Source organism: Fictibacillus barbaricus, assembly GCF_031457135.1.
GTDB classification, from domain to species: domain Bacteria; phylum Bacillota; class Bacilli; order Bacillales; family Fictibacillaceae; genus Fictibacillus; species Fictibacillus barbaricus_A.
Window position 1 is genome coordinate 115,344 of the sequence record NZ_JAVDWA010000005.1, and the last position, 57,671, is coordinate 173,014.

General features: G+C 39.6%; 51 protein-coding genes (2 of these 51 cut by a window edge). 28 read left to right on the forward strand and 23 right to left on the reverse strand.

Features of this window, described 5'->3' with window-relative positions; all coding sequences use genetic code 11:
• A protein-coding gene (locus J2X07_RS14535) for an endonuclease/exonuclease/phosphatase family protein (RefSeq protein WP_310260151.1) crosses the window boundary here: on the forward strand, positions 1–563 show its 3' portion. It extends 241 nt beyond the left edge of the window; only the last 563 of its 804 coding nucleotides appear in the window; its start codon lies beyond the left edge, outside the window; the stop codon is at positions 561–563.
• Positions 564–630: 67 nt separating this feature from the next.
• On the forward strand, positions 631–2,292 hold the full coding sequence (locus J2X07_RS14540; RefSeq protein ID WP_310260155.1) for a glycoside hydrolase family 13 protein: 1,662 nt from the start codon (positions 631–633) through the stop codon (positions 2,290–2,292).
• A 116-nt stretch (positions 2,293–2,408) separates the two neighbouring features.
• Here J2X07_RS14540 and J2X07_RS14545 read toward each other — a convergent pair whose 3' ends face one another.
• The 3 genes from J2X07_RS14545 to J2X07_RS14555 all read right to left on the reverse strand — a co-directional run bounded on the left by J2X07_RS14545 (position 2,409) and on the right by J2X07_RS14555 (position 4,984).
• Positions 2,409–2,729, reverse strand: coding sequence for a hypothetical protein (locus tag J2X07_RS14545; RefSeq protein WP_310260158.1), 321 nt, complete (start codon positions 2,727–2,729; stop codon positions 2,409–2,411).
• 32 nt (positions 2,730–2,761) lie between these two features.
• Positions 2,762–3,559, reverse strand: a complete 798-nt coding sequence (locus J2X07_RS14550; RefSeq protein WP_310260161.1) for an aminoglycoside adenylyltransferase domain-containing protein — start codon at positions 3,557–3,559, stop codon at positions 2,762–2,764.
• A 324-nt stretch (positions 3,560–3,883) separates the two neighbouring features.
• On the reverse strand, positions 3,884–4,984 hold the full coding sequence (locus J2X07_RS14555) for a fatty acid desaturase family protein (protein WP_310260164.1): 1,101 nt from the start codon (positions 4,982–4,984) through the stop codon (positions 3,884–3,886).
• 484 nt (positions 4,985–5,468) lie between these two features.
• Here J2X07_RS14555 and J2X07_RS14560 point away from each other — a divergent pair, with 484 nt between their 5' ends.
• Positions 5,469–7,124, forward strand: a complete 1,656-nt coding sequence (locus J2X07_RS14560) for a hypothetical protein (protein ID WP_310260167.1) — start codon at positions 5,469–5,471, stop codon at positions 7,122–7,124.
• 59 nt (positions 7,125–7,183) lie between these two features.
• Here J2X07_RS14560 and J2X07_RS14565 read toward each other — a convergent pair whose 3' ends face one another.
• Together J2X07_RS14565 and proC are read right to left on the reverse strand one after the other, a co-directional pair.
• The gene (locus tag J2X07_RS14565; RefSeq protein WP_396194314.1) at positions 7,184–8,299 is read right to left on the reverse strand and encodes a DEAD/DEAH box helicase; all 1,116 of its coding nucleotides are present in this window, start codon (positions 8,297–8,299) and stop codon (positions 7,184–7,186) included.
• Complete coding sequence (gene proC, locus J2X07_RS14570; RefSeq protein ID WP_310260170.1) at positions 8,299–9,105, reverse strand: pyrroline-5-carboxylate reductase; 807 nt, start codon at positions 9,103–9,105, stop codon at positions 8,299–8,301. The genes J2X07_RS14565 and proC overlap by 1 nt, the downstream gene beginning before the upstream one ends.
• A 116-nt stretch (positions 9,106–9,221) precedes the next feature.
• Here proC and J2X07_RS14575 point away from each other — a divergent pair, with 116 nt between their 5' ends.
• The 6 genes from J2X07_RS14575 (at position 9,222) to ade (ending at position 14,650) form a co-directional block, all read left to right on the forward strand.
• Positions 9,222–9,689, forward strand: coding sequence for a hypothetical protein (locus J2X07_RS14575; RefSeq protein WP_310260173.1), 468 nt, complete (start codon positions 9,222–9,224; stop codon positions 9,687–9,689).
• A gap of 21 nt (positions 9,690–9,710) precedes the next feature.
• The gene (locus tag J2X07_RS14580; protein WP_310260176.1) at positions 9,711–11,105 is read left to right on the forward strand and encodes a dipeptidase; all 1,395 of its coding nucleotides are present in this window, start codon (positions 9,711–9,713) and stop codon (positions 11,103–11,105) included.
• A gap of 655 nt (positions 11,106–11,760) precedes the next feature.
• A complete protein-coding gene (locus J2X07_RS14585; RefSeq protein ID WP_310260179.1) occupies positions 11,761–12,252 on the forward strand; it encodes a hypothetical protein in 492 nt (163 codons plus the stop codon).
• A gap of 15 nt (positions 12,253–12,267) precedes the next feature.
• Entirely contained in the window at positions 12,268–12,444 is a 177-nt protein-coding gene (locus tag J2X07_RS14590) for a hypothetical protein (RefSeq protein ID WP_310260182.1), read from the forward strand.
• A complete protein-coding gene (locus tag J2X07_RS14595; RefSeq protein WP_396194317.1) occupies positions 12,444–12,638 on the forward strand; it encodes a YwbE family protein in 195 nt (64 codons plus the stop codon). Before J2X07_RS14590 ends, J2X07_RS14595 begins: the two co-directional genes overlap by 1 nt.
• 272 nt (positions 12,639–12,910) lie before the next feature.
• Entirely contained in the window at positions 12,911–14,650 is a 1,740-nt protein-coding gene (ade, locus tag J2X07_RS14600) for an adenine deaminase (RefSeq protein ID WP_310260185.1), read from the forward strand.
• Positions 14,651–14,658: 8 nt separating this feature from the next.
• Here the strand turns inward: ade and J2X07_RS14605 are convergent, their stop codons facing one another.
• The 6 genes from J2X07_RS14605 to J2X07_RS14630 all read right to left on the reverse strand — a co-directional run bounded on the left by J2X07_RS14605 (position 14,659) and on the right by J2X07_RS14630 (position 18,924).
• On the reverse strand, positions 14,659–15,288 hold the full coding sequence (locus tag J2X07_RS14605) for a response regulator transcription factor (RefSeq protein ID WP_310260188.1): 630 nt from the start codon (positions 15,286–15,288) through the stop codon (positions 14,659–14,661).
• Complete coding sequence (locus tag J2X07_RS14610) at positions 15,285–16,325, reverse strand: sensor histidine kinase (RefSeq protein ID WP_310260191.1); 1,041 nt, start codon at positions 16,323–16,325, stop codon at positions 15,285–15,287. Before J2X07_RS14610 ends, J2X07_RS14605 begins: the two co-directional genes overlap by 4 nt.
• Positions 16,322–17,059, reverse strand: coding sequence for a cell wall-active antibiotics response protein LiaF (gene liaF / locus J2X07_RS14615; protein ID WP_310260193.1), 738 nt, complete (start codon positions 17,057–17,059; stop codon positions 16,322–16,324). The genes J2X07_RS14610 and liaF overlap by 4 nt, the downstream gene beginning before the upstream one ends.
• 80 nt (positions 17,060–17,139) lie before the next feature.
• Complete coding sequence (locus tag J2X07_RS14620; protein WP_310260196.1) at positions 17,140–17,784, reverse strand: PspA/IM30 family protein; 645 nt, start codon at positions 17,782–17,784, stop codon at positions 17,140–17,142.
• A gap of 34 nt (positions 17,785–17,818) precedes the next feature.
• Positions 17,819–18,166: a flagellar basal body rod protein gene (locus J2X07_RS14625; RefSeq protein WP_310260199.1), complete on the reverse strand. Its 348-nt coding sequence runs from the start codon at positions 18,164–18,166 to the stop codon at positions 17,819–17,821.
• 278 nt (positions 18,167–18,444) lie between these two features.
• Positions 18,445–18,924: an NUDIX hydrolase gene (locus tag J2X07_RS14630; RefSeq protein ID WP_310260201.1), complete on the reverse strand. Its 480-nt coding sequence runs from the start codon at positions 18,922–18,924 to the stop codon at positions 18,445–18,447.
• Between the two features lie 115 nt (positions 18,925–19,039).
• Here J2X07_RS14630 and J2X07_RS14635 point away from each other — a divergent pair, with 115 nt between their 5' ends.
• Positions 19,040–19,516: a glutathione peroxidase gene (locus J2X07_RS14635; protein ID WP_310260204.1), complete on the forward strand. Its 477-nt coding sequence runs from the start codon at positions 19,040–19,042 to the stop codon at positions 19,514–19,516.
• A gap of 12 nt (positions 19,517–19,528) precedes the next feature.
• Here the strand turns inward: J2X07_RS14635 and J2X07_RS14640 are convergent, their stop codons facing one another.
• On the reverse strand, positions 19,529–20,245 hold the full coding sequence (locus J2X07_RS14640) for a pseudouridine synthase (RefSeq protein ID WP_310260207.1): 717 nt from the start codon (positions 20,243–20,245) through the stop codon (positions 19,529–19,531).
• Positions 20,246–20,378: 133 nt separating this feature from the next.
• Between J2X07_RS14640 and J2X07_RS14645 the strand changes: the two genes are divergently transcribed.
• The 4 genes from J2X07_RS14645 to J2X07_RS14660 all read left to right on the forward strand — a co-directional run bounded on the left by J2X07_RS14645 (position 20,379) and on the right by J2X07_RS14660 (position 24,829).
• On the forward strand, positions 20,379–21,533 hold the full coding sequence (locus J2X07_RS14645) for a GNAT family N-acetyltransferase (RefSeq protein ID WP_310260210.1): 1,155 nt from the start codon (positions 20,379–20,381) through the stop codon (positions 21,531–21,533).
• 77 nt (positions 21,534–21,610) lie between these two features.
• Positions 21,611–21,811, forward strand: a complete 201-nt coding sequence (locus J2X07_RS14650) for a DUF4025 domain-containing protein (RefSeq protein WP_310260213.1) — start codon at positions 21,611–21,613, stop codon at positions 21,809–21,811.
• A 143-nt stretch (positions 21,812–21,954) separates the two neighbouring features.
• Positions 21,955–23,223: an S-adenosylmethionine decarboxylase related protein gene (locus J2X07_RS14655; protein ID WP_310260217.1), complete on the forward strand. Its 1,269-nt coding sequence runs from the start codon at positions 21,955–21,957 to the stop codon at positions 23,221–23,223.
• 331 nt (positions 23,224–23,554) lie between these two features.
• Complete coding sequence (locus tag J2X07_RS14660) at positions 23,555–24,829, forward strand: helix-turn-helix transcriptional regulator (protein ID WP_310260219.1); 1,275 nt, start codon at positions 23,555–23,557, stop codon at positions 24,827–24,829.
• A 203-nt stretch (positions 24,830–25,032) separates the two neighbouring features.
• Here J2X07_RS14660 and J2X07_RS14665 read toward each other — a convergent pair whose 3' ends face one another.
• From J2X07_RS14665 to J2X07_RS14675, 3 genes are all read right to left on the reverse strand, one after another.
• Complete coding sequence (locus J2X07_RS14665; protein ID WP_310260221.1) at positions 25,033–26,205, reverse strand: hypothetical protein; 1,173 nt, start codon at positions 26,203–26,205, stop codon at positions 25,033–25,035.
• Between the two features lie 55 nt (positions 26,206–26,260).
• On the reverse strand, positions 26,261–26,995 hold the full coding sequence (locus J2X07_RS14670; RefSeq protein WP_310260504.1) for a C39 family peptidase: 735 nt from the start codon (positions 26,993–26,995) through the stop codon (positions 26,261–26,263).
• A gap of 500 nt (positions 26,996–27,495) precedes the next feature.
• Positions 27,496–27,942: a MarR family winged helix-turn-helix transcriptional regulator gene (locus J2X07_RS14675; RefSeq protein ID WP_310260223.1), complete on the reverse strand. Its 447-nt coding sequence runs from the start codon at positions 27,940–27,942 to the stop codon at positions 27,496–27,498.
• 222 nt (positions 27,943–28,164) lie between these two features.
• Here J2X07_RS14675 and J2X07_RS14680 point away from each other — a divergent pair, with 222 nt between their 5' ends.
• From J2X07_RS14680 to J2X07_RS14695, 4 genes are read left to right on the forward strand one after another with little or no spacing between them, the layout of a single operon-like run.
• Positions 28,165–28,800, forward strand: a complete 636-nt coding sequence (locus J2X07_RS14680; RefSeq protein ID WP_310260227.1) for an HlyD family efflux transporter periplasmic adaptor subunit — start codon at positions 28,165–28,167, stop codon at positions 28,798–28,800.
• Positions 28,801–28,844: 44 nt separating this feature from the next.
• On the forward strand, positions 28,845–30,461 hold the full coding sequence (locus tag J2X07_RS14685) for a DHA2 family efflux MFS transporter permease subunit (RefSeq protein WP_310260230.1): 1,617 nt from the start codon (positions 28,845–28,847) through the stop codon (positions 30,459–30,461).
• Positions 30,462–30,495: 34 nt separating this feature from the next.
• The gene (locus J2X07_RS14690; RefSeq protein WP_310260232.1) at positions 30,496–31,023 is read left to right on the forward strand and encodes an NAD(P)H-dependent oxidoreductase; all 528 of its coding nucleotides are present in this window, start codon (positions 30,496–30,498) and stop codon (positions 31,021–31,023) included.
• Between the two features lie 11 nt (positions 31,024–31,034).
• The gene (locus tag J2X07_RS14695; protein ID WP_310260235.1) at positions 31,035–31,400 is read left to right on the forward strand and encodes a DUF6479 family protein; all 366 of its coding nucleotides are present in this window, start codon (positions 31,035–31,037) and stop codon (positions 31,398–31,400) included.
• Between the two features lie 305 nt (positions 31,401–31,705).
• Here the strand turns inward: J2X07_RS14695 and J2X07_RS14700 are convergent, their stop codons facing one another.
• The gene (locus J2X07_RS14700) at positions 31,706–32,353 is read right to left on the reverse strand and encodes a glycosyltransferase (RefSeq protein ID WP_310260237.1); all 648 of its coding nucleotides are present in this window, start codon (positions 32,351–32,353) and stop codon (positions 31,706–31,708) included.
• A 361-nt stretch (positions 32,354–32,714) separates the two neighbouring features.
• Between J2X07_RS14700 and J2X07_RS14705 the strand changes: the two genes are divergently transcribed.
• The 5 genes from J2X07_RS14705 (at position 32,715) to J2X07_RS14725 (ending at position 40,034) form a co-directional block, all read left to right on the forward strand.
• Entirely contained in the window at positions 32,715–33,725 is a 1,011-nt protein-coding gene (locus J2X07_RS14705; protein WP_310260240.1) for a LacI family DNA-binding transcriptional regulator, read from the forward strand.
• A 150-nt stretch (positions 33,726–33,875) separates the two neighbouring features.
• Positions 33,876–35,219, forward strand: a complete 1,344-nt coding sequence (gene fucP / locus J2X07_RS14710; protein WP_310260244.1) for an L-fucose:H+ symporter permease — start codon at positions 33,876–33,878, stop codon at positions 35,217–35,219.
• Between the two features lie 462 nt (positions 35,220–35,681).
• Complete coding sequence (locus tag J2X07_RS14715) at positions 35,682–36,695, forward strand: aldose 1-epimerase family protein (RefSeq protein WP_310260247.1); 1,014 nt, start codon at positions 35,682–35,684, stop codon at positions 36,693–36,695.
• Positions 36,696–36,707: 12 nt separating this feature from the next.
• On the forward strand, positions 36,708–37,625 hold the full coding sequence (gene rbsK / locus J2X07_RS14720) for a ribokinase (protein WP_310260250.1): 918 nt from the start codon (positions 36,708–36,710) through the stop codon (positions 37,623–37,625).
• 522 nt (positions 37,626–38,147) lie between these two features.
• Positions 38,148–40,034: an acyltransferase family protein gene (locus J2X07_RS14725; protein ID WP_310260252.1), complete on the forward strand. Its 1,887-nt coding sequence runs from the start codon at positions 38,148–38,150 to the stop codon at positions 40,032–40,034.
• A gap of 138 nt (positions 40,035–40,172) precedes the next feature.
• Here the strand turns inward: J2X07_RS14725 and J2X07_RS14730 are convergent, their stop codons facing one another.
• From J2X07_RS14730 to J2X07_RS14740, 3 genes are all read right to left on the reverse strand, one after another.
• Positions 40,173–42,221: a catalase gene (locus J2X07_RS14730; RefSeq protein ID WP_310260254.1), complete on the reverse strand. Its 2,049-nt coding sequence runs from the start codon at positions 42,219–42,221 to the stop codon at positions 40,173–40,175.
• A gap of 624 nt (positions 42,222–42,845) precedes the next feature.
• Positions 42,846–43,412: a hypothetical protein gene (locus J2X07_RS14735; RefSeq protein WP_310260257.1), complete on the reverse strand. Its 567-nt coding sequence runs from the start codon at positions 43,410–43,412 to the stop codon at positions 42,846–42,848.
• Between the two features lie 16 nt (positions 43,413–43,428).
• A complete protein-coding gene (locus J2X07_RS14740; protein ID WP_310260260.1) occupies positions 43,429–44,613 on the reverse strand; it encodes a ParM/StbA family protein in 1,185 nt (394 codons plus the stop codon).
• A gap of 368 nt (positions 44,614–44,981) precedes the next feature.
• Between J2X07_RS14740 and J2X07_RS14745 the strand changes: the two genes are divergently transcribed.
• Positions 44,982–46,550 carry a glycosyl hydrolase family 28-related protein gene (locus J2X07_RS14745; protein ID WP_310260263.1) on the forward strand — a complete coding sequence of 523 codons (1,569 nt, stop codon included), beginning with the start codon at positions 44,982–44,984 and terminating at the stop codon, positions 46,548–46,550.
• Positions 46,551–46,707: 157 nt separating this feature from the next.
• Positions 46,708–48,597 carry a PhoX family protein gene (locus tag J2X07_RS14750; RefSeq protein WP_310260265.1) on the forward strand — a complete coding sequence of 630 codons (1,890 nt, stop codon included), beginning with the start codon at positions 46,708–46,710 and terminating at the stop codon, positions 48,595–48,597.
• Positions 48,598–48,630: 33 nt separating this feature from the next.
• Here J2X07_RS14750 and J2X07_RS14755 read toward each other — a convergent pair whose 3' ends face one another.
• The 3 genes from J2X07_RS14755 to rlmN form a co-directional block, all read right to left on the reverse strand.
• A complete protein-coding gene (locus tag J2X07_RS14755; RefSeq protein WP_310260268.1) occupies positions 48,631–49,179 on the reverse strand; it encodes a GNAT family N-acetyltransferase in 549 nt (182 codons plus the stop codon).
• 25 nt (positions 49,180–49,204) lie between these two features.
• Entirely contained in the window at positions 49,205–51,163 is a 1,959-nt protein-coding gene (locus J2X07_RS14760) for an endonuclease MutS2 (RefSeq protein WP_310260270.1), read from the reverse strand.
• A gap of 667 nt (positions 51,164–51,830) precedes the next feature.
• Positions 51,831–52,910 (reverse strand): 23S rRNA (adenine(2503)-C(2))-methyltransferase RlmN, encoded by a 1,080-nt coding sequence (gene rlmN / locus J2X07_RS14765; protein WP_310260273.1) that lies wholly within the window; start codon positions 52,908–52,910, stop codon positions 51,831–51,833.
• Positions 52,911–53,221: 311 nt separating this feature from the next.
• Between rlmN and J2X07_RS14770 the strand changes: the two genes are divergently transcribed.
• Positions 53,222–54,715 (forward strand): peptide MFS transporter, encoded by a 1,494-nt coding sequence (locus J2X07_RS14770; protein WP_310260276.1) that lies wholly within the window; start codon positions 53,222–53,224, stop codon positions 54,713–54,715.
• Between the two features lie 293 nt (positions 54,716–55,008).
• Here J2X07_RS14770 and J2X07_RS14775 read toward each other — a convergent pair whose 3' ends face one another.
• Entirely contained in the window at positions 55,009–56,253 is a 1,245-nt protein-coding gene (locus J2X07_RS14775; RefSeq protein WP_310260279.1) for an MFS transporter, read from the reverse strand.
• 192 nt (positions 56,254–56,445) lie between these two features.
• Here J2X07_RS14775 and J2X07_RS14780 point away from each other — a divergent pair, with 192 nt between their 5' ends.
• Entirely contained in the window at positions 56,446–56,865 is a 420-nt protein-coding gene (locus J2X07_RS14780) for a MarR family winged helix-turn-helix transcriptional regulator (protein ID WP_310260282.1), read from the forward strand.
• A gap of 25 nt (positions 56,866–56,890) precedes the next feature.
• Positions 56,891–57,671: the 5' portion of a DUF817 domain-containing protein gene (locus J2X07_RS14785; protein ID WP_310260286.1), read on the forward strand. 11 nt of this gene lie beyond the right edge of the window; only the first 781 of its 792 coding nucleotides appear in the window; the start codon lies at positions 56,891–56,893; its stop codon lies off the right edge, out of view.

A 57,671-nucleotide genomic window follows, 5' to 3' on the forward strand; every position in this document is an offset into this window, starting at 1 on the left:
CGCACTATGGTTTTGTTACGTACGAAGAAGGTTTAGCAATATTAAGCCGCCATCCGATTCACTCGAATAAAAGCTTTTTTGTGACGAAACTCCAAGATATGAACAACTGGAAAACAAGAAAAATCGTGCAGGCTGCTGTCTCCTATCAAGGAAAAGATATTCAATTTTTCTCTGGCCATTTCGGCTGGTGGAATGATGAGGTTGCACCTTTTAAAGAACAGATTGACGCATTAATGAAACATGTTCCTAAAGAGGGGCTTTCCTTCTTAATGGGCGATCTGAACAACGACGCCAACGTAAGAGACGAAGGCTTCGATTATGTCAAAGCGAAAGGATTTTATGACACATTCGAAATGGCTGAACAGAAAGACGATGGCATTACGATTAAAGGTGCGATCGCAGGCTGGAATCAAAACGGAGCTGAAGATGGACGCCGAATCGATTACATCTTAAGCAACCAGCCGTTAAACGTGAAACATTCAGCTGTGCGTTTTAACGGAAAAGAAACACCGGTTGTATCCGATCATGCCGGTGTCACAGTAACAATACAATTAGAAAACTAACAGACTAGCAGGGTGCCGTACCGAGGTATCCCCTGCCCTGTTGTAAAGAGACGATGGAGGTAACATTATGGAAAAAGTTTGGTGGAAAGAAGCCGTTGGCTATCAAATTTACCCTCGCAGCTTCCAAGATTCAAATGGAGACGGAATCGGTGATTTAAAAGGGATCATTCAGCGTTTGGATTACATTAAGGATTTAGGAATCGATGTCATCTGGATCTGCCCGATGTACAAATCTCCAAATGACGATAACGGGTATGACATTTCAGATTATCAGGACATTATGGAAGACTTCGGCACGATGGAAGATTTCGATGCTTTATTAAACGAAGTGCACAAACGTGATATGAAATTGATCATTGATCTCGTTCTGAATCATACGAGCGATGAGCACCAATGGTTTATCGAATCCCGTTCATCAAAAGACAATCCGAAGCGCGACTGGTACATTTGGAAAGACGGCAAAGACGGTAAAGAGCCAAACAACTGGGAAAGCATCTTCTCAGGATCTGCTTGGGAATATGATGAGAAAACCGGCCAATATTACCTTCATGTATTCTCAACTAAACAGCCTGACGTGAACTGGGAAAACCCTGAAGTACGTGATGCTCTTTACGATACGGTTAATTGGTGGCTTGATAAAGGAATTGACGGCTTCCGAATCGATGCAATCAGCCACATTAAAAAACGTCCTGGATTCCCTGATATGCCAAATCCGAAGAAAGAAAAATATGTTTCTTCCTTCGATATGCATATGAACCAAAAAGGGATCCACACGTTCCTTCAAGAGTTCAAAGACCGCACATATGCAAACTACGATGTGATGACGGTTGGTGAAGCGAACGGTGTAAAAATCGATGAAGCTGATCTTTGGGTAGGTAAAGAACAAGGTAAGATGGACATGATCTTCCAATTCGAACATTTAGGACTTTGGGATGCAGAAACGAACCCTGAACTCGATATCGTCGAATTGAAGAAAGTGCTGACTCGCTGGCAGAAAGGCCTTGAAAAAGAAGGCTGGAACGCATTATTCATCGAAAATCACGACAAACCCCGTGTTGTTTCCACTTGGGGCAACGACGAAGAATATTGGTACCAAAGCGCAACAAGCATGGGTGCGATGTATTTCCTTATGCAAGGTACACCATTCATCTATCAAGGCCAGGAAATTGGCATGACAAACGTGCAGTTTGAATCAATCGAAGACTATGATGATGTAGCGGTGAAAAACATGTACCGCATCAAGCGTGAAGAAGGCGTATCACATGAGGACATCATGGCCGTAATCTGGGCATCTTCCCGTGATAACAGCCGTACACCAATGCAGTGGGACAGCGAAGTTAATGCCGGCTTCTCAACGGCTTCTCCATGGATGAAAGTGAATCCGAACTATACAGAGATCAACGTAGAAAAACAGGAAAAGGATGAAAAATCGATCCTCAACTTCTACAAAAAGATGATTGCACTAAAGAAAGAAAACGAAATTTTCACGTACGGAACATATGATTTGCTGCTTAAAGACGATAAGCAAATCTATGCCTACACACGCACATTAGGCGAAGAAAAAGTAGTCGTGATCACGAACTTGTCTAAGAGTGAAGCAGTGTTTGAATCTGAGCTCCTGCTAAACTCAGAAAACCTACTGCTTGCAAACTTGGACACTACAGGACACGATGATTTAACAAGCATTATACTTCAGCCTTATGAAGCACGCGTTTACCGCGTTTTATAATTAAGAAATAATAAAAGCTGATACAAACTGTGTCAGCTTTTTTCCTTTTTGAATTGATTTATTGTTCATAAAAACTTCTCATTCAAAAAGACTGCCACATTCGTGACAGCCTTACTTTATAACGGCAGTTTCTTCTCATATGTAAAATAGGAGTACAGCCGGGTTAATACAATCAGTACACAAACCACACTAATCCCAGCCGTTATATTCGTAAACAAAGGAATCCATGCAAGAAGAAACGCAACAATCGCTGTAAAGTTACCAGAAAAACCATTAATCGGGGTGTTGCTTACAAAAAAGGTAGCTGCTCCTTTTAAAGAATTCGCATAACACGCTGAGTGATAAGGTCTCAATTTAAAGTACGCCCAAACCGTCACTAAATCGTCTCGATGTTTTATTGGCATTAAACAACTCTCGCAATACATTTCTTCTTTCATTTCCATCCCCCGACTTCAAACTTTTTTTATTACTACGCTTTCTCCAATACATATGTTTCATTGCAATAGGAAATAATGTACGTCAAAAAACGCTTCATGTCTTCCTTTCGAACGGCTTTTGAATGGTAGTACGACTCCGATTCAGGGTTGGTTCGTAATCGTGATCCTTCCAATAAAATCGGATGATACAATGCCGGTAATAACGGCAAAGTCTTTGCCACCGCTTCTGTTTTGCTGAAAATAGATTCGTATTTTAAAGATAAGAGAATTCTGCAAACCGTTATCACGCCAAATTCGACCCAGTCATCGTAAAAGAAACACATGTCGCGTTCTAATTTTTCGTTCCAATATGTATTTAAGTTATTATTTAGTGTCGATTGAACATCGCTCCACTGAACATTTAAATTCAGCGTGGAAATCGGCTTTCCGTACACGACGACCCCTTTGGTCTGAAGAAGCCACCAAGTTATGTTATTTAAATCATAATGACCATTATGCATTTTTCCTTCAGCATAAAATGGATAACGTTCTAAATCATGATTTTGCTTACCGATTTGTTCAATCGTCAAGTAAGAGCCATCCATTTTTGCACCGTAATGATGGGAATTGCTTCTCAAGTGAACAAGCTTCAGCTGCTCTATTTCATCTTTACTAATATTACCATTTAGCACCGTAATAAAATCAATGTCACTTTTATCAGGATCAAACGCACCAAGCGCAAGAGAACCATAAAGATAGATACCATGAATCCGATCTGCAGGCATAACCTCTAATAAAAGTGCAGTGTAAAGCTCCAAATATTCGCGTACATCATCTCGTAAATGTTCCATCCTATCCCCCCTGCCATTAATTATAAAGAAACTTACAATAAAATGGGAAAAGGTTTTTGGTTAGGATCATCTTAAAGGTTGTTTTCGTAACCTTTGTTGTTTTTTTGAGAGGTTGATTTCCGTTTCAGGATGCTCACTTTCCGCGGGGCGTGCGATGAGCCTCCTCGACGCTTTGCATCTGTGGAGTCTCACCCGTCCCTCTGCTCCCGCAAGAGCCTCTCACCTTGCTCTCCAATCAACTTATCAATGAAGTCACTTTACAAAAATGGCCCAAATGCAACAATCTTTTAGAAAAATGGCTGATACAAAAAGAAAGCACCCAAATTAATGGATGCTTTTTGGCTCTTGGTTTGGAGCTTCAACTTTTTGATCACGTTCACCTTTTTGGTACGTGATGCGACTAGGATTAAGTCCATGCCCAAGCGATTGATACACGTTGCCTGGTACTGGATCGATAAATTGATTGTTGTTCATATAAATACGCGGTGTTTTCCAAAGCGTTACGAGTGCTTGCCAGTGTGGCATCTCGTGATAGCGTTCAGGCCACATTTCTTTAATGTACTTTTTCACGAGCGGATAATATTTCGGGCTCATACCTGGGAACAAATGATGTTCCGTATGATAAGAAAAATTGAAATGCAATACATCCACCCACTTCGGTACAGTAACCGTCAAGCTGTTAGCGAGCGGATCGTTCACGTCCGTAATTGGATTCAAGCGGTGGTTAGTAGAGATATAGCTCATGACGATTGCATTTGCAATCAAGAGCGGAATCAATACAGCAAAGAACCACTTAATAGGTCCGAGCCATACTAACAAACCGATCCATGTCGCCCATGGCAACAACAGCTGAATCCAAACAGATGGCCGTTTGCTTGGCTTGAATTCTTTAATAAAGCGCTTAAACATGAACAGTCCGTGCGTCGTAAACGAAATCGACAAAAACGCAAAACTTACGATAGATCGCATCCACATCGGAAGCTTGTACACTTTTTGCAAGAAAGAATTATGTGACAAGTTTTCGAGTGTCGGCCATGCATCAGGATCCTTCTCATCATGCTGTGTGTGCACGTGATGAGTCGTATTATGCCACTTGCGCCACAACTTTGGCCCAACACTTAACGGCCAAAAGGCAACTGCTCCTAAAAAGTCACGCAGCCACGGCTTGCGAATCACCGTTCCGTGCAAGATTTCATGTCCTAAAAAACCCATTCCGGCAAAGCATGTTCCTAAAATGATCGCAATTCCAATTCCTAATCCAGGATGTAAATTATTTAATAAGCCGATTACTAAAATACCGGCGATAGCTATTAATAAATATGCTAATCCTCCCCATAACCTTGATGGTACTGGTTTGAATGCCTCTTTCGGCAATTTGGGAGCGATTTTGGCTGCGTACCAGCCAAAAGATTGTAAGTCTTTCAAACGCCCAACCCCTTTCAATCTAACTCTTCCGAATTGTCGTACTTGTTCATCGTAACAGGCTTTATTTTATGAAGCAACCATTTTTAATACCAGGTACTAATAGTTGGTATAATCGACCTATGTATAAATTTGGGGTCTGACCCCAAACAATTTATTTCCCGCATGGTTTTCCATTTTATTTTTTGGGTTTTTCACTGTAATTTATACATGAATTTTGCTATTTCCTATTTTCATTTCACAGCTTAAAAATATTTCCTAGACGCTGTTGGATAAAAACAAAAAAATAAGTAGTTCATTCAGGTAAAAAAAAGAAGGAATAGTACTTCCCAAAAAAATGTAACATTTTACCTAATACAAACTCCCTGTTTTCTTTTTAATCAATAATGGACATTTTATAGACATGTCCACTCTTGTTAACTATTAACATAAAACACAAAATATTCAAAAAAAATATTGTGTTCAAAATTTTGAGGGAGGATTGTATATGAAAAGAACCGGTTTGTTTATTATTATCACTTCAATCATGTTAAACCTTTTTACCGGATTTACATTTTCTAAGCCTGCTTCTGCAGAGGAAGGTGATCCAGGAAAAATTCTCGCTGATTATGCAGGAGAAATCAGAGAAACTTCACCCCGGGCAGACGGCATTTATCACATTGATACACCTAGATCTATAGAAAAAATGAAGGAATTGAACATTAACACTTACTATTATCTCGTTTGGCATGAAAGAACGGATTGGGATGATTTGAGAAATGAGTTTCTTCCTGCAGCAAAAGCAGCTGGAATTAAGGTGGTTGTTTACCTTGTACCGCCAACGGAATCAACGGGAGAGCGAAAATCTTATCCTTATATGACTGATTACCTTGCATGGTCACGTGCAATTGCAGAACTATCTGTTCAATATTCAAATTTAATCGGCTGGGCTATCGATGATTTTAACCACAACTTGAATACATACACACCAGAATATATGGCTCAGATGAAAGAAATATCGGAAGCCATTAACCCAAAACTCTTTTTCACACCACAAATGTATACCGATTCATTAACAGAATCCTTCCTCCAAACAAGGGGAGAATATATTGACGGAGTTATTCTTGCTTTCAGAGACGGAATCTACCGCAATACCCAAGTATACGAAACCGCCCAAGCGCAAATTGACAGTTCCTCTAACCTGTTAAGTCAATACAACCTGAAATTATATTGGATGCTATATGCTTCCCAGCTCTCCAGAACCCCGGCAAATCCGTCCGCAGACTATATTAGAGAAGTCATACAGATTGCTTTGGATAACATGAAGCAGGGGAAAATTGAAGGCGTCATCACATACGTTTTAAAGAAAAACTTTGAACCTGAGCCAGACGATGATAAATCATTTAATGACACAGGTTACCTAAACTTTTTTATTGGTCTTGGTGTACCAAGTACAGCCGGAAGCTACACACAGGCTACCCAAAAAGTTAATGTCGACAAAAAAGCTGACAGTTATTCGTTGACTTTCCAGACGATGGACCATGGACCAAACGTTTTTGGCTATCATAAAAAGCAGCTGCTAGTTGATAGACAGGTCGTTTGGGAACAGGACACCTCTGAGATTGTTACCGATATGCTTTGGGATACGGTTACTGTCGACTTGACCCCATATCTGGAAGGTAAATCAAAGGCTGATCTTACCTTCAGATTGTATGAAAACAAAGGAGTAAGTAATTACTGGACCTATGCAGGATTTGATGCACTTGAACCAACAGGGTTTTCCATATTAAACAACAATTTTACGGACAGCAGCGAATGGGAGTTTTCTTCTAACTATGCCGGCATAATCGGGGAAATTCTGCAATATGATGAACAGCGAAGTTTAAGGGCTTATGAGAATGTAACTACATCTTATCTGACATATTCTCTCTACCTTTCAATCTACGGGGCACAATTCGAGCCAGAAATAAAAAAGGAATTGCTTTTTAAAGCCGAAAAATCCATGGGACTTTACTTCTCCGAGAATAACGATGCTGCTATAAAAGAACTTAACAACCTGAAAAAGAAAATCAGCGGCTATACGGGTGAGTATCTTCCTGAAAACCTTGCTGAAAAATGGAATGCTATGATTGACAAACTTATTCAGCTGTATAGCAGCAACTAATAACTAAAAACGGCCCAATGCAGTTATGCATGGCCGTTTTCCTTTTTTATCTTTTTCTATTAAAACATATCAAGCTCCAATGTTCTCAACGTCTGCTCTGTATCTCTTTCAATAAGCTGCAATAGTCTTCGGTCTTTTGGAGCAACAAAAGTTACCGCTAAGCCTTTTCCTCCCGCTCGTCCCGTTCTTCCAATCCGGTGGATGTAGCTTTCAGAGTCGAGTGCGATGTCATAGTTGAACACATGTGTGACACCTTCCACATCCAGTCCGCGTGCCGCTACGTCTGTTGCAACTAGAAATTGAATCTCCCCATCGCGGAATCGCTTCATTACATCTTCTCTTTTCGCTTGCGACAAATCTCCATGAAGTTCATCGCTGTTATAGCCCATTGTCTGCAGCGCTTCATTCAGCTTACTCACGCGTCTTTTTGTACGGCAAAAGATGATGGCTAAATACGGACGGAGCAATCGTATAGATCGTACTAAATCATTTTGTTTGCCTCGATCTGTCGTCACCACTACACGCTGGCGGATCTCTTTTAAGGTAATCTGTTTTGTTTTAATTTGAACGTCCTTTGGATTCTTCGTATACGTTTCAGCCAGTTTCCTGACTTCATCAGGCATTGTTGCTGAAAAAAGCAAGGTCTGCCTTGTTTCTGGCACTTCATCCATAATGTCTTCAATGTCGTCTAGGAAACCGATATGCAGCATTTGGTCTGCTTCATCCAAAACAAACGTGGATACCTCTGAAAAGTCGATGGTCTCCCGTCTGATATGATCCAGAATTCTCCCCGGAGTTCCAACAACGAGATGTACTTTCCCTTGAAGTTTGTGCATTTGTGCGATCACATCCTGCCCGCCGTAAACAGCAAGCACATGAATTTCGCCGAGAGACTCTGTTAACTTCCTCACTTCAGCTGTTATCTGAATAGCGAGCTCTCTCGTTGGAGCAACAATCAATCCTTGGATCGCGTCACTTTCAGGATCTATTTTTTGCAGAATCGGAAGAACGAACGCGAGTGTCTTTCCGGTTCCCGTTTGTGCCTGCCCTACGACGTCATGTCCTTCTAAAATGAGCGGGATCGTCTCTTTTTGTATTGGTGTAGGGTCAGCAATACCGTACTGCATTAGTAATTCCGAAAAAGCAGCGCTCACTCCCAAATCTTTAAAACTCATTATTTATTCCCCAATTCTTTAACTTTCTTTGTGCAGCTGTCCATAGCCGCAAGTATCGCCCCGCGGAATCGTTCTTGTTCCAGCGTTGATACAGCTGCGATCGTCGCACCGCCTGGTGAAGTGACTTGATCCTTCAATTCCCCTGGATGCTTGCCCGTTTTTAATACCATCTGCGCTGCGCCCAAAACGGCCTGTGCTGCCAGTCGATAAGATTGATCACGTGATAAACCTTGTCTTACTCCGCCATCTGCCATCGCTTCAATCATCATATATACATAAGCAGGCGAAGATCCGCTAATTGCCGGAATTGCATCCATCAATGACTCAGAAATAAATTCAACTTTTCCAAAACTGCTTAATAGGCCCTCAACTATTTTTTTCTCATCTTCTGTTACTTCAGTGTTCAAAGAAACGGCTGTCATCCCTTCACCAACGAGGGATGGTGTATTTGGCATCGTACGCACGACCTTCATTTTTTTACCGAATGCTTTTTCAACATCCCCGGTTGTGATACCAGCTGCAATCGTAACGATAATTGCGTCTGTTTTGATATCTTCTTTCATTTCCTCAATGACTTCTATGTAACTGTATGGAGCAACTGCTAAGAACAAGATGTCCGCCAAACGCGCTACCTCTTTATTAGAATTTGCTTCAATTCCAAACTCCTGTTTCGCTAATGCTTTTGACTTTTCAGTACGCATACTCGCTGAGATCTGGTCAGGCTTGACTAAACGAGATTGAAGCATACCGCCCGCCATCGCTTGAGCCATTTTTCCAAAACCAATAAAACCAATTTGTTTATCCATTTCCTACACTTCTTTCTATCTATACTTTTATAAAGGGAATGATGTCCTCTTATCGAATATCTTTAACTGTAGCTTTACCTTAAGTAAACCACAAATGCATAAGGTGTGTGAAATTCATGGACAAGTTAACCGAGTCAGAATGGCATCGCAAGCAGGCGGTAGAAAATTTTAATAAAACGTGGGATTTCATCGACAAAGAAAATCGCTCCAAAGAAGACGATCTTAAAATGATTCACATGGCACACACTTCCCGTTTTCATTGGGGAATAGCTGGCGGACCGCTCAATCTCGCACGCGGAGAATGGCAGATTTCGAGAGTGTATTCGATCTTGAACATGGGGAATTCAGCATTACTGCATGCAGAACACTCTCTGAACATTTGCCTCGAAAATGGTTTTGCTGATTTTGACTTAGCCTTTGCTTATGAAGCTATGGCACGAGCTCATATGATCAGCGGCAACAAAGTAAAAACAGAAGAATTCTATACGCTTGCTTTAAAGGCATCAGAAGATATCGCCAAAAAAGAAGACACAGATTATTTCCTTTCAGAACTGAACTCTATTAAAATTGTAAGTAACGCGTAATGTACATAAGGAGGACTAAAAATGACGGATAACATCACAAGCTATTTAAAGGAAAACCGCGATACTCATTTAAAAGAACTGACGAACTGGCTTGCGGTTCCAAGCATCAGTGCACTCGCTGAGCATAAAGAAGACGTGCGTAAAGGTGCAGAATGGATCGCAGAAGAACTGACTAAAATCGGTATGGACAACGTAAAAGTCTATGAAACAGACGGTCACCCGGTTGTTTATGGGGATTGGCTAAAAGCAGAAGGAAAGCCAACTGTTTTAGTTTATGGCCACTATGACGTTCAGCCCGTTGATCCGGTCGAACTATGGGAGACACCTCCATTTGAAGCGACTGTTCGCGATAACAAGCTTTATGCGCGTGGTGCGTCTGATGATAAAGGGCAAACGTTCATGCATTTAAAAGTTTTACAGGCGATTTTAGAGACGGAAGGCACACTGCCCCTCAACTTCAAGTTCTGTATCGAAGGAGAAGAAGAGATTGGCAGCCCAAGTCTTCCAAAGTTTATCGAAAATAATAAAGAGCTATTAGCGGCCGATGTAATCGTAATTTCTGATACAGGTATGCTGGACCGCGGCAAACCTGCGATCTGCTATGGCCTTCGCGGAATGTGTGCGATGCAGGTTGATGTGACAGGACCAAACAGTGATCTTCACTCCGGTTTATACGGCGGTGCTGTTCAAAATCCGCTTCACGCCATTACTGAGCTTCTGCAATCGTTCCGTGATGACAATGGACGCATTTTAGTAGATGGCTTTTATGATAATGTACAAGACTTAACGGAAGAAGAAAGAGAAGCGTTCCGTGCTCTTCCGTTAACCGAAGAATCTTTGAAGAACCAATTAGGCGTAAAAGAGCTTACAGGTGAAGAAGGCTATACGCATATCGAGCGCACATGGGCTCGTCCTACATTAGAGCTTAATGGTGTATGGGGCGGCTTCCAAGGCGAAGGCGTTAAAACGGTGATTCCAGCAAAAGCGCATGCGAAAATCAGCTGCCGTCTAGTTCCGAACCAAGAGCCAGATGAAATTATCGAAAAAGTGAAGAAGCATATCGAAAAACATAAACCTGTCGGCGTGGACGTTACAGTTACCCTTTTTGATAAAGGCGCTCCGTACGTAACACCATTTGATCACCCAGCCATTCAAGCAGCAGCTCGTTCATACGAAAAGGTATATGGTGTTCCAACAGCCTTTACACGCGGCGGCGGCTCGATTCCGATCGTGGCGACGTTTGATCAAATGTTAAATATCCCTGTAGTATTGATGGGCTTTGGTCTATCAACAGAAAACTTCCATGCTCCGAACGAACATTTCCACCTCGAAAACTTCGACCAAGGGATGCTCACACTAGCTGACTACTGGTTTGAACTGGAGAGGTCCCTTAAAAAAGAACCATCAGCACGCTAAATCAACTTCCGAGAGCATCAGATAAAATTCTGGTGTTCTTTTTTCAAGGCTGTTTTCTGAAAGATGGTTGCTTTATAATCTTCTTTAATTGCCTTCTTTGACAGTTGATTGGAGTGCAAGGTGTGAGACTCCTGCGGGACAGGCTGGCAGTCCGAAATGCGGAAGCGGTTTGGTCAGCCCCGACAAGCAAAAGGGAAATGGGCTAAGAAGGCGCTTTTTGCCTTCAGGACCATTAAACTTTTGACCTCGAGGGGCTAACCGCTGCAGCTAGACAGGTGAGACACTTATAAGTAAAACGTACGAATGTGGCTCACCGCCTGCCCCGCGGAAAGCGAGCAACCTGGAACGGAAATTAACCTCATTCAAAAGCAACAATGAATACGAAAAAATGTATTTAAGTTCTTCTTTGGAAAGTTGATTGGAGCAGAAGATGCGAGACTCCTGCGGGATCAGAGGGACAGGTGAGACCATTCATGGTGCGCAGCTGCGAGGGGGCTCACCGCACACCCTGCGGAAAGCGAGCCACTGCAACGGAAATTAACCTCATTTAAAAGCTGCAAAGGTTAATAAAAAGTCTTTTACAATCGTATTTTTGTTTCCAACCTACTGTGTGATATAATCAACCAATCACAACAATAGAAACGGAGAGTATAAAATGCTTTCATTTGAAGATAAAATTGCTTTAATAGAAGAAAATTTTCCTGAATTGGAACTGCACGAGGTTTCATTAGGACGGGTAAACTTCCACTACGAAGAAAGTGTACAAGAGAAGAAGACAGTTGTTTATCACCTTCACCCGAACGGAAACGGCTTTGTATATGGAGGACACCTTCCTAAAAGCGTGAAGAACGAAAAAGGGTATGTAAACATTCGTGATTATGAAGCGGAAGAATTGATCGCATTAATTAAAGAATCGATGGAATTCCTTTCAAAACGCCACGGCTGGCAGCAGCCGAAAAAAGAACAAATGGATGATGAGCGCCGCGAAGAGCTTTGGTTCAGCCACAGCCATGAAGAGATCAAACTCGTTGGTGAAGACGAAATGTGGTTCATTTTTGACGAAGATGATGCACTTGAAGCTGCATTTGAAACGTATGCAGAAGCAGAAGCCTATTTAAAAGAATCAGGATTTAAGAAAAGAAAATAATTAGAGGTGATACCGATGGCAGAGGAGAAAAAGAAGCTGAGCTTTCAGGAAATCGCTAAGCAGCGTCTTGCTGAAAAGAAAGCCCAGCAATCAGGCGGCGGATTTCAAAAAGGACCTGTAAAAGTGGCCAATCAGATGAAAAACCAGCAAACAAAAAAAGCCAATAACCAAGCTAGAAGAACAGGCGTATAATGCATCGCCAGCGATCTAATATTACACCCGGGCTTCCTGTTAACGTTATTTTAAAAGCGGACCAGCGATCAGGCAATAAGACAAAAGGCATCGTGAAGGACATTCTGACAAATTCACCAAACCACCCTCACGGAATCAAAGTTAGATTACAAGATGGACAAGTCGGCCGCGTAATTGACATTTTAAGTGAATAATCAGCAAAACTCCCTGTCAGAACGATGTTACAGGGAGTTTTTTTATGATGAATTTGGTTATTCCCACACTTTCAGATGATAATTCCAGACTTTCAAATGGAAACCCCATAATTTTATTTAACAATCCCACACTTTTCTCTGCAATAACCACGAACCTTTAAAATTCGACATAACCACACCCCTCCCTCTCAAACTCAAGTTCCACAGGAATGATTTCTTTTTGCGCTCATTACATACTATAAAACAAAGCATTGTTTAAAGGAGATTACATAATGGATCAAAACAGTCTAAAAAGACGAATCGATGTAAGTTCAAAACGGATACCTGCTGATCTCGTCATCAAAAACGGTCAGATCGTTGATGTTTATAATCTCGAAATCACACATGGAGATATTGCGATCGTTGACGGCTATTTTGCAGGAATCGGTGAGTTTGAGGGACATCAAATCATAGATGCTAACGGCCGTTATGTATGCCCCGCTTTTATTGACGGACACGTACATATTGAATCGTCCATGGTTACACCTGCTGAGTTTTGCAAAGTGCTTCTTTCACATGGTGTGACCACTGTCATAACTGATCCGCATGAGATCGGAAATGTAGCAGGAAGTGAAGGCATTTCATTTATGCTGCAGCAATCAGAAAATCTACCCTTGGATGTTCGTGTGATGCTCCCTTCATCTGTCCCTGCGACACCCTTTGAAAATGCCGGAGCTGAGCTCACTGCACTAGATTTAGAGTCTTTTTATAAACACCCCCGAGTTTTGGGGCTTGCTGAAGTCATGGATTACCCGGCTGTTTTTAACGGAAATACAGATATGCTCGCTAAAATCCTATCTGCTGAAAAAAACGGTTCATCTATTGATGGGCATGGAGCCGGATTAAATTCAACTGGACTTAACGTATACCGTTCTGCTCTTATTACAACAGATCATGAATGTACAACAGCAGATGAAGCATTAGAACGGATTCGCCGCGGCATGTATGTCTTGATTCGTGAAGGATCAGTAGCAAAAGACTTAAAGCCTCTTATCAAAGCAGTAACGCCTTCGAACGCACGCCGCTTTCTGTTTTGTACGGATGATAAGCATTTGGATGACCTTGTAGCAGAAGGCAGTGTCGATCATAATGTGAGGCTTGCCATTTCTGAAGGCATCTCTCCTCTTCAAGCGATTCAGATGGCTTCATTAAATGCAGCAGAGTGTTACGGGTTAAAGGATAAAGGAGCGATCTCACCTGGTATGCAGGCGGATTTTCTTTTCATTGAAGACTTGGAAAACTTGAAGATCCAGGATGTTTTTGTATCAGGAAAACGTGTTGCTGCGAACGGTGAATTTATTGAAGTACTGGAAACTGCAGCGCCCCCTGCACCTTCCCTTACAAAATCGGTGAATATCCGTTCTGTAAAAAAAGAAAATCTCAGTGTTAAGGTCGAGGACGGCAGCTTTATTCATGTCATTGAAATCATTCCAAATCAGCTCATCACGAAGAAAAAAATCTATCCTGCACCCGTACAAAATGGAGAATTTAAACCTTCTATCACAGAAGATCTGCTAAAAATGGCAGTGGTTGAACGTCATAAACAAACCGGAAATATTGGACTCGGTGCCGTGAAGGGACTTCAGCTAAAGACAGGTGCAATCGCATCAACGGTTGCACACGACTCCCACAATCTTGTTGCAGCCGGAACGAATGATGAGGATATGCTGACGGCGATAGAAGCGATAAAAGAAATGCAGGGCGGGTACGTCATCGTAAAGGATCGTAAAGTACTTGCTTCTGTCCCGCTCCCAATCGGTGGTTTAATGGCAGATCGTTCATTTGAAATCGTGAATCAAGAAATCATTACACTCAAACAGAAGTTAAAAGACATCGGTTTTATTGGGAATTTCGATCCGTTTCTAACACTATCGTTCTTAACCCTCCCTGTTATTCCTGAAATCAAATTAACGGATTTAGGGTTATTTGATTTCCACGCGTTTCAGCACATTTCTATAAAAGCTGAAAAATAAATCCAATCCTAAACAAGGGAATGGTGAAACGCGTAGATTACAGCTTGTGTGCGATCTTGTACATCGAGTTTGCTTAAAATATTGCTCACATGAACCTTGACTGTTTTTAAGGCAATAAAAAGTTCATCTGCGATCTCCTGATTCGTTTTCCCTTTTGTCATCCATAATAAGATTTCCATCTCGCGTGTGGTCAGCTCTTCATGTGGCTCGCGCGTTTGCTTTTGTCTCATCTTAGTCATCATTTTCCCCGTCACTTCAGGCTCAAGAACCGACTTGCCATGAAACGTATCGCGAACGGCTTGTGCGATGTCACTCGCTTTTGATGTTTTGAGCATGTAGCTTGAAGCACCCGCTTCTAGAGCAGGATACACTTTTTCATCGTCCAGAAAGCTTGTTACGACAATGATTTTTGCTTCCGGCCATGCTTCTGTAATCTTTCTCGTTGCTTCAATCCCGTCCATCTCATCCATCACAAGATCCATCAAAATGATATCTGGTTTCAGCTCTAAAGCTCTCTCTACAGCGATCTTACCGTTTTCTGCTTCACCTGTTACTTCGATGTCAGGCTGTGCGGAAAGGTATGCCGAAACCCCAATCCGAACCATCTCGTGATCATCCACTAATAATACTTTGATCATCCTTTATCCTCTCCTGCCGATAAAATAGGAACTTTCACTTCAAGACGTGTACCTTCACCCGGCAAACTCACGATTTTAAGCGTACCACCAATTTCCGCTGCCCGCTCATGCATATTCTGCAATCCGTAAGAGCCTGTTTTTTCTTGATTAAGCATAAATCCAACGCCATCATCTTCAATCCGTAAAATAATCAAGTCATCTCTTTGTACAAGTAGAATTTGCGCCTGAGTGGCTTTTGCATGACGAAGAATATTAGACACAGATTCTTGTAAAATACGAAACAGATGATCTTCTACCCCTTTATCGAGCGGGATCGTTTCAATTTTCCATTTCAGTTCGATCGGAACCTTTTGAAGCAGCTCTTGCAGCAGTTCTTCCATCCCTTTTTGTAGTGATTTTCCATTTAAAGCTGCAGGGCGGAGATGCAGCAAAAGTGCTCTCATTTCAAGCTGTGTTTGATGAATCGTTTCTTCAACCATTTTTAATTGCTTTGATTCGCGTGTATCGGTTTCTGCTCGTACTTCGTTTATCGCCGATAGAATCATACTGGCGGCAAAAAGCTGCTGGGAAACAGAGTCATGAAGCTCTCTTGCCAGACGGTGTCTTTCTTGTGAGATAATCTCCTGAATCCGTTTTTCCTGGTCAACTGCCTTTTCGGTCGCCATCTTCTGTGACTGGCGGATTTTTTCACCGAGCTGACGCTGAATCCCTTCCATTCTTTTTGTGATTGCACGCAGTTCAAGACCTGATAGTTCTTTTATATTAAACTGCCTGCCGTCTTCAATAGACTTCAATGTGCGATCAATCATGTTTAATTGTTTACGAGAAGAAATGCCTGAATTCAACCCGAAAAAAGCACCAAGGATTAACACAAAAAAGGGAATCACAAATGCGAGCGGAAAATTCAACAGACTTTCGTTTAATAAAAAGGTCCAGTCATCGATCGGAAATAGAAAATAAACGATAGAACTCAATAAAATAAGGATGCTAAACGCCAATATAAGTCCAGAAAGCATATGCCGTAAAACGGTACTCATACCCGCTTCACCTCCAGACTTCCAGCAATCAAGCTCGTCATGATCTTCACTTTTTTCTCAGCATCTGCGTAATTTTTCGTGCGATAAAAAAGATTTTGATTAAACATTTTTGGATCATGATGCTCAAATATCGTCGTATTCCCGGCTATACCTGAATGGTTAACGGCGATATCAATTTCATAGGGAATTAAAATAGAAATGTTGCCGATTAGACCGCGTATAAAAATTACAGATTCGCCCTGCGGAAGGATGGTCTGGCTTAAATCAATCACCGTATCACCGACACCGCATTGAATGTTGATGTCACTCCATTCATAAATATGTTCTGTCGTCTGCTGCTGCCCAAAACCTATATTTTTCAATAACGGTTTCTTTATAAAAAGTTCATCTGTTGATTCCGCAGCGGTATTTTCTATTTGCGGTTTAATGATGATCGGGTTTTGTTTGGATTGGTAGAATTGAACAACGATATAAAGAATGATGGCAACTAACAAAAATTTAAACGCATAAAGATTGAGGATGCTGATTAATAAAATGAGTATACCTGCCCAAAACATGAGCTTTCCAAAGCGTTTCGGCATTTTTTTGCGGCCAAAATAAATAAGTGCTGCACTGAATAAAACAGTGAACACGATGCCATCTCCATTAAAACTAGCTTCCAAGATCAGCAAAACACAGGCAATTAGCAGGATCCAGCTGATAAAATCGTTTTTCTTTTTAATAGGCATCTGCATTCACTCTCTTCTAAGATTCATAGGTAAAAGGCGCAAAGATATGCGCCTCTTCTTCCATTTTTATCGTATCACATACTGTGTTAAACGGTAGTAGATGTTTCTTCTTTTTTCCAATCTTTTTCTAGTTTTGCCAACTTGGCTTCCATCGTGCTCGCATGGTATTCTGCGTTCACTTTTTGCTCAAGACGGTCCATATAGTTCTCTAGTTCTTCAAACCGGAAGACGGAATTTTCATGAGAGTTTGATGGTTCTAAAACACGGTCCATTTTTTTGTGTGCTCTTGCTACGTTTTCACGTCCCATCAATTCCATCCTTTTTATCTGCATATCTTTTAATTTGTGTTTCATCTGCTCGTATTTCTGTTCAAGTTCCGTTAAGTCCTTTTCTGCTTGTGCCGCAGATTCTTTAAGCAAACGAGCACGGGCTTCATGCTGTTCTTTATCCTGGATAGCAAATTGGTAAAGTTCTTGTTCATTGGCTTGCTGAGCTAATTCTGCCTGACGAGTACGTATGGCTGCTTTTTCTTCCGCTTCTTTTCTTTCACGGTCAAATTGATCTTTCAAAAGCTGTTGACGCTCCACGAGCTTACGTGTTTTGTTTACTTCTGTCTCACACTGTCTTAAATATTGATTCAATAGAGACAATGGATTTTTTGATTCCTTTTGATCGAGTACTTCGTGAAAGTCCGCTGCAATGGTATTTTTGATTCTTTCTAATAAATTCATTTTTGGTAGCTCCTTTAATATTCATATTTTTGATTTAGCTGTTTTTCAATTTCGTCCATTCTCTTTCAAAGTTTGTAAATGGATCGTTGTCATGATGTTCAGTTATTGATTCTTTGTTGTTCCATTTTTTGTACACGATATAAAGTACATAAATGGCAACTGCTCCTAAAATCGCTGGCAGGTTTGATACGGAGATGCACAATCCAACAACCGCTAAAGCACCCCACCAAAATTTCTTAACTCCCGTTTCAGCACGGGTGCATTTCTTAAATCCGTAATACATAACAGCAAGACCAATCCCAAGTCCGACCATCGGGCCTAAGTTCGCCATCAGCACGATTGCTGCAATTCCTCCAATAATAAGCAAGCCTAATTTTTTCATAAGTGGCTGCCTCCTTTCGTACTCTTAGCTTACCTCGATTGTAAGAAGCTCAAAACTGTCCTTGGCTGTATTTTCCAATAAGACCTGAGGCGTAGTAGGGGTCAGACCCGGGGTCTGACCCCAAACAAATACAAATCCCTCATTTTGTTCAGCTCACGTGGACATATTCCTCATCTCCAGCATTTTTAAGTTCTCAAACAAAGAAAAAAACGACCCGAATGGTGTATTCAAAACACCATTCGGGTCGTTTCCTCTATTTTCATATTTTTATTCTATTTTTAAACGTTCTGCAGATCGCTCACAAAGAAATAATCCGATTCAAGCGAACCAGACATCAGCTTATTCTTCACAACTGCCGGATTCAACTCATAATCTTTTAAATCCTCAAGCGGCACCCATTTAAATACAAGCCGTTCTGCTTCTTCTACCGTGAATTCTTCTCCATTATGAAGGGGCAAAAGCTGATGTGTGTCCACTTTAAAATAAATCCCAATCTCATGAATCTTTTTTTGATTGTAGGTAAAGAAATTCTCAACGGTCCATAAATGCTCTTTCACTTCAGCTTCCAAAGCCAGCTCTTCCATTATTTCGCGTCTCAAACTGGACTTCGCATCCTCACCTAGCTTTACTCTTCCGCCAGGCAAAGACCAGTGCGTTTCTCGTTTTGAACGGTGTATCAAAACATATCCATTATTGATTAAAACCCCGGCAGCATGGTAATTAAAGACTTCATGTTCCACATGAAACACGACATCCATTTTCTCATCCCCCTTTGTCATTCCCTCATTTTACCATTGTGAGCAATTTATATGAAAGCGATAACGATTCAAGGTATGATAAGAAAATAAAGAAAATAAAAAGGAGACGTTAACCATGTCTATTTATGATATTCCTGTTCATACGATTAAAAACGAAGAAAAAACGTTAGAGCCTTTTAAAGGGAAAGTCATGCTTATTGTCAACACAGCAAGCAAATGTGGTTTTACTCCACAGTATGAAGGGCTGCAATCACTTTATGAAAAGTATAAAGATAAAGGGCTGGCTGTGCTCGGTTTTCCTTGTAATCAGTTTGGTGCTCAAGAACCTGGAACAAGCGATGAAATCCAAGAGTTTTGCCAATTAAATTTTGGGGTTAACTTTCCCTTATTTGCAAAAGTAGATGTAAATGGTGAAAACGCACATCCATTATTCAAACATGTAACAAAAGAGGCGCCTGGATTATTGGGATCGAAGGCGATTAAATGGAATTTCACAAAGTTTCTGGTAGATCGTGATGGAAATGTAATTAAGAGATTTGCTCCAACAGACAAACCTGAAACCATTGAAAAGCATATTCAAGAATTGCTATAGGAAAAAAGCTGTTCAAAGAGCCGTTCTTTGAGCAGCTTCCAAATACATCTGGTATTTTAATTCTTCCACTTCTGTTTTCCCAAGCTCTCTCCATTCCCCTGCCTTCAGGTCACCAAGAATAACGTTCATTATCCTTATGCGTTCTAACTTTTCAACTTCATATCCTAATGTCTTGCACATCCTTCTAATCTGGCGGTTCAACCCTTGCGTTAAAATGATACGAAAAACATATTTGCTCACCTGACTTGTTATAGCGGGTTTTGTAATCGTATCTAAAATCGCAACTCCTTCAGCCATTTTTTGAAGAAAGAGATCCGTAACTGGCTGATTTACCGTTACTTCATACTCTTTCTCATGTTCGTAATCTGCGTACGAGATGCGGTTAGCCAGCTCTCCATCATTCGTTAGCAAAATCAACCCTTGAGAGTCCTTGTCTAAGCGTCCTACCGGAAAAATCCGCTCAGATGAAGGCACGGCGGCAAAGATATTCCCCTCAATACTGGGATTAGATGTACAGATGATACCGACCGACTTGTTATAGGCTATATAAATCATCGATTGCTTTATCGGTATCTCCTTGTGATCGATTAAAACAATGTCTCCATCTTCCACTACCGAATCCTTATCACATACGTGTCCGTTTATGGTGATTCGTTCCGCCTGGATGAGACGCTGCGTTTCTCTCCTCGAACAATAACCTGTTAAACTGATATATTTCTGAATCCTCATTTTAACCTCTATCTTTCATTGATTTTTTTAGCTTACCACGTATGAGACAATTCATGAGAAAAATTCATACATAGTACTTCCCTCTTTTTAACCTTTACCTGTAAAATAAAGGCATAAAGGGAGGGTGTCCACATTGATCATCAGAAAACTTGCAGAAAATGAGTTTGACCTTGCCATAAAGCTTTCAGAGTATGCTTTTCAATATAAAGTGAAACAAGAGGACTTGCCAAAGCGGTATAAGATGCTTAAGCGGCACGAGATATGGGGAGAGTTTGAAGAAGATGGCGAGCTCATTGCCAAACTGCACATTCTTTCATTGGAGACGAATGTAGAAGAACAGCGTTTCTCCATGGGCGGTATTGCAGGAGTTGCTACTTGGCCTGAACATCGCAGAAAAGGATCTGTCACACGTTTATTAAAGCATGCCTTACAAACCATGAAAGAAAACGGACAAACCATCAGTCTGCTTCATCCTTTTAATATTGAATTTTATCGCAGGTTCGGATGGGAGCTTACTGCATCCGTTAACAAGTACACCCTTGAGAAGAATGATCTGTTTCGTTATTCAGATGCTCTTGGAAAAGTAATTCGATTAAGTAAAGAAGATGGAAACGCCCAACTGAATTCCGTTTATGAACAATGGTTTAAGAAATATAACCACTTGCTGATCCGCCCTGACTATTGGTGGGACAATCACGTCTTTACGGAAGGGTATAACCGGATTTTATATTGTGATGAACATGGTGAACCAACGGGATATTTATGCTGTAAAGCGGCTGAAAAACTATTGGACGTTCAAGAGTTTGTTTATGTAACAGAAGAGGCAAGACGTGGCCTTTGGAACTTTATTGCTCAGCATGATTCCATGGTCGACAAAGTAAAAATTGTCGCACCTTCATCTGATCAGCTTCCCTACTTACTAAACAATCCAAGAATCCAGCAAGAAACCTATCCGTATTTTATGGCCCGCATTGTAGATGTTGAAGAATTTTTGAAACAATATCCTTTAAAAGAAACAAGTGATTCTCTCACCCTAACCGTAAAAGATGAAAAAGCTGAATGGAACAACGGAACGATAACAGTGAGTCCTGAAGGTATTTCTTTTGACCAAGCATCGTGCAGCGGTGATCTTCAACTCGACATCCAAACACTTACAGCTGTTTTACTTGGAGCACAAAACCCTGCATTTTTGTTCGAATGCGGCAAGATTAAGGGGCGTTTTGAAAAAGTAGAGACCCTTAAAAAAATCATTACAAATCAGCCAACAGCATTTATTGATTTCTTTTAAAATGTTTAGGTACGCAACTAAAGGGAATTCTAGTATAGACCATCATTTAAATAGGTATATCACTAGGAGGTCTAAAAATGGATAAACAAAAAGAGAAAGACACAAAAACGGAAAAGTCGGAAAAAGTAGCGGAAAACAACTACGAACCTAATAAGAAAAAGGATTCGGGTACGCAAAAAGACTTAGAAACCGTTCACGAACAGATTAATGATACGTTTAATCAAGGTACATTAGATGATAAAGAGAAGCAAAAAAAGAAAGATGATAAAAAGGAATAGAAAATAATTAGTCAAAAACCTGCTCTTACAATGAGCAGGTTCTTTTTTTGTATATAAATGTGTGTTCGTCCCCCGACAACACTCCAAACCACACGCGGCAAAGCTTCATAAACTATAGTATTCCCTTTAGAAAGGATGTCGGGATGACACAATTAAAGACCCCCCCTGTAATTACTTTACTTGGCAGTGGAGGAGGAGTTGCAAAAGCAATATTAGCTCTGTTAAACCAGTCTGTTCAAGATAAAAATGACCCTATCTATAATTTGATAAGGTTATCTAATATTCACTTAATTGATTTAAAACAAAAACCTCTTGTTTATTTTAAAGATTTATATCCTAATCTTATTAATCAGCTGATTTTTCATGAATTTGATCTAAATAATTTGGACTTATTTCGAGAACATTTAACTGCTACTAAAACAAATCTCGTTATTGATGTTTCATGGGCGGATACCGTTGAAATGCTATCGTGCTGCAACGAGTTAGGTGTTTCTTATATAAACACAGCTTTGGAAAATAGAGGTGTGGATGAAGACGAGACCCTATATGGGTTTCCTTTAGCAGAACGGATTATCAGTTTTGAATCGAATAAAGAGAAATTCACTAACACAACAGCGATTGTAGGGTCTGGAATGAACCCAGGAGTCGTTCAATGGATGGCCCACAAACTGATTCATCAATCTTCGAAACCTCCCATCGCTTGTTATATCGTTGAGCACGATACTTCATTCTTCAAAGATCAAAAAATGGTTGATTCGAAAACCCTTTGTACAGCATGGTCTGTAGAGTGTTTTCTAGATGAAGCGATTTTAAGCTACCCCATGTATGTCTCACACCATATCCCTTTATATTTGTATGAGCAAGTCTATCAAACTGAGTATACCGTTAAGCTCGGAAATAAAGAGTTCAAAGGCTGCTTAATGCCTCATGAGGAAGTTCTTTCACTCGGAAAATTGTACGATATGGAGATAGGATTCCTTTATCGTGTAAACGAACATACGACTCAGATCATTAGGGACAACCTTCATCAAGTGGACGACCTTTGGGACTGGAATCATCAATTAATCGATCCAAGCCTTGGAGAAATAGAGGGAGAAGATCTTGTTGGCGTTCTTCTCGTGTATGATGATCATGAAGAATATATTTATAACGTCATGAATACGAATGAGATTTATTCGAAATTCCAGACAAATGCCACTTATTTTCAGGTAGCCTGCGGTTTATTCGGAGGAATTGCAAGCCTCTTGTTAGATTCTTTACCATCTGGAGCTCATTATGTGGACGAACTGTTACTAAAGACAAACAGCAAGTACGGTGACTATTTGTCCTACCATATGAAAGACTTTGTTACCGGCAAAAATGAAGCCTCTGATGGCTTGCTTCACCAAAGATTAAATAGAATACAAAAATAACGCCATGCCTAGATGACCAAAAGACGAATATCTTTTCGGTCATTTTTTTAGAAACCGCTTATTTTACAGTAACGCGGAATTATTGGAAATAACGTGATATATGGGGAATTATCGAATTTTCGAAAATGACATGGATATATTTTGGGTTACTACAAAGCACCGAAACGGTTAGAATCGCCCCATGCTTCAAAATATCATAACAGGAAACATTCACTTATTTTTCATTACAAAAACCATGAAAATTTTCCTAATTTCATTTTGTCGAAATAAAGAATATTCTAACTTATTTGTGTATAATTGGTATTATATAGTGCTTTTGGAGTGTGAAAAAATGAAACCCGGTGAAAAGATTAGATACTTCAGAAAAACTCAAAATATGTCACAGCAAGATCTTGCTGAAGGAATCTGCTCAATCTCTTATTTAAGTAAAATCGAGAATGGACAAGCAGAAGCATCAAATGAAATTGTACTTTTTCTTTTAAACCGGCTTGGAAAAGATTTAGGCGATGAGCAATTTCAAGGGGATATGGCTCAAAAGCTTCAAGACTGGTTTTATTTTATGTTTGCCAAAAAACACGAAAAAGCGAAACAACATTATAAGGAACTATCAAACGAAGCAACAATTGATGTTGAACTTCAAATCTATTACAAAAGCATGGAAACGATGTTTCACTTAGTCAGCAATATTCAACCTGAAATTGTGAAGCAAAATATTGATGATCTCACAAGCATACAAGAAGTAATTAAGAATAAAAACTTATTGTACTTTCACTTGGTAAAGGGGGTGTATAACTATACAAATAAAAATTATAACGACTCTTATACCTATTTAAAAAAAGTAGAAAACAAAATGTTCGAGATACAAGTTTCACAATGGGAAAAAGGGTATATTTATTATTTGCTTGGCTTAGTTTCCAGCCGCTTATGGAAAAATATGATCAGTTTAGACTATACGAGGACAGCACTCAAAACCTTTGAAGAATTATATGAATTCAATAGATGTGCCGATTGCAGAATTTTATTAGGCATCATCTACCAACGAATTGAAAGCTATAGTGAAGCCATTAAACATTTAGAATTAGCAGAAAGTGTTGCAGATGCTTTCAATGACAACCATTTACTAGGCATTGTCTATCAAAATCTAGGATACATAGAATCCAAGAAAGACAATTCTGTAGCTGCTATCGAACTCTATCAAAAAAGTTTATTTTATAAGAAAGAACAAGCACCAGTTCAGCAAGTGGCTACAATCTTTACGCTTATCGAAGAATATTATAAACAAGGTAATTCTTATGACGGTTTAAAAATGGTAGAAAAAGGGTTAGAACTTGTGGATAACGATGATTCCTTATTGGAATACAAATATCATTACCGCTTTTACTATTATGTTTTTCACCTAGGATTGGACCACGAAAAAACCATTGAATACTTAACTGATGTAGTAATCCCCTACTTTGAAAGCAAAAAGAAATGGGTACACCTTTCTGAATTAGCTCGAATTGTGGGCAGTTATTACGAAAAAAAAGCAAAATATAAAGCTGCCAATGAATATTTTCACCTAACCATAATGGCGTTACAAAAAATTTCACAAACGGAGGACTTATAATGAAGAAATTATTAAAACTTGGCCTTCTCTTAGCACTTATTCTTTCTATTAGTCTAAGTGTACCAAGTGGGTCTATAGAAGGAAACGATCGAGAAGACCCCCCTTCACCTATAGTCAAAGCTTAATAATAAAGGCCCTTAATGAGGGCCCTTTTATATTTATATAAAACTGATTAAACGATTTCTTTTGAAACGTAATGGGTTCTAATTAATTTTCACTACAAAAAAAGAAACCTTCTCATTTCCTTCTTCTCCCGTTTTCATGCCGTATGAAAGAAAGCCGTTGTTATATATAGGCTTTGAAATTAAATCTGAATAATTCGTTATGGAATAGCTTATCTGTTGATCGAGATTCACAATAAATAATTCGTTCATTGCATATCTAAATACCAACGTATCGGCGTTAATAAAGATTGGCGTATCTGTAGTAAGTTTGTTTCCTGTTTTAAAAATTTGCTTATTATTAGGATCATCGATAGGAAAAGCAGTTAACTGGCCTTCTCCTGTGTATGTAAAGTATTTTTCATTACTGTTAAAGTCTAATACCCTATTTTCCGCGAGTAATGTTTTGGTTAGCTTACCTTTTTCCTGGATACTAATATTAAAGCTTTTTTCACCTTTTTTGAAGAAGGTCTGATAGACTAACATTTTTGCTTTTGTCTCTGCACCTTGCTGCTGAATGAAATATTCACCTTGTCTTGAATCACTTTCATCAAGGGAAACCTCAGAAACAATAGACTTGGATTCTGTGATAACATCATACTGTACCAATTTTGAAACAACTATATTTTTTTGGATGTCGTATTCGATCCAGTTAACCGAATCGACTCCATTCTTAATAGTGGGGGTTGGTGTATCTTTGTAGCTTCCACCTGATGATATTTCAACAACTTTATTATTTGAAAGATTTAAACTCTTAATTTTCCAATCCACATTAGATATCTGTTTGGTATTATATTCGGACCAAAAAAGCTTTCCATTAATCCCTGTAATATTTCCAATTCCTTTTGATTGATAGATAACCTTACAATTCTGAGTATCCCTCGAAAATTCGTTAATATGGTCCTCTTCCTGTCCATAAGATAAATAGATTATTCTATCCTCATCCACATAAGCCGGAGCAATTAACCCATCTTCCTTACATGTTCCCTGGCTCATGTTATATTCGGTTTTCTGTATGGTGTTGTCGTGCCATTCGTTCACTTTTTTAATTTCTTTCATTGATACCTTTACTACTGTTGGCTTCGTAACAACTTTCGCGGGTTGGGTACTCTTAACTGGTTTATTCTCTATCTTTTTTTGAGATTCGGGTTCTGTACATGCTGTACACACTAGGAGCAAAAGTAATAAGAAAAATAGGTATTTAAAAGATTTCATGAAGTAGTCTCCTCTATTACTTAAGCCCGCCTAATGAAAGACGGGCCTAATCATTCTACCAAAGAATCGCTTGTCTAAAATGATCCATATTTGCATCGTATACACCTTTATGCGGGTGCCATACATTACCTAGCGTTACTCCACGATTTCCTTGATCATAAGGATCGGTTAAACGCATTTGAACTGGGCTAAACCTTGAATCTTCACCAGATACATTTAAAATGTGTCCTGCGATATGGGTTGTATATTTAGGCATATAAGATGGGTATATTTCTAAATCAAGTAAAACTGGATATCCATGTGCTAGACCATAATCAGTTTTTGTTGACCAACCATCATAAGTATTACCACTGGAATATAAGTAATTATTTTTAGATTGCTTCGTATTTAAATAATCATCTATTCTTGAGAAGTCGGTACCATCAGTCGTTGTTCCTAAACCTGAAGCAATCGTTGATTGTGAGCTGGAAGAACCGTTTAAATAATGCAACACTTGTTTTGTAGTTGCTGGTCCACACCAATAACTCGTTTCTTGTTCAAATGATGGAACTGATAATGCTCTGTATGTACCACCCGGTATAACATAGTTCCCTGCATCTACACCTTTTTCCTTTTTCGTTTTCTCTTTCCATTCTTTTAATGCCTTCTCTTTTTCCTTTTCAGCCACAATTTGTGAAGGGGTTTTAATGTCTTTTGTAAAAATAGGGTTGTCCCCTGTCCCTTCTGCATGTGCAGACAAACCGTTGCTGGATAAAAAAACAGCACCTGCTACTAGTAAAGATAAACTCATTTTCTTCAATGACTTTCCTCCTAACATATATTTTAAAAATGCTTCTTTCATGAATAGTTTACCACTTATTGTAAATTGGTAATATTGGGATATTAAGGGGTATAAAACCCTGATTAAAGAGGATTTTTTTTCATATTTTCATAAAGGAAAGAGAAAACAATCATGTTATATATGATTTAAACGAAAGACTATGGTGTAGATTATGAAGAGGGATAAGACAATGATATAGATTTGCTCAAACATAAAGATTAGTAAATTCATTTGATCTTCTATAGGAAAAGGGGCTCAAAACTAAATTACCAACACAGGAAAAATGCAATTCCAGCATATAATTGAAAAAAGAAGCGAGAGAACAGTCCCCATGCTTCCCTTGTGAATTTGAATGAGTATGAGTTAAATCCGGCAGTTGTGAAAAATAAGCTGATAGCAGGTTCGTTTGAATCGAATTATTTCTTTGTAAGCGATTTGCAGAACGTTTGAATATAGAAAAACTTTTTTGCCTAATCGATCTTAATTCCTGCTTCAATTTTTTTAAGCAACCGAATGTATTCATTCTGTTCTTCTTTTGTCAGAGTGGAAAGCATCTCTTCCCAGAATTGATTGTTTTTTTCAACAATCACCGAGATCAGGGAATCGCCCTCCTCCGACAATTTGATCCAGACTACTCTTCGATCCTTTTCATCACGGAAACGACATATTAAACCGTCTTCCTCCAGCTGATTTAAAAGTGTAGTTGTAGCACCAGAAGTCATACACATTGCATTTGAAATATCTACAACCATGCATTTTTCATTTTTAAATAGCAGCTTCAAAACCGAATACTTGGTGGGTGTTAAATTATAGGAAAAAGTTTTAATTTGCTTTGCAATAAATGATCGATTTAATCGAAAAAGCGTATCTTTAATATGATCAAGCAGCTTGATTTGAGTTTGTAAATCACTGTCCATCCAAAATCTCCTTAAAACGATTTTTTACCATTAAAAATAATAGTCGGAAATCCTATCTTTTTTATTGTGCTATACAACTAGTTTGTGTTAATGTATTCTCTTGTATAATACCTTTATCATAAAGTATCTTTCAAAAAAAGCAAAACTTTCTCAAAGGTGCCATACTTTAACTGTTGTTGAACCCTACAGTTAACATTATTAATAATTAAGGAGGACAACTAAATGTCTAGAGGCAAATTAATCATGACCAACATCATCGCATTTATCGTAGTACTTGCTCTTGTCGCAGGAGGAACTTATTACTATATACAAAACAATAACTATGTATCGACTGATAACGCAAAAGTAACAGGTGATCTTTACAACATCACTGCTCCAGCGAACGGAAAGTTATCGGATTTTAACATTGAAGAAGGAAAGACAGTGAAGAAATCAGATCAAATCGGTACAATTGCCGGCGAAAAAACAGCTGAGATCGTATCTCCTGCAGATGGAACCATTATTAAAAAACAAGCAAACACAGACCAAATGGTTCAAGCCGGTCAAACACTTGCAAGTGAAGTAAACATGGATGCTCTTTATGTTATTGCCAACATAAAAGAGGACGAGTTAAAAGATATTAACGAAGGCGACTCAGTCGACATCACAGTAGATGGCGACGATAAAACCACACTTGATGGAAATGTAGAAAAAATCGGGCAAGCTACAAACTCATTATTCTCTTTAATGCCTAAGTCTAACGATGACGCGAACTATACAAAGGTAACCCAAACGGTTCCAGTAAAAATATCCATTACAAACGTAACAGATAAAGTATTGCCAGGAATGAATGCAGAAGTAAAAATTTCTAAAAACTAATCATCGTTTAGAACCTTTACTTCCGAGAAAGGAGGAAGACTAAAATGACTAACGAATTTCAAAAGCCGCAAGATTCACATGATATAACACGGTATATCCCTTTATTAGTCATACTGATGATTGGATTGTTCTTAGCCATATTGAACCAGACGCTATTGAATGTGGCGATTCCGCACTTAATAACGGAATTCGGCGTTTCAGCAAGTACTGCTCAATGGTTATTGACAGGTTATATGCTGGTCAATGGAGCACTGATTCCGTTGTCACCTTTTTTAATTGAACGTTTCGCGGTCCGCCGTCTCTTTTTGTTTGCTATGTTCTGCTTTACGCTCGGTTCATTGATCTGCGGAATAGCAGCAGGGTTCCCAGTAATGCTAATTGGACGTTTGATCCAAGCCATTGGCGGAGGAGTACTGGCACCACTTGTCATGACGATTATTATCTTTATATTCCCTCCAGAAATCAGAGGTAAGGGAATGGGGATTTTCGGTCTTGCCATGATGTTTGCACCAGCGGTAGGTCCAACTCTTTCCGGGTGGGTCGTCCAAAATTATGACTGGCATCTACTCTTTACAGGGATGGTTCCACTTGGCGCAATCGTATTAATTTTTGCTTTTTTCAGCCTGAAAGATATTCAGCCTCCTAAGAAGGTTAAGGTAGATGGGCTATCCGTATTTACCTCCCTTGCCGGAATGTCGCTCCTTCTTTATGGATTCAGTGAAGCCGGTAACGATGGCTGGGATGATCTTATCGTATTATCAACAATGATTACAGGTGCGCTCCTGCTCATCATATTTACTATAAGACAGCTTCGTATTGAAAAACCGCTTCTAGATATGCGGATTTTTAATTATGGGATCTTTTCCTTATCTGCAATCATTAACGTAGTTTTAACCATCAGTTTATTTTCAGGTATGTTTTTACTTCCTATCTACCTGCAGTCACTCCGTGGATATTCTCCATTAGATTCAGGGCTGTTATTGCTGCCAGGTGCAATCATCATGCTAATCATGTCACCAGTTTCAGGGATACTTTTTGATAAAGTTGGACCACGTCCACTGGCGATCTTCGGTATGGCGCTAACGACGGTGACGACTTATTTATTTACTAGACTGACAATGGAAACGCCATTTTCGTTCATTGTAATTATTTATATGTTCCGTATGTTTGGCATGTCTTTCTTAATGATGCCAATCATGACAGCAGGATTAAACCAGCTTCCGAAACATATGAGCAGCCATGGTACGTCTATGTCCAACACACTAAGACAAGTCTCAGGTTCGATCGGTATCAGTTTGATTACGACGATCTTTACAAACCGGACTACTTTTCATATGAATGAAATGTCTTCGTCCATGAATACCGCTGATCCGTTCTTTATGACTTCGTTTAATGAATTTGTTCAAAAAATTGCGATGACCTTGCATCTTCCACAATCATTGGCTCAGCAGCAAGCGATTAAGTTTCTGTTCGGAAAAGCCAACCAGCAGTCTGCAGTATATGGGATAAATGATGCCTTTATCTGGGCGACTGTTATTTCTGCAATTGGTCTTGTTTTAAGCCTCTTTCTTCGAGATGTGAGAAAAGACAAAGTAAAAGCGGCTGCACCCGCGCAGAAAGATGAAGTTCTTCTGCTGCCGTCGCCTAAAAATGTATCCTAGCACGCTACTCTTTTAAGATTCGGAGGAATGTTTCATGAAAATATGTATTGTCTACGATAGCGAAGGCGGCCATACAAAAGCACTTGCCGAATCCATCGCAGCCGGAGCGCAAAACGTGAGCGGTGCTGAAGTCTATCTCCAGCATGTGGATGAGGCAGATGTCTATACACTTCCAGATATGGATGCGATAATCTGGGGATGCCCCGGACATTTTGGAACGATCAGCTCAGGATTAAAAAGCTGGATCGACAAGCTTGGCTATCTTTGGGCTGAAGGAAAACTGATCAACAAAGTAGGCGCTGTATTCTGTACAACTGCCACAACACATGGCGGCTTGGAAGCTACTCTTCTAAATCTGATAACGCCAATGCTTCATCAAGGTATGATCATTGCAGGACTTCCAGGCAATGTCCCTGAAAACGCGCTGTACGGATCCTACTATGGCGTTGGCATAACTTGTCCAATCGAAGGGAATGAATTCATTACCGAGGACGACCAAGCGCTTGGCCGCGCATTGGGAGAGCGTGTAGCGAAGGTTGCACAGCAATTTACAGAACGGTAGGTGATGGATAAATGATCGGCATATTACTTTTGGTAGTCGCCGTGATTATCATTGCAGTCTTGATTGTCATTAATACGAGGGCTCTTGCTTCTAAAAGCAGAGGAAACAAGCCTGCTGACGAAGAGATTGAGTCTCACGTTTCAGTTTCGGCAGAACCGGTAGAAGAAGCTTCACTTAAAGAAGAAGCTGCGCCGGTCCAAGAAAAAGCATCAGAGAAAGATCCAAACAAAATGGATGACCAAGAATACCGAAATGCATTGAAACGGCTAAAATCAGCCAAGCCCATTAAAAAAGAAGAAAGCCCAAAAACACAATCCATGAAAGACAACGATTACCGAAACGCTTTGAAATCAATGAAAGAAAAACGCGATAACTGATATATGTAAATGAAGCTGGCTTGTAAGTGGATTTTGACACTGAACGAGTCAGCTTTTTTATTGCACTCAATTGATCGAGTCATAAGGAAGAGGCAGGTTGTGCCCGTGTTTTTTTATTTTCCTCCTGCGTTTTTTCATTTCCCGCCCGTACATTTACTATTTCCGCTCACATTTTTTATTTTCCCGCCCGTATCATTAATAACAAGGAGATTTCCAAGTTCGGATTTTGAACATATTTTTAAATGTGAAAATAAAAATGACCCAAAAGATATGTTTTTCAACATGCTTTCAGGTCATTTTTCTCCTTATCTAAACTGTCTCGGGAACTGCTTCATGATTCCATTCGTAATCGTGTCAGCTAAAACAAGGATGTGCTTTTCTCCTGCATCAAATGCTTTGATTTCGCCTTCCCAATCACCTTTAAGCCTTGCCGCTACTTGGTCTGTTAAAAGCTTCAAATGCATATAAAGCAAATCTTTCATCTTCTTCTCTTTCCAGTTTGGATTAATTTTGCTCATGAATTTTGCGATATCATCAGCGTTTCTATACCAATCTGCATTCAGTTTTTGAGCACTTGCTTGGTCACCTTTTTTCAAGGCATCCACTAATTTCCCGGCAATTACAATATGCTCGGTAAGAAGCTTTGATAGTTGATTACCTGCAGCTTCACCATAAAAAGGTTTGATTGTATTACCGAGGTCTACTTGATTTTGCAGCAGTCGTTTTAAGGTAGCATCCTTATCCTTCAAATCCCCTAACGCACTCACTACATAACTTTTTGTCCAAAAAACATGGTTCTTCCATTCTCTTCTTTGTTCAGAATATAAATCGATTGCATTCTGACCGAAGCATTGCCCTTGTGCCCTTTGCTGGGTTTCTGCCTGAACCGGCGTTAAAAGAAGAGGAAAGCTGATCGTGAAAATCATCAGCATGCAAATCATTTTATTTTTCATTGTCTTACTCCTTTAATATTTTTTTGCATTCTTAAGTAGTTTGGATATTTCGGTACATTTCATTCTTTTTTTGAAAGCTGTTTTCGTAAGTTTTGTTGCTATTAGACGCTGTTGATGGAGAGAATGAATTATCTTCACCAGTAACACCTACCCTTGAGAACTGAGCTTTCGAGAATAATGCTCGTTTTTGAAAGCGTATACAAAAAGGGCTTGCAATCAGCTTGAAACGATGTTAACTTAGTCCCAAGCAATAAAAATCTAAACGTTTACATTAATTTCAAAACACAAATATAAACTAACTTCTCATTTTGCAATTAATGCTTAGATAAAATCTAAACGTTTACATTTAGGGGAAATGACCATGGAATCAAAACCGAATATTCAAGCTGTAGCAAAACTGGCCAACGTTTCCATTGCTACCGTTTCAAGAGTCATTAACAACCAGGGAGGCGTCAGAAAGAAAACAGAAGATAGAATCCTAAAAGCGATTGATGAACTTGGATATATTAGAAGCGCAGCAGCCAGGACGATGAAGAAAAAAGAAACAAAGACGGTTGGTGTTATTGTTCCGGATATTAAGAACCCCTTCTTTCCTATCGTTATGGCAGGTATTGAACAAAAAGCCCGTGAAAAAGGTTATTTTACAATACTAAGCAGCACGAGTGAGTCTCAAGCCATTGAAGAGGAAATCGTTAAAAACTTCATAGAACGCGGTGTGGATGGAGTGATCATTACGACAGCCAATGAAGACAGTGACCACCTGAAGGTCCTTCAAAACCAGGGGATTCCAATTGTAGCGGTTGACAGGAGCATTCAAAACTTAAATGTGGATACAGTCATAGTTGACAATGAAAAAGGCACCTATCAAGCGATTCAGCATTTAATTCTTCAAGGCCATAAAAGAATTGGCATTATATGCGGTCCCTTAAACACAACTCCTGCTTTCAAGAGATTAATCGGATATAAAAAAGCTCTAGAAGATTATAATATCCCTTTTAATGAACAATACGTCATTCACGGTGATTTTCAGGAACAAAGCGGTTATAAAGGGACAAAAGAACTTTATTCATTGGATGAGCAGCCGACAGCTATCTTCTCATCAAACAACTTAATGTCAATCGGTTCTTTAAAAGCACTGCAGGATTGTAATTGGATCCTGGGCAAAGAAGTTTCATTTATTGGTTTTGATGATATTGATATTGCTACATTTATGAACCCAAAACTGACTGTCGTGGCAAGACCGATGAATACACTTGGAGAATTAGCCTTCCAGCTGCTGCATGAGCGGATTTCCTTTAAAGAAAGCGTCCCTAGACGAGAATACATGCTTTCACCTGAATTAAAGATTAGAGAATCCTGCAGGCTAAATTAACGCCTGCAAGTTACTGTTATTTTTTCTAAACGTTTACATTTTTAAATATTCAGAAATCAACTCGGATTTATAGTGTGCGTGAATGCAATCTTCTGCCCACTTAAAATAATTTTGAAAGCGCTTTAGCGAAAAGAAAAGGAGATGTCTACCATGAAAAACCTGACTCAATTGCCTGATGGATATTTGAACAAAACTCCTATTTTCCAGTTCATACTACTATCCTTATTATTTCCATTATGGGCAGCAGCAGCAAGCTTAAATGATATCCTCATCACACAATTCAAACATGTATTTGAACTCAGTGATTTTGCCAGCGCCTTAGTCCAAAGTGCGTTCTATGGCGGATATTTTCTCATTGCGATACCCGCTTCCATCATCATCAAAAAGACAACCTATAAATTAGGCATTATTATTGGATTATTATTTTATATCGCAGGCTGTGCTTTGTTTTTCCCAGCATCACACATTGCAACGTATACGATGTTTTTGTTCGCACTATTTTCGATTGCAATCGGCTTAGGATTTTTGGAGACCGCAGCAAATACGTATAGTTCCATGATCGGACCGCGTAAATATTCGATCCTACGATTGAATATTAGCCAAACATTTCACCCGATTGGAGCCATTTCAGGAATTCTTTTAGGGAAATACCTGGTTTTCCAAAAAGGTGCTAACTTAGAAGCACGTATGGCGAACATGTCACCTGCAGAAGCAAAAGCTTTCGGACTAGAGATGCTGCAGCATACGCTACAGCCTTATAAGTACATGATTTTTGTACTTATCGCAGTTCTTATTTTATTTATCATTACAAAGTTCCCTGCATGTAAACCGCTTAATAGCTCAGGTGAGCAGGATAAATCACCAAGTATTAAAGAAACGCTGAAACATCTTGGTTCTAATAAACGTTACCGAAAAGGAATTATCGCTCAGTTCTTATATGTTGGATTACAAGTAACCGTTTGGTCCTTTACGATTCGACTTGCACTGAACTTGGATTCAACACTTAATGAACGTAATGCATCGAACTTCATGATTTACAGCTTTATCGCCTATTTCTGCGGAAAATTTATAGCCAATTTCCTGATGACCCGTTTTTCACCATCTAAAGTATTATTCATTTATTCAATTATCGGGGCATTGTTATTGTTCTACGTTTCCTTTGTACCAAATATGACTGCAGTATATGGTGCTATAGCCGTCAGCGTATTGATGGGACCTTGCTGGCCGACGATTTATGCAGAAACACTCGAAGTCATCAAAGACAAAAAATATACAGAGATGGCAGGAGCCATTCTTGTAATGGCTATCATTGGCGGAGCAGTTGTTCCTGCTATACACGGTGTCGTTTCTGACATGCTCGGTTCATTGCAGACAGCGTTCATCGTTCCTGCAGCATGTTTCATCTACATTGCTTACTACTTTTATAACGAAATGAAAAGTCAGCATAGTGTAAATAAAACCGTTCCAGAAACAGCGAAATTAAAAGCGCAATAAAAGGATGTGTCATTAAGAGATTTTCAAGAAGTTCTTCAATGAAAATTAATTGGAACGGAGGGGCGAGACTCCTCGAAAATAAAAATCACATTTTCTTCGTGCGATGTAACGCTGCCGATGCTTTCCTTGTCCTGCAGGCTGAGTGGGACAGTCCGAAAAGCGGAAGCCGGTTTGATCAGCCCCGACAAGCAAAAGGAAATGGGCTAAGAAGGCGCTTTTTGCCTTCAGGACCATTAAACTTTTGACCTAGAGGGGCTAACCGCTATAGCTAGACAGGTGAGACCTCTCAATATCGCAAAGCGATGAGGGAGCTAACCGCACACCCTGCGGAAAGCGAGCCACTGAAGAGGAAATTAACATCATTCAAAGGCTACAAAGATTTCGATGCTAAAGAACAATTGGGCAGTCCATGATCAACATCCATCGCACTGCCCTTTTGCTCTTAAAGAAAGGATGCTTCATATGACAGGAACAATACAGTTACAGCGTGATTTTTTCAAAGAAACCAAAAACGTAATCTTCAGCAATGACGAATTTACTGTCAGCTTGTTCAAATATTCATCTGGAATTGAAGCGATTGAACTCTTAAATACACGCGGAAAGATGACTGTTCTCCCCTATTATGGCCAAATGATCTGGGACCTTGAATTCGATTCAATAGATCTCAAAATGAAAAACATGTTCAAAGAGCCTAAGAAGGCAGATGATATAATAGGTACGTACGGTTGTTTCGCGTTTCATGCAGGCTTAATTCGCAACGGCTGCCCCTCACCTGAAGATGACCATCCACTTCATGGTGAAATGCCTTGTGCGGATATGGATCATGCCTGGATAGAGGTTTCTAATGACCATTTGAAAGTATGTGGTTCTACTGAATATGTCATGGGTTTCGGACACCATTACACGGCAAATCCAAGCGTAAAGATGTTTGCAAAAGAAACATCTATTGAAATAAAGATGGAAGTAGAAAATCGTGCTGCAACCGATATGCCGCTGCAATATATGTGTCATACAAACTATGCTTATTTAGATAAAGGTGAATTCAAACAAAATATACCTGCTGATGCTTTCACTCTTAGGGAATCGATTCCAGAACATGTGAAGCCGACGGAAAAATGGCTGGCTTACAACGCCTCCCTTCAAAACGGTTCAGCTGCTCTAAAAAATTTGGATCAGCCTGAAATGTATGACCCTGAGATTGTTTTCTTTGCGGATAAGCTCAATCAATATGGCGAGCAAGCCGAATTTGAAATCACATCACCCGATGGAACTGCCTTTTTCACACGCTTCTCAACTGCTGAATTAAATTACGCAACGAGATGGATTCTGCACAATCCCGATCAACAGGTTGCCGCATTTGTGCTGCCGGCAACGTGCCGCCCGGAAGGCTTTTTAGCGGCTCAAAAAGCAGATACACTCATTACATTAAAACCAAGCGAAAAAAGATCATTTACAGTCGTAACGGGTAAGAAATAAGGAGGAAGTAAGATGGATATCGCAATTATTGGATCGAATATGGTAGATCTCATTTCTTATATTGATAAGATGCCAAAAGAAGGTGAAACATTAGAGGCACCTGACTTCGAAATCGGCTGTGGCGGCAAAGGGGCCAACCAGGCCGTAGCAGCTGCGAAACTAGGCTCGAAAGTAATGATGGTCACAAAAGTCGGCGACGATTTATTCGCGGATAACACCATCCAAAACTTAAAAAACTTCGGAATTGATACAGAGTTCACGAACAAAGTACCTGGGACTTCAAGCGGAGTCGCACCAATCTTTGTTGATCCCGAATCTAGAAACCGCATATTGATTATAAAAGGAGCAAACAAACACCTTTCTCCAGATGATGTAGACCGGGCAGCAGAAAAACTGAAAAAATGTTCATTGATTGTACTGCAGCTGGAGATTCCACTTCCAACAATCTATCGTGCCATTGAATTTGGCAACGAAAATGGCATTCCAGTCATTCTGAATCCGGCTCCCGCTTCAAAAGAACTGGATTTTGAGTATGTTTGCAAATGTGATTTCTTTATCCCGAACGAAAGTGAATTGGAAACATTAACAGAAATGCCTGTTGAAAACGAAGAGCAAATTCAGACTGCCGCCTTAACTCTTGTTGAAAAAGGGGTTAAAAACGTAATCGTCACGATGGGAAGCCGCGGCGTGATGTGGGTAACAAAAGATCATATCCAAACAGTTTCGTCACACAATGTCGATGCGATTGATACGACTGGAGCAGGAGATGCCTTTATCGGCTGTTTCTCTCATTACTTCGTTCAAGACGGCGATGTGCTTCAAGCAATGAAAATGGCTACTGCTTTCGCTGCACTTAGTGTAACGAAACGCGGTACACAAACCTCATACCCAACCTTGGAACAAACTGAATCCTTTACTAAAGAAAAATAACTTTCATTACGCATTAAGACCGAAAATCCAATTCGGTCTTTTTTAGGTTGTTTTCTAATAAATTGTTGCTTTTTAATGTTATGTTATTGTCTTCTTTGACAGTTGAGTGGAGTGGAAGGTGTGAGACTCCTGCGGGACAGGCTGGCAGGTGAGACACTTAATAGTGAAACGTACGGATGTGGCTCACCACCTGCCCCGCGGAAAGCGAGCAACCTGAAACGGAAATCAACTACTTTCAAAAGCATATTATCGTATTGCCTCTCTTATAGGCCAGAGGAATCATTTCTTTTTAAAGTGTAAAAATGTGTGACAAAAGTGGGGGTTGCAACGACTACTATAGATGGAACATTATACCGAAATTTGGAACTAAAATTACTTTTTTAATAAATTTTTATTTTCTCCTTGCTTGCATAGAATCTAGTTCTTTATAGTGAATAGGTATATAAGAGAAAGTAAAAAGTTTATTCCTAAAATAGAACATTTTACTAACCGGGAATCGCATAGACTATTGGAGGAATTTTTATGTCAGGAAAGTCAGGTTTTCGTTACATACCTGGATTAGATGGACTGCGGGCATTCGCTGTGCTCTCAGTAATTGCATACCACTTTAATTTCAGCTGGGCTTCAGGTGGATTTCTTGGTGTGGACTTCTTTTTTGTATTATCCGGCTATTTGATAACGTCGATCATTCTCCCGTTAAAAGGGAATGAAATCACACTAGATCCGCGAGAATTCTGGATGGGACGTATACGCCGGTTATTACCCGCTTCCTTTGTCATGATCATCGCCACAGTCATCTGGGTTGTTCTTTTTAACCGTGAGCTCCTGAACACTGTACGGGGTGATGCGATCTCAGCCTTTTTTTATACGACAAATTGGTGGTATATCTTTCATGATGTTTCCTATTTTGATAGTTTTGGATCACCATCACCGATTAAAAATTTATGGTCCTTAGCCATTGAAGAACAGTTTTATATTATATGGCCGATCGTTCTCATCACAGGGCTTCGTCTTTTTAAACGAAGAGGCCGTTTTTCTATATTCGTCTTCGTGGGTATGCTGGGTTCTGCTTGGCTCATGAGCACCTTGTATCACCCGGGGGCAGACCCTAGCCGTGTTTATTACGGTACAGATACACGATCATTTGAACTTATGACAGGATGCTGGCTTGCTCTCCTATGGCCGATGAAAAGACTATCAACGAAAGAGCTTCCTTTGAGTACGAAAAGTTTTTTAAATGGTCTCAGCATATTCTCTTTTGCTATTTTTATTTATTCTGTATATTTTTTCGATGAGTTCCAACCCTTTATCTATAAAGGAGGCATGCTGCTATTTTGTTTAAATGCTGCCGTACTGATTGCTTGTATATGTCACCCGAGCAGCTATTTAGGATCACTTTTAGGTAAGCAGCCCCTTAATTGGATCGGTACACGATCGTACGGAATCTATTTATGGCATTATCCCGTAATCGTATTAAGTACACCGATTCAAGAGATTGGGAATCCTGTATATTGGCGGGTCGGTCTGCAATTAGCTATAACGTTTATTCTTGCAGACGTTTCTTATCGTTTTATCGAAACTCCTATTCGTAAACATGGCTTTAAAGGATTTTACCAAAAATACTTTTCTATTAATCATATAAACAGCCTTCCAGCAATGGTCGTATCACTGCCTGCTCTCATTCTTTTCATTGGCGGTATCACCGGGGTAGTCCATGGGAAAAACCAAAGCGAGGCGGCTAGTACACAGCCTACTCACTTAAAAATCAGCAGTTCCCAAGAATCCGGTCAAAATAAAGACTCGGACCATGCTCCATCCCCTTCAAAGGATAATGATGATGACAAAATCATTGATCAAATTAAAGAGCATGACGCCCAGAACAAATCAGAGCAGGATAAAATTGTTTCTGAAAATGAAGTAAAACCTGATCCCCCAGCACCTGCTAAGACCTACACGGAAGTGCTGGCGATCGGAGACTCTGTAATGCTCGATATTGCAACGAGACTACAGAATACCCACTCTAAGATAACCATCGATGGAAAAGTCGGCAGACAGCTTTCAGAGGCCTTACAAATCGCACCTGAATACGCTAAGTTTAATCAGCCGAACAAAGCAGTTATTATTGAGCTTGGAACGAATGGATACTTTACGGAAGATCAATTGAATACGCTCCTGAACACTTTTTCAAAAGCTGATATTTATTTAGTAAACACACGGGTTCCAAGATCTTGGGAAAGCAAAGTGAATGCGCTATTGCTTGAAAAAGCAAAAGAAAAAGACAATATAACGCTCGTCGACTGGCATAGTGAATCCATTAAGCATCCAGAATACTTCGGATCTGACGGGGTCCATTTAGGTTCAAGAGGAAAAGATGCCCTTACAAACCTTATTAATAAAGCGATGAAATAACATTAGCCCCTTTTAAACAAGGGGCTTTTATTTTTGAAGTTTTCGCGGTTATACATGTTCTTTTTTTTCTGTTGCTATAAAATCAAAAAAGATCTGATTCAAAAGTGACGAACACTTTTAAACCAGATCCTCTTCCTATTATAAATTCACTTGTCGATCCCAATGACGGTGAGCTGAAATGGCTTCAGTGAAATCTTTAGCGAATTGCTTCATATTATCACCGCTCACAACTCCTGGATTATCAAGCAGTTCTGCTTCTTTCAGCCATGTTAATCCTTCGTGTGTGCCGCCGATCGGCTTGTAATGTGAAAAAGCCTCCTTAACAAAATATAAAGCGTCTTGTTTGAATTTGCTGCTCACATCACGATCACCAACTAAATAGATAGCATCAAAAAGTACGGAAGATGCGGTAAGGAACGTATGCATCACTTCATGCTCAGTACCGTCTGATGTTTCTCTTTTGCCTAGCTTGTCGCTGATCAGCTCTGTTTTAATCCCTTCTTCTTTCAGGGTATTCAGAACAACCGTGGCTTCTCCATCAACATTTTGTCCGACAATTACACCGACTTTGCGTGTATTCGGTTTTTTCACTGTGTTTAATTGACTAAGAGCTGGAGATGATTTCTCCACGTTAGATCCCAGACCTTTCGGCGGAGTGGCATCGATCGCTTCTGCAAAGGCTGCAGCTAGTTCTAAGCTCACGTTTTCGAACATGTCTACAACCTGCTGCTGAACGGATTTGTTTTTAACTTTTCCTAATTCAAAGCTGAATGCATCTTTCAAATGCTGCTTCTCTGGCTCGCTCATACTGTTCCAAAAAAGAGTAGCCTGAGAGAAATGGTCTTTAAAGCTTTCACTTCTGCTGCGCACTTTGCGACCTTCTACCTTCTCTTGATAGTGTACATATCCCCCCTCTTCCTCTGATGCTGGGGCAGGAGTATTAGCCGCTAGAGAATTTTTATGATAGCTCACTTGACCTTTATTAATGGTTTGACGAGAGATGCCATCACGCTGATTATTATGGAATGGACATACTGGTCGGTTGATTGGCAGTTCATGAAAATTAGGCCCGCCGAGTCGAGATAGCTGTGTGTCCGTATATGAAAATAAACGTCCTTGCAGTAACGGATCATTCGAAAAATCAATTCCTGGCACTACATGTCCAGGATGGAACGCTACTTGCTCTGTTTCGGCAAAAACGTTATCTACATTGCGATTTAGTGTCATCTTCCCAACAATTTTTACCGGAACGTCTTCTTCCGGCCATAGTTTCGTAGGGTCCAAAATATCAAAATCAAATTTAAATTCATCTTCTTCTGCAATCAGCTGAAGACCTAATTCATATTCAGGATAATCACCTTTATCAATCGATTCCCATAAATCCCGACGATGAAAATCAGGATCTTTACCTGAGATTTTTTGCGCTTCATCCCATACTAATGAATGTGTGCCTAGAACCGGCTTCCAATGAAACTTAACAAAATGCGCTTTGCCTTCGTCGTTAACGAGACGGAATGTATGAACACCAAAACCTTCCATCATGCGGAAACTTCTTGGAATGGCCCTGTCTGACATCGCCCACATGACCATATGTGCTGATTCCTGATTGTTTGCTACAAAATCCCAAAACGTATCATGCGCACTTGCAGCTTGCGGCATTTCATTATGGGGCTCTGGTTTAAGAGCATGAACCAAATCCGGAAACTTAATTGCATCTTGTATAAAAAAGACGGGGATGTTGTTCCCTACTAAATCGTAGTTGCCCTCATCAGTATAAAACTTAGTAGCGAAACCACGTGCATCACGAACCGTTTCAGCAGACCCTCTCGAACCTGCAACCGTTGAAAAACGTACAAAAGTAGGTGTCTTTTTAGACGTGTCCTGTAAAAAATCTGCTTTCGTAAAATCTTTTAAACTCTCATATAATTCAAACTCGCCATGAGCTGCAAATCCTCTTGCATGCACGATTCGCTCTGGAATACGCTCATGATCAAAGTGTGTCATTTTTTCGCGAAAATGGAAATCTTCCATCAATGTCGGTCCGCGTTCACCGGCTTTTAAGGAGAACTCATCTTCAGAAACCTTTAGTCCCTGATTTGTCGTCAGCTTTTTCCCTGCATCCTCTGCACGAAATTGCTCCAGCTGTTCATCTTTACGATTTCCGTCTGCATTGTTTTTTTCGGCCATTCCATCTTCCTCCTTGTAGGTTGTGTGCAAAATATACCACTTATACCGTTCCCTACTGAAAGATAGAGCAAACAAAAATCTTTATTTAAGGTTATTTTCGTAAGCTTTGTTGCTTTTGAAAGTAGTTGATTTCTGTTCCAGGTTGCTCGCTTTCCGCAGGGTGTGCGGTATTCGAGGAAGTATCTCTGCTCCTGTGTCTACAAGCAAATCAATCTAGGCATGCTTCCTCGTCGCATGCCTTGCAAGGAGAATTTCCAAGTGGCTGGCACGCTGCGCGCCATGATTGGTCTCACCTGTCCCACTGATCCTGCAGGAGTCTCGCCCTTTCGCTCCAATTAACTTTTCAATAAAAAATTTTACGAAAATCCCTGAATAGCAACATTTTTTTTAGAAAAGAGCCTTGTTTAAACAAAAATAGAAGATGGTTTTTTATCTGTTGCCTTCGACTTCCAACAACTTAGGAACTATATGCAATATACCCACACATTTTCGTTTGAATTCCACACATTTTTACTTTCATTCCACACTTTTTAGCCTTCATCCCACACTTTTGCATAAAATAGCCACGAATCGCGTTTATTCGACAAAATAAAAAAAGCCAGGATTTCTCCCGGCTTTTTATCGTTACTTATTCATATGTGCCAGAAAATCTCCTAGCAAATCTTCCATTTCTCGTTCTTCAAGTTCTTCTGAATCAGCTGCCGTTTCTTCGTGTTTAACTTGATTCCAGTCAAACTCGCTTAAATCATCATCAAGCGCATCATTTGTTTCAACCGGCTGATTAAAGCTCGGTTCTGAAGAATGGTCCATCTCTTCTTGCAGATAAAGCGCTTGATCAATATCAGTTGCATTGCTGTTTAATGACGTAAGCAATGAGGCTGTCCGAACTGGGTTTGTGATCAGCTGATATATAATACTGCCCAGCAGTGCTTCAGAATGTTCATGCTTTAGCCAATCTCGTTGTATCTTGCTAAGCTGTTTTGGAAGAGGGATCGTAATCGTCTCTCTTTCTTTATGAAGAGATTGCCCGACTCCCTGCATGACATATTCTGATATTTTGCTGGAGAAATTTCTTCTTTCTGTTTCTTTCAATTTTTGGAGCTGCTTTATGACATGGTCAGGTGTGTCGGAAGGAATACGAAATGCGATTGTTTTCCCTCTCGTAATTTCGTTTGCAGCCTTTTTATCCATTTCATCACCTTATTTATTAAGCTTTAACAGCTTTTTTCTCTTTATCCTCAACTTTTTCATCTTTAGTTGTTCTCTTTAGGTGATCGGAAATTAGTTTGTAATAAGCATTTGCCATCATCCAGATGCTTTCTTTTTCGTCTTCAAAGAAGTCGATATTGTAACCATCTAGATTATTGTTCAACGTTTTAATGTAATCCTTTAAGAGAGCAGAACCGCCGCCGACAAAGTAGCAGATCTCTGTTTGAGAGTTTTTTGCCCAAACATTTCGAAGCAATCTGTATTGTTTCTTAGCTAAATCTACCAAAATACGGTCTGTAATATCATGAACACTCGTACGGCTACCGCGCACCATAATGTGATTGCGGTTTGTTTTCTTCGTTACGATGTCTACTACATCAAGACGGCTGTCTAATTCTACGCCATGCTTAGAGCGAATTTCTTCTCTAATTTGTTCAAGCGCTTCAGACACGCCAAGGTTAAAGCCTTGTGCTTTATCGTCATCAACATTACGATTGCGAATTACCGCGATATCCGTAGAAAGACCTCCGATATCTTGAATAAGAACTTGCTTATCAATCAAATCTTTATTTGTGATTTTCAAGTCATTATCCATGACAAGATTAATAAACGCTGCAAAGCCCTCAGGATATACTTTCACTTCCTCGAACTTAATGTTTACTTTAATTCCTTGATACTTCGGTGTTACAAGGAATTCTACTTGGTGTACCGATCCTAATAGCTTAGAACGGTAACCTGCATCCTTTCCTTCCTTGACTTCACGAAGCGGAAGACCAGTACCAAGTACATAGCTTGAATCGATTACGTTGTTTTTCTTAGGGAAGATTTCCGCATTCTCTTCTTTTACGGCATCAAGCGCTAATGCTGTAAATAGCATGATTAGCGTTTGATCTTCTTCAGACTTGCTGCTGCCTGGATCAAGTTCAGTGGAGTTGTCACTTTTTGTAGCAAGTTCTCCAACTCGGTAAATTGCGTTATTTTCCTTGAGGGCAGGGGAGTGTACTTTAATATGTATGCCTTCTAACGGATCTTTGCTGTCTAACTCCTCAATGCCGATTACTGGACGGTCTTCAATATCTCGCGCAATGACATTTGGTATGTTTAGTTCGTTTTCTAATTTTCCAAAAATCCCTTTTAATGAATCGTTCCCAACATCTACGGCTGCAATTCTTGATTTACTCATGAGCATGCATCCCTTCTTTGTTTTATAGTTTATGGTTTTCCACTATATTAATAGAGTAGAGGCAAATGAAAGATTAAACAATGCTTTTCTTTCGTTTTAACAAAATTGTAAACTTGCAAACAAAGGTGTAAACATCACGGCAAAATCTCCACAATCCCTTTCATACCAATATGTAAACGCATTTGCAAACTTGTAAACTTTATTGCAAACAATTGTAAACATTTTCGTAAACATGTAAACATATTTGTTTGCAACCCATTTATTTCCCAATCCCCCTCCCCTACTCTCTGTAATTTACAGATTATATTTTAGTGAAAAGGGAAAGATTTAATGTTAAACACATCAATTAGTTAAGTTGAGGTGAAAAAATGATTCATTTAAATAAAAATCATGATCCAAAAAAGAACAGCAAAATCATAGAAGATTTACTCACAAACAAAATATCACTTAAGGAAATCGTTCATGAAACAGAACAGCTTTTCATAGAAAGCTCTAAAAAATTATCGATCACGAAAAATAGCTCATGGTCATTGAAGGAATGGCTATCATTCACTTTAAAACGATTTTTAGTGAAGAGAGCAAATTATTTTGAAGTGAATTCTACACAGCTTTCGATCAATTCAAATAATGAAGTGTATCCCGAATGGAAGAATCTTTTGGATGAGGAGTATAAAAAACTGTTTAAAACCATTCAAAGAGAAGTAAACATAGCAGAATTTGGTGCTATAGGAGATGGTATAACAGATGATACGAAAGCATTTGAGAAAGCGATAGGAAAAGGAAGAGTGGTTGTATATGTTCCAAAAGGAACCTACCTTGTTAAAGGACTTAAATTGCCCTCCTATACTTGCATAATAGGGGAAGGAAAAGGAGTAACGACTTTAAAACTTCACGATGGTGCTCCAGTTGCGCAATGGCTGCTCACAAACAAAAATCATACACGCGGCAACAGGAATATACTTGTTGAAAACATGAGTTTAGATTGGAATATAGAGCGCCTGGGAGATATACAGAAAACGAGTTCGGGTAATAATCGATCCAGCTGTCTTACATTCGCAAACGTCACTTTTGGATGGGTAAAAGGGGTAGAAGGAATCAATCCTGGACTTCACTGCTTTGATGTTTCATCCTCCATCTATACGTACCTAGGTGATGGAACTCGATCACGAAGAGGAAGCAAGTATATATGGCTAGACAACCTTACGGGATATGGCTTTGGTGACGATGGTGTTACTACCCACCACAGTGACTATATTTTTATATCAAATTCCCATATGTGTGATCCGAGTGGCAGATCGCACCAAAAAGGGTTCTCTAACTCAAATGGTTTTGAAATTGACGATGGATCACAAAATGTTTGGCTGTTAAACAATTCCTCTACCCGCTGTTTTGGCGGAATTGAAATAAAAGCCCATCATACAGCCTCTGCAGCAGCAAATGTCCATATTGTCGGGCATCTATCCGTAAACGATAATCGTGCTTATAATTTCCGTCACATCGGGCATCACAAAGACATTGACCCTGAGTCAAAAACCGCTTATCACATTACGGCAACAAACATTGTTGCTGTTGCGCCTGTAACTACTGACCTCTATCAAGGTTCCGCCCCACGTGGAATGGTTGTATCTGGTTATAAAAATGTATTGGTCAATCGGTTCATATTAATAGGTGATCCTACTTATGATTTTCAAAAAAACCCGCTGATTGCTATCCAATACCGGGCAAGAAATGTTTCTTTATATAACATAACTGTAAAGGATTTTCACAATACCGGCCCAGCTATTAAAGTATATGGTGGAAATCAGCGTGCAGATGATGTGGTGATTCAAAATGTTGATTCCTGCCTGCCTTCTCCCCCACTTGAAATTGGATCTAATGTTGAAAATGCTGTCGTTGATCATATCAACCACGAAATAACTGCTCCCCTATACACTTAATGAGTTAATGAGAGTGAACTGTTTAAGGTTCACTTTTTTTATTGTTAAAGAAAAGTAATGTTAAATTTACTAACCCTCAATAATTCTCTCCTGAAATTAACACTAGCTTAAAAGTAAGATGTTTATATAGAAGCGTACGATAATTTTAGGAGGTTTGATGATGAAAAGAAAAGTCGCAGTTGGTTTATCTTTAGCATTAATTTCTTCATTTTCATTAACAGCATTTGCTCACTCAGGGGCTGATGATAAAGGAAAACAAATCGAAAAAGTTGAATTTTCTTCGATGAAAGCACCAAATAAAATTGAAGATATGATTAAAACCTATACAGAATCAAAAGTAAAAGTTACGTATAAAGACGGTTCTGTAAAAGAAAAACCGCTTAATTATAACCAGCTTTTTCTTTCAAAAGATAAGATTGTTGATAATAAAGGCGAAAAGATCCCTGCCGGAACTCCAATCGATGTAAATGGAGATCCGATTGTCGACAATAGTGTGCCTGATAAACCATCTTACTTTATATCAGATGCACCAGATTCAAACAGCTTAATACAGATCGGAAATAAGACTTACATGGTTTCACACTATGAATATGAGTCTCAAAACAATGCTGGAGAAGAGATCGAGGGACTTCCCGCATCTATGACACTTACACAGCTAGATCGTGATGAAAAAACAGGAAAACTTACTGTAAACAACTCGAAAAAGATCGATTTTGCGAACGTAAACGGACTTTGGACGCCTTGTAACGGTTCTACTACTGAATGGGGAACACATATGGGATCTGAAGAATACGAACCTGATGCAAGAGCATTTGAACAAGATAAGAATTCTGATTCATACAAAGCAGTAACGAACTATGCTAATTACTATTTTAAAGATCAATCAAAAGCCAACCCTTATTATTATGGCTATATCCCGGAGATTTCAATCTCAAAAGAAGGACAGCCATCCGTTGAGAAACATTACAGCACAGGGCGTTTCTCTCACGAAATGATGCAAGTTCTTCCTGACCGCAAGACGGCTATTTTCGGTGATGATGGCGGAAATACAATGATGTTCATGTATGTAGCAGATAAAAAAGAAGACTTTTCTTCTGGTACACTTTATGCTGCTAAATTTGATCAAAAAGGAACTGAAAACGGCGGTTCTGGTGACTTAAAATGGATCAAACTCGGACATGCACTAGACAAAGAAGTTGAAACAATTATTAATAGCGGAATCAAATTCAGCGACATTTTTGAAACAGCTGATCAGCCAACTGAAGGTTTCACTGCTGTAAAAACAAACGCAAGCAAGAATGTAGAATATTTAAAAGTAAAACCTGGTATGGACACAGCAGCAGCATTCTTAGAATCACGCCGTTATGGGGCGATTTTAGGTGCCACATCTGAATTTAACAAGATGGAAGGTCTTACGGTTAACAAAGACGACAAGAAAGCTTATATGGCAATCTCTTATCAGGAAAAAAGCATGGAAAAACAAGAAGGCAGTGTTCAAGACGACATTCAGCTGCCAAAACGCAAATCAGGTGTCACGTATGAGCTGAACTTAGGCGGACATCAAAAAGACAAAAACGGGAACTTTATTTTCAGTAAGTATGTTCCTTCCAATATGCACGGACTCGTTGTTGGTGAAGACCTTGCAAAAGCAGATTCATTAGGAAACACTGCAAATCCAAACAAAGTAGCAAATCCGGATAATCTTAGCTATTCAAAAGACTTAAACACACTCTTTATCGGTGAAGACAGTAACATGCACACAAACAACTTTGTCTGGGCATATAACCTAGAGACTAAGAAGCTTTCACGTATTCTTTCTGTTCCAGTAGGTGCAGAAGCTACAGGATTACGTGCGGTTGATAACGTGAAGGATTCTCGTTATTTACTAAGCAACTATCAGCATCCAGGTGAAGATATCAGTGAAAAAGAAATTACAGCCGTTGATAAAAAACAGCTTGAAGAAGAGATGAAAAAGAAAATCGGGATCATGGAAACAGGCGGGGTTGGTTATATAGACGGCCTTCCTGGAGAAAAAGCAGGAAAATAATACAAAAAGGTGCCCCTCCACAGGGCACCTTTTTTAATACAATTCCTTCTCTAATTGTATGTCCAGCGGTTCTTTAGCAAGGATATCAGGATTAATTTCAGTTGCCAATGTACATCCTAACCGTTGATAAAATTGCTGTGTTTCAATCGATGGATGTGCGGCAATGTACAGCTTGTGAGCGCCGAGTTTTCTCGCTTCCTCACAACAGCGTTCAAGCAGCATCCTACCAATACCCGAGCCTCTTTTATCATTTGACACATGGATATAGGGAAGTTCAGAATACTCTTTTTCAGAACCGAACAGTAATCCCTCTATGTTGGCAAAACCAATTAGCAGCCCGTTTTCATAAGCTCCTACAACCCTGCCATTTGCTTCGATGCATTGTTTTAATGATTCTATAACCTGCTGTTTTTTCTCATCGTCCCAAAGATCGATAAAATGGTCTTCTTTTTGTTCAAGGGTGTTATGGCTGGTTACATACAAAACTCGTGTCGTCTCCTGAAAACGATGAAATGTTTTAAGAAAGTCAGGAGTAAGATCATCCACACGTAAAATTTTGATTGAGATATTATTATTTTCCAATGCAGATCCTCCTGACTGATTTTTTTTACTCCATATCCCGTTCTATCGAAAGTCCTTCAACATGCCGCTTTGTCATCCATTTATTTTTCTTTCGGTTCTCTTTCGTTTCAAACACAATATCCATGTCATAGTTATCCGGATAAAGCATCTTACCTTCAATGTGCAGTTTTAGCCGCTTCTTATGCACGAAGTGGAGCTGGTCATTTACAAATACGCCATACTCACCTTGTTTATTCTCTGCCTCCTGGATGATACCTGCAGTTTTTAAACTTGTCACAAAAACTCTGTCTCCGATCTTGAATAACTCATCTTGATGTACTTTTACTTGTTCTGGCTTCATGTGCGGCTTTTTTATTTTAGATTTCGCTTTTTCGCGCAGCATGCTTAAGTTATCCATTTCGTTTGTGGATAAAATTATCGTTTCTTTGTTATCCACATGTTGATAACTCTTGTTTTTATGATAGGTAATCATTCTGGCTCTCTGAATCAAATCGTCTTCCATCCCCAGTTTCATAGCTATCGAGAACGCCTGGCTGCTTCCTGCTTTTCCGATTGTTAACCGGTATAACGGATGCAATGTGTCCAAATCAAACTCCATAGACCCATTTTCAAATCCAGCGGTGCTGTCGGCAAACTCCTTAATTTCACTAAAGTGGGTTGTCGCAAGAATCATTGCTCCTTGGCTGTAGAGCTTCTCCAAAATGGAAACAGCAAGGCCCATCCCTTCTGCTGGATCTGTACCCGCTCCAAGTTCATCTAAAATAACAAGATCTTGAGGACCCGCTTGCTTCAGGATGGATATAATATTTGTCATATGCGAAGAAAAGGTGCTTAATGATTGTTCAATACTTTGACCATCTCCAATATCAACAAATACTTGCCTGAAAACTGCAAATTCACTTCCTTCATCAACCGGGACATGCAATCCTGATTGAACCATGAGCGTTAAAAGTCCGACTGTTTTAATCGCAACTGTTTTTCCTCCTGTATTCGGTCCGGTAATGACCAACGCTTGATAGGTCTTACCTAAGCTAAATGTTAAGGGTATCCCGTTGTCCCCCAGCAGTGGGTGTCTTCCATTTTTGATATCGGTACGGTTCTCGGCGTTTATTTTCACTGTTTTCCCATTCATTGACCTGCTGTACTTAGCTTTTGTAAAAATAAAATCGTAATGGCTCATCGCTTCCATCGTAATACTTATCTCTCGTTCGTATCCAGCCACCATGCCTGTAAGGATACTTAGCACTTGAGAGATCTCGATCTCTTCTTCTGCTTTTAGTATATTGATCTCGGTTTGCAGTTTCCTGACATCATTCGGTTCAATATAAACAGTTGCACCACTTGATGAACTGTCCAGAATCTGACCGTCAATATTGCGTTTGAATTTACTTTTAACAGGGATGACATATCGTCCGTCCCGCATGGATATCATCTGATCTTGCATCATATCCCGGTAAGCAGCTGACTTAAGCATACTTTCAAGCTTAGATTTTATTCTTTCCTCGGCGACGGCTATCTTTTTACGAATCTTTGAAAGAGATTTACTTGCGTGGTCATCCACTTTACCATTTCGAATACACCGGTAAATTTCATCTTTTAAGTCGGTAAGATCGAACATTGAATAGACATAGCTCACGATGTTTGGAGCTACAATTGCTTTATCCTTCATAAAACGCTGCATCTTGCTGACATTCTCCAGTAAGCCGAGCAAGAGGGTGAGCTGATCAGGTGATAAATTCAATCCCTTTGGTGGTATCTTCAGAATCTGCTCCAGCCCATTCAAATTTGCTATAGGCACACTCGAGCTTTTTTCCAGAATATTTACCGCTTCAGTCGTTTCCAGCAGCCACGTTTCAATAATCGAAGGCTGATTGGATGGTAAAAGTTCGATAAATCGATCCCTAGTAATTTGATTGATTGCGTAAGTGCTGAGAATTTCTTTAATTTTGTTATATTCAAGCATGTTAATCGTTTGTATATTCAAGGGTTAAACCTCCATTTTATTATAAATTCCTGTCATACGGCTTTAAGTTAGAATAGGCTGACTTACTCGATATCGATCCCTCCTCTAACAGAGGCCAGGAACTAGCCAATAAAAAAAGGACGGAAATGAACATGTCATTTCCGCCCCGTAGATAGACTTCACCCTGAAAAAATGCATAAAAAAACGGCTCTTAAGAAGAGTCCGGCAGCATCAAGGGAGATGAATATGATGGCTTGTATTCTGACCGCTGTTCTTAACTAATGGTGGCAGCAAAAGAGCACGACAAATAAACGGTTAACCGTGTCATTTTTCTTTTGATTTGCCTTTATCCAATTTGGTTTAGTTAAGAACGCTCACGCTCACAAACACACCATCCTTTCCATTGATTACTTTCATCATATGTATTATTTTTACAATTGTCAATTAAAAGGTTTTGAAAGTGGTTAATTTCCGTTACAGGATGCTCGCTTTCCACGGGGCGTGCGGTAAGCCACATTGGCGCTTCGCACCTTTAAGTGTCTTACCTGTCCCGCTGATCCCGTAGGAGTCTCGCACCTTACACTCCAATCAATCTGTCATTGGAGTCAAATTAAAAAAACCGTAGAAGTAACAATTCTTTAGAAAAAAGCCATAAAGAAAAGACCGATCGGCTAAATCGGTCTTTTCTTTATGAGTTTATGGATATTTCTTTGTCTTTCTTAATTTGTTTGCTTCTTAACTGGCCGCATGCTGCGTCAATGTCTGTTCCGTGTTCTTGACGGATCTTACAGTTGATTCCCTGTTTCTTAAGCGTATCGTAAAACGCTAGAACCGTTTCCTGTGTGCTTCTTTGATACTGGCTATGTTCATCTACTGGATTGTAAGGAATCAGGTTGATATAGACCCGATTTTTTATATCTGCAAAAAGAGCACCTAATTGAATCGCTTCTTCCACATGATCATTCACATCTTTTAGCAAAATATATTCAATCGTGATTCTTCGATTGGTTTTCTCAATATAGTAGCGCATAGCATCCATCAATTGTTCGAGTGGAAAAGCACGGTTGATCTTCATAATCTGCGTGCGCAGTTCATTATTAGGCGCATGTAATGAAATAGCAAGGTTCACTCTTTGTGAAATGTCCGCAAACTCATAGATTTTATCTACGATTCCGCTTGTCGATACGGTAATATGCTTGGTTCCGATCGCAAGACCTTTTGCATCGACCATGATATTTAAAAAGTTATTCATATTCTCGAAGTTGTCAAAAGGTTCTCCAATTCCCATGACAACGATATGACTTACCTTTTCGCCCTCGCCTTTTTGATCGAGATGATGCTGGACGTTCATAATTTGCTCTACGATTTCACCGCTTGATAGATCACGGGTTTTCTTTAATAGTCCACTTGCACAAAAACTGCAGCCGATATTACAGCCGACTTGAGTAGTTACACAAACAGATAAACCGTACTTATGTTTCATCAATACCGTCTCGATCAAGTTGCCGTCCTGCAATTTAAACAGAAACTTGACTGTTCCATCTGATGCTTCTTGTTTAACATGCTCTGTAAGAGTCTGTATCACAAAATTCTCTTCTAATAACGCCACACAATCTTGATTGACTTCGGTCATTTCAGAAAAACGAGTTACACGCTTTCTATATAGCAGCTCCCAAACTTGGGTTGCACGAAATTTTTTATGTCCACGCTCCAGCAGCCATGCTGTTAATTGCTCAAATGTTAATCCATATATGGAATGTTTCATCATTTTAAAACCTTCTTTCAAACCCTTTTGGTACCTCTCTATACTACTTAAAACTTTGCTTTCTCACAACATATCATAAAATTTTTTAAATTTTCTTAAATAGTACCTTTTCTTTAGAGAAATGTGCAGTTTTTGTCGAATTTCCCGTACTTTTTTAATGTATTTTTATCTTGTTTCTAAGACATTATACCCATATTGGATGCGTTTACCATTTACGAATAAATAATAACCTGTAATAATAAATAAGCCAAAAACTTTTGACAATATTAAATATTTCAAAGTATTATGTTTAAAGAATGAAGGAGGTAGTTGGTATGTCAACGCAAAATAGACAGAAAATTGTGGATAGTGTACCTCAAAAAGGGTTCTTTGGTCACCCTAAAGGTTTGTTCACTCTTTTCTTTACAGAGTTTTGGGAGCGCTTTTCTTATTACGGAATGAGAGCCATCCTTATTTATTACATGTACTATAAAGTTTCAAAAGGTGGTTTAGGTCTTGATGAACAAACCGCATTAGCAATCATGTCTATTTATGGATCACTTGTATATATGTCTGGTGTTATTGGCGGCTGGTTAGCTGATAGAGTTTTTGGTACATCGAAATCGCTCTTTTATGGCGGTATTTTGATTATGTTTGGTCATATCGTGCTTTCCTTCCCAGGAAGTGTAACGATGCTGTTTGCTTCAATGGTACTGATCGTTCTTGGTACTGGTATGTTAAAACCTAACGTTTCAAGCGTTGTAGGTGATATGTACAGCCCAGAAGATAATCGCCGCGATGCCGGTTTCAGTATTTTCTACATGGGTATCAACCTTGGTGCTTTCCTTTCTCCTCTAGTAGTTGGAACTGTAGGAATGAAATACAGCTTCCATTTAGGGTTTGGTATTGCAGCAGTAGGTATGCTTTTAGGACTAACCGTTTTCGTCCTTACTCGTAAAAAGAATCTAGGACTTGCTGGTACTTATGTGCCTAACCCATTATCTCCAGCTGAAAAGAAAAAAGTTGGAACAATCGTTGGTATTGCTATAGTAGTATTAGGTGCTATTTTAGCTTATACAATTCCAGCTGGTATTTTCACATTAGATGTTTTTGTTAATCTTGTAGGTATTTTCGGTATCTTGATTCCAACGATTTATTTTGTTGTTATGTACCGCAGTCCGAAAACAACAGCAACTGAGCGCTCACGAGTAATCGCTTATATTCCATTGTTCATTGCTGCTGTTATGTTCTGGGCCATTCAAGAACAAGGATCAACTATTCTTGCTTCTTATGCGGACAAACGTACACAATTAGATTTTGCAGGAATGCATATTTCACCTGCTTGGTTCCAATCGTTGAACCCGTTATTCATTATTACTTTAGCTCCAGTATTCGCTTGGATCTGGGTTAAGCTTGGAAACCGTCAGCCGACGATTCCAAAGAAATTCGCACTAAGCTTGCTATTTGCAGGATTTTCATTCCTAGTTATTCTACTGCCAGCTTATTTTGGCGGAGATAACACACTTGTTAATCCATTATGGCTTGTCCTTAGCTACTTCATCGTAGTTATCGGTGAACTATTAATATCACCAGTAGGACTTTCAGCTACAACGAAGCTTGCTCCGGCAGCTTTCTCTGCACAAACAATGAGCTTATGGTTCTTAGCAAGTGCAGGTGCACAGGCACTAAACGCACAGCTTGTTCGATTCTACACGCCAGCTAACGAAATGACTTATTTCGGGTCAATTGGTGGAGCAGCAATCGCACTTAGTTTAATTCTTTTCGTACTTGCTCCAAAGATTCAAGGGGCTATGAAAGGGATTCGTTAATCACATACAGACTAAAACCACTGGCATGCATATGTCAGTGGTTTTTTTGTGCTTTGATTAGGTGATCGCGCTTCAGATTTTGTTCGGTTCATGTCAAACAGTGCCGACTCGCGAGTATATCAAAAAATCCGCGAGATTAATCCGATTTTTCGTGAGATTAACATTCACGAAGCTTTTAAATATGAAAAAGAAGCCGCAAAAAGGGCTTCTTCTTTTCATTTTTATCAACTTGTCTTGATGAGAATGAACAATTGCGGAAATCCAACATGCTTTTTAAAAAGAGCATTATTTAATTAATGTCCTGCTCCAATTTCGTCCACATGCTTAACATGCTTTTCATTCATCATGATAAAGACGACTGCTAGTAAAACAAACCCTGCACCTACGTAAAATGGAACGTGCGGATTGAAAATTTCGGAGAGTTTTCCTGCCATAAACGGTGCGATTGCTCCTCCTAAGAAACGTAAGAAGCTATAAGCTGCTGATGCTGTCGACCGCTCAACTGGCGCTGCATTCATAACGGCTGTTGTAATCAATGTATTATTGTTCCCCAGCATTGCCCCAGCCAATATAACGGCTGCAATGACAACCCATTGAGTTGAAGTCCAAATCCCCATTACTGCTAAAAGAACAGCAAAAAAGAAAAGCATGATACAAATGGATTTAATCGTTCCGAATTTGAGCTGAAGCTTTGGTGCCATGAAAACAGACGTTACCGCGAGCAATATACCCCAGCCTAAGAATACGAATCCTAAACCATGCTCATCTAAGCCCATCACAAAAGGAGAATAAGCCAACAATGTAAAGAAACCAAAATTATAAAGTGCTGCCGTAATACCAAAAACAAACAATGAGCGGTGTTTCAACGCGCGGAAAGGATCAAGCAATGATGCTTTAGCTTTAGCTGTATTCGATGGTTTCTGCTTTGGCATTAAAACAGAAAGTCCGATAAAAGCAACTACCATAAGTGTCGCCACACCTAAAAATGGACCTCTCCACGTCATAGCCCCTAACCATCCACCTAAAAGCGGACCTACGGATATTCCAAGACCGATCGCTGCTTCGTACAAGATGATGGCTCTAGCGGTTCCACTTTTAGAAAGAGAGACGATCGCCGCTAACGCTGTCGCAACGAACAACGCATTACCAAGTCCCCAGCCGCCTCTTAGCGATACAAGCGTCCAAATATCGTTTGAAAGACCACCAAGCGCCGAAAAGACTGCGATAATTAATATACCGGAAAGCAGTGTCCACTTTATTCCGATTCGTCCTGAAATCCATCCTGTAATAAGCATAGCTATTGCCATTACTGCGTTATAGCTGGTAAAAAGCAATGTGACTTCACTATGAGAAGCGTCTAATTGTTCAGCTAATGCTGGCAAGATTGGGTCAACAAGACCGATTCCCATAAAAGCAATAATACAAGCAAAAAAGACAGCCCAGACCGCTTTTGGCTGTTTGAGCAGACTCGCCTCGTCCTCCACAAGAGAAGCAGGCTGTTCATCTGAATGTGCTGCACTTTGAGATAAAGAAGACATAATAAGATAACCCCTTTTCAAATTTATTTATTCACTTTATATATTATTGTATGATACAACTATAATAGTGTATGATACAACTGTATGATATGTCAACATTAATAAACCCGTTTAATAGAAACCGAATTGACAATTCGGTTCGATAAGCTATTATGCTAATTAGAAAGTAATTTGCGAGGTGTTTGTTTAATAATGAATGAAAAATCGGTAGAAACGATACAATTTGAAATGGCAACATTAGTCCGCTATGTAACATCTGTCTCATCAGATAAAAATGGCAAACTTGACCGCTCCGGTTACCTTTTACTGCATCGCCTATCCTCTCAAGGATCAACAGGAGTAAAAACATTAGCAAACGAATTCCATCTGGATATCTCGACCGTAAGCAGACAAGCTGCTGCTCTCGAACAAAAAGGATACGCTTCCCGAATTCCCGATCCTACTGACCGCAGAGCTTATTCTTATCAAATTACGGATAACGGTAAAAAAGAATTAGCTGCTTATAAAAAGGAAAGAATGAACAAAGTGAAGAATTTACTTAAAGGTTGGTCTGAAGAAGAATGTGAGATGTTCGGACAACTGCTGAAAAAATTCAACCGTTCTTTTAGCTAATAAACGGAAAAGGTGATTTTCTTACATGAAAGCCTTGTTTCAATTCACATATTTGCAGGCGTTATCGTGCATTTTCCCTGTTATCATCTTTTTAACATTAGCCGTTTCAAAGTTTTATCCCGTCCCATTTTTGCCCCGGTATGACTTCATTTTTTTGGTATGTGTGGTTGCTCAAGCACTTATGCTGCTAACCAAACTTGAGACGATTGATGAACTTAAAGTGATTTGTATGTTTCATGTAATTGGACTCGCATTAGAATTATTTAAAGTACATATGGGTTCCTGGAATTATCCTGATGAAGGGTATAGCAAGATATTCGGAGTTCCTCTATACAGCGGTTTTATGTATGCGAGTGTGGCGAGCTACATCTGTCAGAGCTGGCGCAGGCTGAATCTGCAAATTAAAGGATGGCCAGCACCTTTTTATGTCTACAGCATCTGTATGTTAATCTACCTTAATTTTTTCACGCATCATTTTCTCTTTGATGCAAGATGGATTCTTACCGCTCTGCTTTTTCCTGTTTTCTATAAAACGATCGTATATTATAAGATAAACAAAAAAATATATAAGATGCCGATCATTCTATCTTATCTGCTGATTGGATTTTTTATATGGATTGCTGAAAATATCAGTACTTTCTTCGGAGCTTGGCAATATCCAAATCAAGCGAAGACATGGTCAATCGTTCACTTCGGAAAAATAAGCTCCTGGTTGCTGCTCGTTATTATTAGTATCATCATCGTGGCACAATTGAAGCGAATTAAAGAGAATCAAAGCGACGAGCTCCAAATAGCTCCGCACACCA

Coding starts and splice junctions, on each gene's coding strand:
- J2X07_RS14540 (WP_310260155.1), top strand. CDS start 631: ATGGAAAAAGTTTGGTGGAAAGAAGCCGTTGGCTATCAAATTTACCCT.
- J2X07_RS14545 (WP_310260158.1), bottom strand. CDS start 2,729: ATGAAAGAAGAAATGTATTGCGAGAGTTGTTTAATGCCAATAAAACAT.
- J2X07_RS14550 (WP_310260161.1), bottom strand. CDS start 3,559: ATGGAACATTTACGAGATGATGTACGCGAATATTTGGAGCTTTACACT.
- J2X07_RS14560 (WP_310260167.1), top strand. CDS start 5,469: ATGAAAAGAACCGGTTTGTTTATTATTATCACTTCAATCATGTTAAAC.
- J2X07_RS14565 (WP_396194314.1), bottom strand. CDS start 8,299: ATGAGTTTTAAAGATTTGGGAGTGAGCGCTGCTTTTTCGGAATTACTA.
- proC (WP_310260170.1), bottom strand. CDS start 9,105: ATGGATAAACAAATTGGTTTTATTGGTTTTGGAAAAATGGCTCAAGCG.
- J2X07_RS14575 (WP_310260173.1), top strand. CDS start 9,222: ATGGACAAGTTAACCGAGTCAGAATGGCATCGCAAGCAGGCGGTAGAA.
- J2X07_RS14580 (WP_310260176.1), top strand. CDS start 9,711: ATGACGGATAACATCACAAGCTATTTAAAGGAAAACCGCGATACTCAT.
- J2X07_RS14585 (WP_310260179.1), top strand. CDS start 11,761: ATGCTTTCATTTGAAGATAAAATTGCTTTAATAGAAGAAAATTTTCCT.
- J2X07_RS14590 (WP_310260182.1), top strand. CDS start 12,268: ATGGCAGAGGAGAAAAAGAAGCTGAGCTTTCAGGAAATCGCTAAGCAG.
- J2X07_RS14595 (WP_396194317.1), top strand. CDS start 12,444: ATGCATCGCCAGCGATCTAATATTACACCCGGGCTTCCTGTTAACGTT.
- ade (WP_310260185.1), top strand. CDS start 12,911: ATGGATCAAAACAGTCTAAAAAGACGAATCGATGTAAGTTCAAAACGG.
- J2X07_RS14605 (WP_310260188.1), bottom strand. CDS start 15,288: ATGATCAAAGTATTATTAGTGGATGATCACGAGATGGTTCGGATTGGG.
- J2X07_RS14610 (WP_310260191.1), bottom strand. CDS start 16,325: ATGAGTACCGTTTTACGGCATATGCTTTCTGGACTTATATTGGCGTTT.
- liaF (WP_310260193.1), bottom strand. CDS start 17,059: ATGCAGATGCCTATTAAAAAGAAAAACGATTTTATCAGCTGGATCCTG.
- J2X07_RS14620 (WP_310260196.1), bottom strand. CDS start 17,784: ATGAATTTATTAGAAAGAATCAAAAATACCATTGCAGCGGACTTTCAC.
- J2X07_RS14625 (WP_310260199.1), bottom strand. CDS start 18,166: ATGAAAAAATTAGGCTTGCTTATTATTGGAGGAATTGCAGCAATCGTG.
- J2X07_RS14630 (WP_310260201.1), bottom strand. CDS start 18,924: ATGGATGTCGTGTTTCATGTGGAACATGAAGTCTTTAATTACCATGCT.
- J2X07_RS14635 (WP_310260204.1), top strand. CDS start 19,040: ATGTCTATTTATGATATTCCTGTTCATACGATTAAAAACGAAGAAAAA.
- J2X07_RS14640 (WP_310260207.1), bottom strand. CDS start 20,245: ATGAGGATTCAGAAATATATCAGTTTAACAGGTTATTGTTCGAGGAGA.
- J2X07_RS14650 (WP_310260213.1), top strand. CDS start 21,611: ATGGATAAACAAAAAGAGAAAGACACAAAAACGGAAAAGTCGGAAAAA.
- J2X07_RS14655 (WP_310260217.1), top strand. CDS start 21,955: ATGACACAATTAAAGACCCCCCCTGTAATTACTTTACTTGGCAGTGGA.
- J2X07_RS14660 (WP_310260219.1), top strand. CDS start 23,555: ATGAAACCCGGTGAAAAGATTAGATACTTCAGAAAAACTCAAAATATG.
- J2X07_RS14665 (WP_310260221.1), bottom strand. CDS start 26,205: ATGAAATCTTTTAAATACCTATTTTTCTTATTACTTTTGCTCCTAGTG.
- J2X07_RS14670 (WP_310260504.1), bottom strand. CDS start 26,995: ATGAGTTTATCTTTACTAGTAGCAGGTGCTGTTTTTTTATCCAGCAAC.
- J2X07_RS14675 (WP_310260223.1), bottom strand. CDS start 27,942: ATGGACAGTGATTTACAAACTCAAATCAAGCTGCTTGATCATATTAAA.
- J2X07_RS14680 (WP_310260227.1), top strand. CDS start 28,165: ATGTCTAGAGGCAAATTAATCATGACCAACATCATCGCATTTATCGTA.
- J2X07_RS14685 (WP_310260230.1), top strand. CDS start 28,845: ATGACTAACGAATTTCAAAAGCCGCAAGATTCACATGATATAACACGG.
- J2X07_RS14690 (WP_310260232.1), top strand. CDS start 30,496: ATGAAAATATGTATTGTCTACGATAGCGAAGGCGGCCATACAAAAGCA.
- J2X07_RS14695 (WP_310260235.1), top strand. CDS start 31,035: ATGATCGGCATATTACTTTTGGTAGTCGCCGTGATTATCATTGCAGTC.
- J2X07_RS14700 (WP_310260237.1), bottom strand. CDS start 32,353: ATGAAAAATAAAATGATTTGCATGCTGATGATTTTCACGATCAGCTTT.
- J2X07_RS14705 (WP_310260240.1), top strand. CDS start 32,715: ATGGAATCAAAACCGAATATTCAAGCTGTAGCAAAACTGGCCAACGTT.
- fucP (WP_310260244.1), top strand. CDS start 33,876: ATGAAAAACCTGACTCAATTGCCTGATGGATATTTGAACAAAACTCCT.
- J2X07_RS14715 (WP_310260247.1), top strand. CDS start 35,682: ATGACAGGAACAATACAGTTACAGCGTGATTTTTTCAAAGAAACCAAA.
- rbsK (WP_310260250.1), top strand. CDS start 36,708: ATGGATATCGCAATTATTGGATCGAATATGGTAGATCTCATTTCTTAT.
- J2X07_RS14725 (WP_310260252.1), top strand. CDS start 38,148: ATGTCAGGAAAGTCAGGTTTTCGTTACATACCTGGATTAGATGGACTG.
- J2X07_RS14730 (WP_310260254.1), bottom strand. CDS start 42,221: ATGGCCGAAAAAAACAATGCAGACGGAAATCGTAAAGATGAACAGCTG.
- J2X07_RS14735 (WP_310260257.1), bottom strand. CDS start 43,412: ATGGATAAAAAGGCTGCAAACGAAATTACGAGAGGGAAAACAATCGCA.
- J2X07_RS14740 (WP_310260260.1), bottom strand. CDS start 44,613: ATGAGTAAATCAAGAATTGCAGCCGTAGATGTTGGGAACGATTCATTA.
- J2X07_RS14745 (WP_310260263.1), top strand. CDS start 44,982: ATGATTCATTTAAATAAAAATCATGATCCAAAAAAGAACAGCAAAATC.
- J2X07_RS14750 (WP_310260265.1), top strand. CDS start 46,708: ATGATGAAAAGAAAAGTCGCAGTTGGTTTATCTTTAGCATTAATTTCT.
- rlmN (WP_310260273.1), bottom strand. CDS start 52,910: ATGATGAAACATTCCATATATGGATTAACATTTGAGCAATTAACAGCA.
- J2X07_RS14770 (WP_310260276.1), top strand. CDS start 53,222: ATGTCAACGCAAAATAGACAGAAAATTGTGGATAGTGTACCTCAAAAA.
- J2X07_RS14775 (WP_310260279.1), bottom strand. CDS start 56,253: ATGTCTTCTTTATCTCAAAGTGCAGCACATTCAGATGAACAGCCTGCT.
- J2X07_RS14780 (WP_310260282.1), top strand. CDS start 56,446: ATGAATGAAAAATCGGTAGAAACGATACAATTTGAAATGGCAACATTA.